Annotated in this window: 46 protein-coding genes; 32 read left to right on the plus strand and 14 right to left on the minus strand. The window is 72.4% G+C overall.

The window, feature by feature from the left end; translation table 11 throughout:
* Positions 1 to 146: 146 nt before the first annotated feature.
* From AB0K37_RS13360 to AB0K37_RS13370, 3 genes are all read right to left on the minus strand, one after another.
* Complete coding sequence (locus tag AB0K37_RS13360) at positions 147 to 818, minus strand: helix-turn-helix domain-containing protein (protein ID WP_360350750.1); 672 nt, start codon at positions 816 to 818, stop codon at positions 147 to 149.
* Positions 819 to 854: 36 nt separating this feature from the next.
* Entirely contained in the window at positions 855 to 1,640 is a 786-nt protein-coding gene (locus tag AB0K37_RS13365; protein WP_363979432.1) for a lytic transglycosylase domain-containing protein, read from the minus strand.
* 186 nt (positions 1,641 to 1,826) lie between these two features.
* Positions 1,827 to 2,369, minus strand: coding sequence for a MarR family transcriptional regulator (locus tag AB0K37_RS13370; RefSeq protein WP_363979435.1), 543 nt, complete (start codon positions 2,367 to 2,369; stop codon positions 1,827 to 1,829).
* A 322-nt stretch (positions 2,370 to 2,691) separates the two neighbouring features.
* Here AB0K37_RS13370 and AB0K37_RS13375 point away from each other — a divergent pair, with 322 nt between their 5' ends.
* The 10 genes from AB0K37_RS13375 (at position 2,692) to AB0K37_RS13420 (ending at position 12,681) form a co-directional block, all read left to right on the plus strand.
* The gene (locus AB0K37_RS13375; RefSeq protein ID WP_363979438.1) at positions 2,692 to 3,495 is read left to right on the plus strand and encodes an ABC transporter permease; all 804 of its coding nucleotides are present in this window, start codon (positions 2,692 to 2,694) and stop codon (positions 3,493 to 3,495) included.
* Positions 3,495 to 4,349, plus strand: a complete 855-nt coding sequence (locus tag AB0K37_RS13380) for an ABC transporter permease (protein ID WP_179846536.1) — start codon at positions 3,495 to 3,497, stop codon at positions 4,347 to 4,349. Before AB0K37_RS13375 ends, AB0K37_RS13380 begins: the two co-directional genes overlap by 1 nt.
* Entirely contained in the window at positions 4,346 to 5,449 is a 1,104-nt protein-coding gene (locus AB0K37_RS13385) for an MCE family protein (RefSeq protein ID WP_363979442.1), read from the plus strand. Before AB0K37_RS13380 ends, AB0K37_RS13385 begins: the two co-directional genes overlap by 4 nt.
* Complete coding sequence (locus AB0K37_RS13390; RefSeq protein WP_363979445.1) at positions 5,446 to 6,525, plus strand: MlaD family protein; 1,080 nt, start codon at positions 5,446 to 5,448, stop codon at positions 6,523 to 6,525. Before AB0K37_RS13385 ends, AB0K37_RS13390 begins: the two co-directional genes overlap by 4 nt.
* On the plus strand, positions 6,525 to 7,547 hold the full coding sequence (locus AB0K37_RS13395; protein WP_363979448.1) for an MCE family protein: 1,023 nt from the start codon (positions 6,525 to 6,527) through the stop codon (positions 7,545 to 7,547). The genes AB0K37_RS13390 and AB0K37_RS13395 overlap by 1 nt, the downstream gene beginning before the upstream one ends.
* Entirely contained in the window at positions 7,547 to 8,629 is a 1,083-nt protein-coding gene (locus tag AB0K37_RS13400) for an MCE family protein (RefSeq protein ID WP_363979451.1), read from the plus strand. Before AB0K37_RS13395 ends, AB0K37_RS13400 begins: the two co-directional genes overlap by 1 nt.
* On the plus strand, positions 8,629 to 9,756 hold the full coding sequence (locus AB0K37_RS13405) for an MlaD family protein (protein ID WP_363979454.1): 1,128 nt from the start codon (positions 8,629 to 8,631) through the stop codon (positions 9,754 to 9,756). The genes AB0K37_RS13400 and AB0K37_RS13405 overlap by 1 nt, the downstream gene beginning before the upstream one ends.
* Positions 9,753 to 11,045 carry an MCE family protein gene (locus AB0K37_RS13410; protein ID WP_363979457.1) on the plus strand — a complete coding sequence of 431 codons (1,293 nt, stop codon included), beginning with the start codon at positions 9,753 to 9,755 and terminating at the stop codon, positions 11,043 to 11,045. Before AB0K37_RS13405 ends, AB0K37_RS13410 begins: the two co-directional genes overlap by 4 nt.
* 23 nt (positions 11,046 to 11,068) lie before the next feature.
* Entirely contained in the window at positions 11,069 to 12,070 is a 1,002-nt protein-coding gene (locus tag AB0K37_RS13415) for a hypothetical protein (protein WP_363979460.1), read from the plus strand.
* 113 nt (positions 12,071 to 12,183) lie between these two features.
* Positions 12,184 to 12,681, plus strand: coding sequence for a MarR family winged helix-turn-helix transcriptional regulator (locus AB0K37_RS13420; RefSeq protein ID WP_363979462.1), 498 nt, complete (start codon positions 12,184 to 12,186; stop codon positions 12,679 to 12,681).
* 125 nt (positions 12,682 to 12,806) lie between these two features.
* Here the strand turns inward: AB0K37_RS13420 and rpsD are convergent, their stop codons facing one another.
* Positions 12,807 to 13,412 carry a 30S ribosomal protein S4 gene (gene rpsD, locus AB0K37_RS13425; RefSeq protein WP_363979465.1) on the minus strand — a complete coding sequence of 202 codons (606 nt, stop codon included), beginning with the start codon at positions 13,410 to 13,412 and terminating at the stop codon, positions 12,807 to 12,809.
* Positions 13,413 to 13,478: 66 nt separating this feature from the next.
* Between rpsD and AB0K37_RS13430 the strand changes: the two genes are divergently transcribed.
* The gene (locus AB0K37_RS13430) at positions 13,479 to 14,261 is read left to right on the plus strand and encodes a DUF2470 domain-containing protein (protein ID WP_363979468.1); all 783 of its coding nucleotides are present in this window, start codon (positions 13,479 to 13,481) and stop codon (positions 14,259 to 14,261) included.
* Positions 14,262 to 14,582: 321 nt separating this feature from the next.
* Positions 14,583 to 15,764: an aminotransferase class I/II-fold pyridoxal phosphate-dependent enzyme gene (locus tag AB0K37_RS13435; protein ID WP_363979471.1), complete on the plus strand. Its 1,182-nt coding sequence runs from the start codon at positions 14,583 to 14,585 to the stop codon at positions 15,762 to 15,764.
* Between the two features lie 29 nt (positions 15,765 to 15,793).
* Here AB0K37_RS13435 and AB0K37_RS13440 read toward each other — a convergent pair whose 3' ends face one another.
* Both AB0K37_RS13440 and AB0K37_RS13445 read right to left on the minus strand, forming a co-directional pair.
* The gene (locus AB0K37_RS13440) at positions 15,794 to 16,951 is read right to left on the minus strand and encodes a DUF5925 domain-containing protein (RefSeq protein WP_360350779.1); all 1,158 of its coding nucleotides are present in this window, start codon (positions 16,949 to 16,951) and stop codon (positions 15,794 to 15,796) included.
* A gap of 102 nt (positions 16,952 to 17,053) precedes the next feature.
* Entirely contained in the window at positions 17,054 to 17,839 is a 786-nt protein-coding gene (locus AB0K37_RS13445) for a lysophospholipid acyltransferase family protein (protein WP_363979474.1), read from the minus strand.
* A 133-nt stretch (positions 17,840 to 17,972) separates the two neighbouring features.
* Here AB0K37_RS13445 and AB0K37_RS13450 point away from each other — a divergent pair, with 133 nt between their 5' ends.
* Positions 17,973 to 18,830, plus strand: a complete 858-nt coding sequence (locus AB0K37_RS13450) for a hypothetical protein (protein WP_363979477.1) — start codon at positions 17,973 to 17,975, stop codon at positions 18,828 to 18,830.
* Between the two features lie 32 nt (positions 18,831 to 18,862).
* Here the strand turns inward: AB0K37_RS13450 and AB0K37_RS13455 are convergent, their stop codons facing one another.
* The gene (locus AB0K37_RS13455; RefSeq protein ID WP_345182749.1) at positions 18,863 to 19,540 is read right to left on the minus strand and encodes a uracil-DNA glycosylase; all 678 of its coding nucleotides are present in this window, start codon (positions 19,538 to 19,540) and stop codon (positions 18,863 to 18,865) included.
* Between the two features lie 256 nt (positions 19,541 to 19,796).
* Between AB0K37_RS13455 and AB0K37_RS13460 the strand changes: the two genes are divergently transcribed.
* Complete coding sequence (locus tag AB0K37_RS13460; protein WP_363979480.1) at positions 19,797 to 21,245, plus strand: wax ester/triacylglycerol synthase family O-acyltransferase; 1,449 nt, start codon at positions 19,797 to 19,799, stop codon at positions 21,243 to 21,245.
* Between the two features lie 5 nt (positions 21,246 to 21,250).
* Here AB0K37_RS13460 and AB0K37_RS13465 read toward each other — a convergent pair whose 3' ends face one another.
* Entirely contained in the window at positions 21,251 to 22,240 is a 990-nt protein-coding gene (locus AB0K37_RS13465; RefSeq protein ID WP_363979483.1) for a hypothetical protein, read from the minus strand.
* Positions 22,241 to 22,389: 149 nt separating this feature from the next.
* Complete coding sequence (locus AB0K37_RS13470) at positions 22,390 to 23,343, minus strand: NAD(P)/FAD-dependent oxidoreductase (RefSeq protein WP_363979486.1); 954 nt, start codon at positions 23,341 to 23,343, stop codon at positions 22,390 to 22,392.
* Positions 23,344 to 23,407: 64 nt separating this feature from the next.
* Here AB0K37_RS13470 and AB0K37_RS13475 point away from each other — a divergent pair, with 64 nt between their 5' ends.
* Together AB0K37_RS13475 and AB0K37_RS13480 are read left to right on the plus strand one after the other, a co-directional pair.
* On the plus strand, positions 23,408 to 23,980 hold the full coding sequence (locus AB0K37_RS13475) for an XRE family transcriptional regulator (RefSeq protein ID WP_363979489.1): 573 nt from the start codon (positions 23,408 to 23,410) through the stop codon (positions 23,978 to 23,980).
* Between the two features lie 30 nt (positions 23,981 to 24,010).
* Positions 24,011 to 25,285, plus strand: coding sequence for an MFS transporter (locus tag AB0K37_RS13480; protein ID WP_363979491.1), 1,275 nt, complete (start codon positions 24,011 to 24,013; stop codon positions 25,283 to 25,285).
* 42 nt (positions 25,286 to 25,327) lie between these two features.
* Here AB0K37_RS13480 and ddaH read toward each other — a convergent pair whose 3' ends face one another.
* The gene (ddaH, locus tag AB0K37_RS13485) at positions 25,328 to 26,167 is read right to left on the minus strand and encodes a dimethylargininase (RefSeq protein WP_363979494.1); all 840 of its coding nucleotides are present in this window, start codon (positions 26,165 to 26,167) and stop codon (positions 25,328 to 25,330) included.
* 389 nt (positions 26,168 to 26,556) lie between these two features.
* Here ddaH and AB0K37_RS13490 point away from each other — a divergent pair, with 389 nt between their 5' ends.
* The 3 genes from AB0K37_RS13490 (at position 26,557) to AB0K37_RS13500 (ending at position 29,045) form a co-directional block, all read left to right on the plus strand.
* Positions 26,557 to 27,270 (plus strand): hypothetical protein, encoded by a 714-nt coding sequence (locus AB0K37_RS13490; protein ID WP_363979497.1) that lies wholly within the window; start codon positions 26,557 to 26,559, stop codon positions 27,268 to 27,270.
* A 238-nt stretch (positions 27,271 to 27,508) separates the two neighbouring features.
* Complete coding sequence (locus tag AB0K37_RS13495; RefSeq protein WP_363979500.1) at positions 27,509 to 28,210, plus strand: hypothetical protein; 702 nt, start codon at positions 27,509 to 27,511, stop codon at positions 28,208 to 28,210.
* A 175-nt stretch (positions 28,211 to 28,385) separates the two neighbouring features.
* Positions 28,386 to 29,045, plus strand: coding sequence for a hypothetical protein (locus tag AB0K37_RS13500; protein ID WP_363979503.1), 660 nt, complete (start codon positions 28,386 to 28,388; stop codon positions 29,043 to 29,045).
* A gap of 70 nt (positions 29,046 to 29,115) precedes the next feature.
* On the opposite strand, the gene AB0K37_RS13505 is transcribed toward AB0K37_RS13500, so the two are convergent.
* Positions 29,116 to 30,648, minus strand: a complete 1,533-nt coding sequence (locus AB0K37_RS13505) for a helix-turn-helix domain-containing protein (RefSeq protein ID WP_363979506.1) — start codon at positions 30,646 to 30,648, stop codon at positions 29,116 to 29,118.
* Between the two features lie 137 nt (positions 30,649 to 30,785).
* Here AB0K37_RS13505 and AB0K37_RS13510 point away from each other — a divergent pair, with 137 nt between their 5' ends.
* Both AB0K37_RS13510 and AB0K37_RS13515 read left to right on the plus strand, forming a co-directional pair.
* A complete protein-coding gene (locus AB0K37_RS13510; RefSeq protein WP_363979508.1) occupies positions 30,786 to 32,024 on the plus strand; it encodes an FAD-dependent oxidoreductase in 1,239 nt (412 codons plus the stop codon).
* 88 nt (positions 32,025 to 32,112) lie between these two features.
* Positions 32,113 to 32,721, plus strand: coding sequence for a hemerythrin domain-containing protein (locus tag AB0K37_RS13515; protein WP_363979510.1), 609 nt, complete (start codon positions 32,113 to 32,115; stop codon positions 32,719 to 32,721).
* 66 nt (positions 32,722 to 32,787) lie between these two features.
* Here the strand turns inward: AB0K37_RS13515 and lpdA are convergent, their stop codons facing one another.
* A complete protein-coding gene (gene lpdA / locus AB0K37_RS13520) occupies positions 32,788 to 34,191 on the minus strand; it encodes a dihydrolipoyl dehydrogenase (protein WP_363979513.1) in 1,404 nt (467 codons plus the stop codon).
* Positions 34,192 to 34,482: 291 nt separating this feature from the next.
* Between lpdA and AB0K37_RS13525 the strand changes: the two genes are divergently transcribed.
* From AB0K37_RS13525 to AB0K37_RS13550, 6 genes are all read left to right on the plus strand, one after another.
* Positions 34,483 to 35,151: a hypothetical protein gene (locus AB0K37_RS13525; protein ID WP_363979516.1), complete on the plus strand. Its 669-nt coding sequence runs from the start codon at positions 34,483 to 34,485 to the stop codon at positions 35,149 to 35,151.
* A 102-nt stretch (positions 35,152 to 35,253) separates the two neighbouring features.
* Positions 35,254 to 36,645, plus strand: a complete 1,392-nt coding sequence (locus AB0K37_RS13530; RefSeq protein ID WP_363979519.1) for an MFS transporter — start codon at positions 35,254 to 35,256, stop codon at positions 36,643 to 36,645.
* A 306-nt stretch (positions 36,646 to 36,951) separates the two neighbouring features.
* Positions 36,952 to 38,385: a family 2B encapsulin nanocompartment shell protein gene (locus tag AB0K37_RS13535; protein ID WP_363979522.1), complete on the plus strand. Its 1,434-nt coding sequence runs from the start codon at positions 36,952 to 36,954 to the stop codon at positions 38,383 to 38,385.
* Entirely contained in the window at positions 38,382 to 39,752 is a 1,371-nt protein-coding gene (locus AB0K37_RS13540; protein ID WP_363979526.1) for a family 2B encapsulin nanocompartment shell protein, read from the plus strand. The genes AB0K37_RS13535 and AB0K37_RS13540 overlap by 4 nt, the downstream gene beginning before the upstream one ends.
* Before the next feature lie 16 nt (positions 39,753 to 39,768).
* Complete coding sequence (locus AB0K37_RS13545) at positions 39,769 to 40,635, plus strand: polyprenyl synthetase family protein (RefSeq protein WP_363979529.1); 867 nt, start codon at positions 39,769 to 39,771, stop codon at positions 40,633 to 40,635.
* Positions 40,636 to 40,706: 71 nt separating this feature from the next.
* A complete protein-coding gene (locus AB0K37_RS13550) occupies positions 40,707 to 40,940 on the plus strand; it encodes a hypothetical protein (protein ID WP_363979532.1) in 234 nt (77 codons plus the stop codon).
* A 273-nt stretch (positions 40,941 to 41,213) separates the two neighbouring features.
* Here the strand turns inward: AB0K37_RS13550 and AB0K37_RS13555 are convergent, their stop codons facing one another.
* Positions 41,214 to 42,431 (minus strand): ABC transporter substrate-binding protein, encoded by a 1,218-nt coding sequence (locus AB0K37_RS13555; RefSeq protein ID WP_363979553.1) that lies wholly within the window; start codon positions 42,429 to 42,431, stop codon positions 41,214 to 41,216.
* A 289-nt stretch (positions 42,432 to 42,720) separates the two neighbouring features.
* Here AB0K37_RS13555 and AB0K37_RS13560 point away from each other — a divergent pair, with 289 nt between their 5' ends.
* The 5 genes from AB0K37_RS13560 to AB0K37_RS13580 all read left to right on the plus strand — a co-directional run bounded on the left by AB0K37_RS13560 (position 42,721) and on the right by AB0K37_RS13580 (position 48,378).
* Positions 42,721 to 45,246: a nitrate- and nitrite sensing domain-containing protein gene (locus AB0K37_RS13560; protein ID WP_363979535.1), complete on the plus strand. Its 2,526-nt coding sequence runs from the start codon at positions 42,721 to 42,723 to the stop codon at positions 45,244 to 45,246.
* A 6-nt stretch (positions 45,247 to 45,252) separates the two neighbouring features.
* Complete coding sequence (locus AB0K37_RS13565; RefSeq protein ID WP_363979538.1) at positions 45,253 to 45,630, plus strand: DUF742 domain-containing protein; 378 nt, start codon at positions 45,253 to 45,255, stop codon at positions 45,628 to 45,630.
* A complete protein-coding gene (locus AB0K37_RS13570) occupies positions 45,611 to 46,267 on the plus strand; it encodes an ATP/GTP-binding protein (protein WP_363979541.1) in 657 nt (218 codons plus the stop codon). Before AB0K37_RS13565 ends, AB0K37_RS13570 begins: the two co-directional genes overlap by 20 nt.
* A gap of 13 nt (positions 46,268 to 46,280) precedes the next feature.
* Positions 46,281 to 47,345 (plus strand): galactose-1-phosphate uridylyltransferase, encoded by a 1,065-nt coding sequence (galT, locus tag AB0K37_RS13575; RefSeq protein WP_363979544.1) that lies wholly within the window; start codon positions 46,281 to 46,283, stop codon positions 47,343 to 47,345.
* Positions 47,346 to 47,445: 100 nt separating this feature from the next.
* The gene (locus tag AB0K37_RS13580) at positions 47,446 to 48,378 is read left to right on the plus strand and encodes a hypothetical protein (protein ID WP_363979547.1); all 933 of its coding nucleotides are present in this window, start codon (positions 47,446 to 47,448) and stop codon (positions 48,376 to 48,378) included.
* 52 nt (positions 48,379 to 48,430) lie between these two features.
* On the opposite strand, the gene AB0K37_RS13585 is transcribed toward AB0K37_RS13580, so the two are convergent.
* Positions 48,431 to 49,138 carry a LamG-like jellyroll fold domain-containing protein gene (locus AB0K37_RS13585; RefSeq protein ID WP_363979550.1) on the minus strand — a complete coding sequence of 236 codons (708 nt, stop codon included), beginning with the start codon at positions 49,136 to 49,138 and terminating at the stop codon, positions 48,431 to 48,433.
* Positions 49,139 to 49,438 lie beyond the last annotated feature (300 nt).

Below are 49,438 nucleotides of genomic sequence, written 5' to 3' on the forward strand. Positions count from 1 at the left end.
CGGCCGCTGCCCGCGGCGCCTCGCCGGCCCGTCCGGCCGGTCCCGGCGCCGCCCGCGCCCGCGCTCTCGGACATCCTGCGCTGGGAGGTCGAGGCGCCGGGCACGCGCGCGCGGCGGTGAGGCCCGGCCCCCCGGAGGAGCCGGCGTCAGCGGGCCAGGCGGATCAGGATCCGGCACACCTCGTCGATGATCTCGGCCGCCTCCGCCTCGTTCTCCGCGGTGGCGATCTCCCGCCCGGCCTCGCCGATCACCGTCGTGAGCACCAGGCTCAGCACCTGCTCGGGACGTCCGGCGGGCGCGTCGCCGGACGGGCCGCGCAGCAGCTTGGTGTTCTGCGCGATCCAGTGCTGGGCGCGGCTGCGGCGCATCAGCGACGACCCGGACGGGCCCTCCCCGGCGAGGAACAGCCGGGCGGCCTCCCGCCGCTCCCAGCACACCCGCAGGTAGGCGCGGGCGCCCGCGATGAACAGCGCGATCGGGTCGGACTCGCCGTCCTTGCGGGCGGCGGACACCGCCTGCGCGGCGCTCGCCTCCTGCTCCTCGGTGAGGTCCTCCCAGAGCGCCACGTACAGGCCGGCCTTGCCGCCGTAGTGGTGGTAGAGGCTGCCGACGCTGATGCCGGACCGCTCCACGATCTCGGCGATGCCCGCGTCGGCGTAGCCGCGGTCGGCGAAGACCCGCAGCGCCGCGGTCAGCAGCGCCTGGCGGGTCGCGTCGGCGCGGGCCCACTGGCGGCTCGCGCCGCCCTCGGCTCCGGCGCCCTCACCCGTGCCGTTCGCCCGCTCGTCGCCGGCGCGGCGCGCCCTGCTCGTCCGCATCCCCCCATTGTTTCAGGCCGGGCCGCCCTGGTGGGCTCAGTACCAGTTGTGCGCCTGCCACCAGTCCCAGGCGAGGCACGGGTCCTTGTAGCGCGCCTTGATGTAGCCGAGCCCCCACGCGATCTGGGTGGGGGAGCTCGTGCGCCAGTCGGCGCCCGCGCTGGCCAGCTTGGAGCCCGGCAGGGCCTGGGGGATGCCGTAGGCGCCGCTGGAGGGGTTCTCGGCCCGCTCGTTCCAGCCGCTCTCATGGTTCCACAGCGTCAGCAGGGACGGCCAGCACCGGCCCCATCCCTTGAGCTCGTTCATCTTCTTCCCGTACGCCTTGTTCTGCCCGGCGCTCGGGTTCGACTTGGCGAGCCGCTCGCGCTCCTGCTGGGCCTTGAGCTTCGCCCGCGCCGCCGCGTCCCGCTTGGCCTTCTCCTTGAGCCGCTTCAGCTCGCGCTGGTGCTCCTTGTAGGCGCGCTCCTTGGCGACGGCGACCGCGTCGGCCGCGACCTTGTCCATGTCGGACGCCGAGGTCAGCTTCGCGAGCATGTCGTTGGTGGACAGCCCCGCGCTCGCGGCCTTGGGCGGCTCGCCGGCGTCGTCGACGAAGCTGCCGAGGTCGACCACCGTCAGCGCGCCGCCGAGCGCGCCGATCGCCACGATCGTGATGGTGACGTTGCTGGTGAGCACCCGCCGAACGCGGCGCCCGCCCTCGCGCGGCTCCCGGAGGGCCTCCAGCTCCTCGTACGGGCCGCGGGGGTCGTCCGGCTCCGACGGATCAGGCCCGTGGGGTCCTCCCGCGCCGCGGGCGTCGGCGGACGTGCGCGGCTCCGGCACGCGCGCGGCGCGCCTCGTGCCGGCCCTCCTGGAGCCGCGACGGCCCCCCGCGCTCCCCTGAGCGCCTCCGGCTTCCTCGGCGGGACGTCTGCGTGTGCCGTGACTCTGTGGCATAGGAGAAGACTGCCTTATCGCCCGGGTGTGGTGCTCTCGAAGAGCAAGTACGCAGGCCGGACGATACCCGGTTCACCCGTCCCGTCGTCCACGGCCGCGTTCCCCGCCGGGGTTCAGCAGTTCCACGTCGCCGGCGGCCAGGCGCGCGGGCTGCAGCGCCTCGAACAGCTCGCGGTGCATCCCGTCGAACGCCGCGAGCGCGCCTCCGGGCGCCTCCAGCGCCATGCTCACCTCGTTGGCCCGCTCCCGTCCCGCCGCGGTGATCTCGACGAGCGTGGCGCGCCGGTCGCGGGGATGCGGGGTCCGGCCGACGAGCCCGCCCGCCTCCAGCTGGTCCACGGTGAGCTTCACCGTCGTCGGGTGCATCATCAGGATCCGGCCGAGCGTGCTCAGCCGGGCCCGCCCGTGGACGGTGAGGGCGAGCGTGGTCAGCAGGAAGTAGCCGGTCCGGGTGAGGTCCAGCCGCTTCAGCTCCACGTCCAGGGCCTTCTTGAGCAGCTGGTTGAGCCGCCCGACCGAACAGATCGCCAGGAACGGCCACGGGTCGCCGAGCAGCCCCTGGCCCTCCCAGCGGTCGCGCACGCCCATGACCAGCGGGTCCACGCCGTCGTTCATCTCGTCTTCTACGCCTCGTCGCGCCTCGGTCTGCACCGGCTGATCGTAGCTTCGGACAAAACCAGATGTAAGTACTCGCTTCTTAGACCTTCTTCCAATAGAGTGCCTCAAATCACAGGCGGAGCCCGTGTGCTCTGGAGGGTGCGCGGAGTCGCCTGTGGTACCGGTCTCGGCCGAGACCGCTGTGGCGCGCGAACGACCATGACGAGGGCGCCCCCGCGGTACCGGCAGGATCCGGTGTTTCGGATGGGCGCCGACGTCCGAGCACGAAGGAGGCTGGAGTGACCCTTCTCAACCCCGCCCCGGGGGAGGGCACCGGCTGATGGCCCTGAGCCTGACCAAGGCCCCGGACCTGGCACGCAGACGCGTCGAGAGAGCACTCGACGAGACCGGACTGCTGTGCGTGACCCTCCTGGAGGGGCTGCGCCGCACCTGGGACCTGCGCCAGTGGTGGGGCGAATTCGTCGAACAGTGCTGGTTCCTCGCACGCGTCACGAGCGTGCCGGTCATGCTCATCGCGGTGCCGCTCGGCGCGACCATCTCGCTCCAGGTCGGCGACATCGCCCGGCAGCTCGGCGCGCAGTCGGGCACCGGGGCGCTGCTCACCGCGGCGATGATCCAGCAGGTGGCGCCGCTGGCCGCGGCCCTGCTGGTCTCCGGCGTGGGCGGATCGGCCATCACCTCCGACATGGGGGCCCGCAACATCCGCGACGAACTCGCGGCGATGGAGGTCATGGGCATCAACCCGATCCACCGCCTGGTCACCCCCAGGCTGTGGGCGGCGAGCACGGTGTCCGGACTGCTCTGCTCGGTGGTGATCCTCGCGGGCGTCATCGGCGGGTACTACTTCAACGTCATCCAGCAGGGCGTCAGCCCCGGCGCGTTCTTCGACGGCGCCACCACCCTGCTGCAGTTCTCGGACCTGATGATCACGCTGTTCAAGGCGTGGGTGTTCGGATTCATCGCCGCCGCGGTCGCCTGCTACATGGGCATGAACTGCGACTACGGCCCCGTCGGCGTCGGCCGCGCGGTGAACCGGGCCGTGGTCGTCACCTCGATCGTGGTGTTCGCGACGAACTACATCCTCACCATGATCTACCAGGTCCTCTTCCCCCCGAGGTTCTGATGGTCGCCATATCCCCCGTCCGCAAGCTGGGCCGCGCCGTCAGGGGCCGCACCGCGGGCCTCGCCGCGTCGGCCGACCTGCCGGTGTTCCTCGGCCGGGTCCTGTACCACCTGCTGTTCGACATCATCATCCGGCGCAAGTACGGCAAGACCCTCGCCAAGCAGGTCAGCGACATCACCGTCGGCGTGGGCGCGCTCGTCATCGGCGGCGGCATGATCTTCGTGATCGCGACGATGTCGCTCGCCACCGGCGCCATGGTGGGCCTCCAGGGCTACCCCGGTCTGGAGCGCATCGGCGCCGAGGCGTTCACCGGCCTGGTCGCGAGCTACTCCAACGTCCGCGAGGTCACCCCGATCATCGCGGGCGTCGCGCTGGTCGCGCAGGTCGGCACCGGGTTCACCGCCGAGATCGGCGCGATGCGGATCTCGGAGGAGATCGACGCGCTGGAGGTCATGGGCATCAACTCGCTGGCCTACCTGGTGTGCACCAGGGTCGCCGCGGGCGTCATCGCCCTGGTGCCGCTGTACCTGGTCTCGCTGTTCATGGCGTTCTTCGCCACGAGGTTCATCACGATCCAGTACTTCGGCCTCTCACCCGGCATCTACGACTACTACTTCCACCTCTACCTGCCGCCGATCGACGTGTTCTACAGCGTCATCAAGGTCGCGGTGTTCGCCTTCATCATCATGTTCATCCACTGCTACCGCGGCTACTACGCGGCGGGCGGCCCGGTCGGCGTCGGCGTCGCCGCCGGCCGCGCCATCCGGGAGTCGACCATCCTGATGATCCTGATGAACCTGGTCCTGTCGTACATCTTCTGGGGCCACGGCAGCACGGTGAGGCTGACCGGATGAGCGACGAATCAATGTCGAGCCGCTCCCGGACGGTCTTCGGGCTGGTCGGGGCGGGCGTCATCGCGGCGGCCGCGGCGTTCGTCGCGGTCGGCTCCACCCCGTCCCACGCGGGCTCCACCTACTACGACGCGACGTTCGGCCGCGCCGGGCAGGGGCTCGACCCCGGCAAGTCCGACGTGAAGGTCCGCGGGATCGCGGTCGGGGCCGTCGAGACCGTCAAGCTCGACCGCAACGGCAGGGTCACCGTCCGGCTCCGGGTCGACAAGGGCGTCAAGGTGGCCGACACGGCGGTCGCGACGGTCGAGCCGGTCTCGGTGTTCGGCCCGAAGGACCTCGCCCTCGACCTCGGCGCGCACGAGCTCACCGGCCCCTACCTCAAGGACGGCGGGCGCATCGCGAAGACCAACGACCCGCAGGAGCTGTCGGACACGGCCTGGCCCACCTACCGGCTCACGCGGGCGATCAACCCCGACGACGTGGCGACGATCCTGCACACGTTCGGCGCGGGGCTCTCCGGTCAGGGGCCGGCGCTGCGCCGCACGATCGACAACGGCGCGATCGTCGTCGACGCGACCTACAAGGACCGGGCCGCGATCCAGTCGCTGCTGAACGACATCAACGGCCTGTCCGGGACGTTCGAGTCGCGCGGCGACACCCTCACCCGGTTCGCCGGGGACTTCAACCGGCTCTCCCAGGTCGTCAACGAGAAGCCCGACAAGGTCACCCAGCTGCTGGACGAGTCGGCGCGGCTCGGCCAGACGGTCGGCACGAACCTGGAGCAGCACGGCCGCAACCTCGGCAAGATCATCGACTCGGGCGGCCAGGTCGTGCGCGTGTTCAACGGGCAGCGCCGCAACGTCCCGGTGCTCCTCGACAGCCTGACCGGGTTCTTCGGCCTGCTGGCGCAGATCATCCGCATCCCCGGCCCGGAGGGCACCCTGATCGCCCAGGCACGCGACGACCTCCCGCTGGACATCTGCCAGATCCTCATCGACGTCTGCCCGGTCAAGCCCAAGACGACCGCGTTCGACGTGCCGCTCCCCGGCGCGGGCGGCCATCAGGGCGGGCAGCGCCGCACGGCGACGGGGACGCGGCCGTGAGCCCGCGGCTGCGCGGCAAGACCGCGCGCGGGCCCGAGTACACCACGATCCTGAAGTTCGTGGTGTTCGTGGCGGTGACCGGGCTGCTCACGTTCTACATCGGCCAGCAGATCCTCGGCACGAGCTTCAAGTCCCGCTACCGGCTGTCCGCGACGTTCGACGACGTCACCGGCCTGCTGGAGGGCGACGACGTGAAGGTGGCGGGCACGCCCGTCGGCCAGGTCGAGAGCATCAAGGTGGTGCGCGGCAAGGCCGTGGTGAAGATGGCCGTCGACAAGGAGGTCCGGCTGCCCTCCGACTCCACCGCCGCGATCCGCTGGCGGAACGTGATGGGGCAGCGGGTCGTGTACCTGGAGCCCGGGTCGAGCCAGGGCAGGCTGGGCGACGGCGACCGCGTCCCGCACACCAGGTCGGTGGTGGACCTCGGCGCCATCGTCAACAGCCTCGGCCCGCTCACCCGCAACCTGGACCCGAACCAGCTCAACAAGATCCTGTTCGCCTTCTCCCAGGCGCTGGACGGCAACGAGCAGAACATCTCGCTGCTGACCGAGAACCTGGACCTGCTGCTGCAGACGTTCGCGGCCCGGAAGAAGACGATCAAGGGGATGATCGACGACTACGAGACGGTGAGCGACGCGATCGCCACCCGGGACCGGCAGATCGCCGCCAGCGCCGACAACCTGGAGTCGCTGACCCGGGTCTTCGCGAACAACCGCAAGCTGCTGGAGAGCGCGGTCGTGGAGGTCGCGGGCGTCACCACCAACCTCAACCAGGTGCTCGGCGGCAACGACGCGCAGCTCGCCCGCATCATCGCCAACCTCGGCAGGTTCAGCGAGACGTTCCGGCTGAACGTCGACCAGCTGGAGAAGATGGTGCAGCAGCTCCCGCTGACCCTCCGGCAGTTGTTCGCGTCCGCGAACGGCGGCCACTACCTGCGCACCAACGCGCTCTGCCTGAACGTCGTGCAGGGCCCCTGCCCGTTCCCGATGGAGCTGCCGAGGTCGCCCGGCGCGGGGCAGCCCAGCAAGGACGACCTCACCAAGCTCAGGAAGATGCTGACGGGGGGTGGCGGCTGATGGCGCTGAAGTCGCTCCGCGACGTCAACCACAAGATCGTCGCGATCGTCACCCTGACCGCGCTCGGCGCGGGCTGCGTGTTCGCGTTCGCCCTCGGCCAGCTGCACCTGCTCGACCGCGGCTACACGATGAGCGGGGAGTTCAGCGACACCGCCGGGCTGAAGAAGGGCCAGGACGTGCGGGTCGCCGGGGTGAAGTCCGGCCGGATCACCTCCGTGGAGCCCGACTTCGCCCACGGCAGGGTCATCGTCTCCTGGCACGTGAACGCCGGCATCGACCTCGGCCCGAAGACCCGCGCCGACATCCAGACGACGACCCTGCTCGGCGGCCGGTACCTGCGGCTGTCCGGCCCGGTCTCCAAGCCCTACCTGGCCGACGTGCCGGAGTCGCGGCGGCGGATCCCGCTGTCGCGCACGAGCGTCCCGTTCACCGTGCCGGAGGCCCTGGAGGGCGCGCAGAACATCGTCGGCAAGCTCGACCAGCGCAGCGTCGACAAGCTCCTCACCGAGATCAACAAGATCAAGTCGCCGGGGGCGGTGAAGCTGGGCCGCATCCTGGCCAACATCCAGGAGCTGTCCCGGACGCTGAACGACTCCTATCCGGAGATCCAGCGGCTGATCGAGAACAGCAAGACCATCACCGGGACGCTGGCGAGCAAGGACCAGGAGCTGCGTCAGATCATCGACGCCAGCCAGGTGCTGCTCCAGTCGCTCGTCCGGCGCCGCAACGAGCTGGCCGCGGCGATCGGGCAGGGCAGCCGGACCGTCCGGACGCTGTCCAACGTGATCTCCAGGAACCAGAAGGAGCTCGACACCCTGCTGGACAACCTGCACCTGCTGACGACCCGGCTCGCGCCCAACATGGACGCGCTGAACACCGACTTCTCGCTGCTCGGCCCGACGTTCCAGCAGGTCGCCAACCTCAAGGGCAACGGCCAGTACATCGAGGGCCTGCTCACCGGGCTCGGCCCGCTGCAGCCGGCCGGTCCGATCTCCACGCGGCGACCGCAGGGAGGCAACTGATGAGCGGCGACACGGGGGAACGGCCCCCCGGAGGCCCCGGCTCCGTCCCCGGGCGCGGCCGGCTGCGCGGCGTGGCCGTCGCGCTCGGCCTCGCCATGACCGCCTCGCTCGGCGGCTGCTCGCTCGCCCCGTCCGCGGGCGGCGAGCGCACCATGGTCGTCTACGTCCCGAAGGCCCGCTCCTTCTACAAGGAGTCGAAGGTCAAGGTGATGGGCGCCGACGTGGGGCTCGTCGACAAGGTCGAGAACCAGGGCGACCGGGTGAAGGTCACGTTCCACCTGCGCCGGGACGTCCCGCTGCCGAAGGGCGTGCAGGCCTCGATCGTCCCGCTGAACCTGATCGGCGAGCGCAACCTCGTCCTGCATCCGGCGTGGAAGCCGGGGGAGGCCAAGGAGACCGCGGACGTCATCCCGATCGAGCGCACGCACGTGCCCGTCGAGGTGGACGACGCGCTCAGCTCGTTCACCAACCTGGCCAACGCGCTCGACCCGACCAAGATGCAGACCGCCCTCGGCACGGCCGCCGACACGGTGAAGGGCAACGGCAAGGAGTTCAACGCGACCCTCGAGCAGAGCGCCCGCCTCGTCGAGAACGTCGCCGGGCAGGACAAGGAGCTCATCGAGGTCGCGCAGAACCTCAGCCGGCTGGCCGGCGTGGTGCGCGGGCGCGAGCAGATCCTCGGCACGATGATCCGCGACTTCGGCACCGCGAGCCAGGTGCTGAGCTCCGAGCGCGGCGAGCTCCAGCAGCTGATCAGCGGCATCCTGGAGCTGGCGAAGAACGGCGACAAGCTGCTGCGCAAGTACAAGGGGAACCTGCCCTACGACCTGGCGGTCCTCACCCGGACGGCCCTGATCCTCAAGGGCAACGCCAGGGAGCTGGCGCAGCTCATCCGCGTGCTGCCCGGCATCAGCGACGCGCTCATCGGCGGCTACAACCCGAAGAACAAGTCGCTGCAGATCCGGTTCGCCACGGACGCGTTCCTGCGGACCTGGCTCAAGGGCCTGATGAACTCCGACGACGTCGACTGCCCGCTGCCCGCACCCAACTCCAACTGTCCCTGGCAGAACGGAGGCAACTGATGGGCAGGCCCCTCATCGCCGGACAGCGCCGCGTGGCTGTCGGACGGCGCCGCGCGGCTGCCGGCGGCCGGCTGCTGCTGGTGCTCGTCGCGGCCGCGGCCCTCGCCGTCTCCGGCTGCTCCTACAAGACGGCGGGCGCGCCGAAGGGCGGCCTGACGCTGACCGCCACGTTCGACGACGCGCAGGGCCTCGTCGCGGGGCACAGCGTGAAGATGTCCGACATCACGATCGGTACCGTCACGAAGGTCGAGCTCGCCGGCTACCGGTCGAAGGCGACGCTGGCCATCAAGGACGACGTCAAGATCCCGCGGGGCACCCGGGCCGAGATCAAGGTGACCTCGCTGCTCGGCGAGAACTACGTGGACCTGCAGATGCCGCCCGGCGCGAGCATGGACCGCGGCCCGTTCCTGGCCACCGGCGCGGCGATCACCGACACCAGCGTCCAGCCGGCGTTCGAGCAGGTCGTCGGGCAGGCCGGACCGCTGATCCAGGCCCTGGCCGGGGACGACGTCGCGACGGTCGTGAACGCGGGCGCCACCGCCCTGGACGGCAACGGGCAGAAGCTCAACAAGACGATCGCGCAGGTGAACGCGCTGCTGGGGATGTTCGCCGAGCAGCGCCGCGAGCTCGGCGAGTCGGTCGACCGGTTCGCCCGGCTCGGCCGGTCCCTCGCCAGGGGAAGCGACGCCCTGAACGAGACGCCCGCGCAGCTCGAACGCACCACGCGGCTGCTGAACAAGGACAAGTACAAGATCATCGAGATGGTCGACAAGCTCACCAAGACGGCTCACGAGCTGAACGACAAGGTGCTGGAGGGGCGGATCCAGCGGTTCCGCTCGCTGCTGCGCGACCTCGACCCCGTCCTGCAGCAGCTCGGCAGCAACCGCAAGCGGCTCACGGCGCTGGTGGACGGCCTGGTCGAGTTCACCGACAAGCTGCCGCGGGCCACCTACGACGGCCAGTTGCTGCTGTACCCGCTGCTGCGGATCGTCTGGCCGGACGGGACGCCGATCTTCCCGGGCCTCGGCCAGAGCCCCAAGAAGAAGAAGGCCGGGACGCCGGAGATCCCCAAGCAGCTCCAGGGCGCCCTTCCGGACCTCGACAAGATCCTGGAGCCGCGCGGATGAACAGACGGCTGACGATCAACCTGGCGGCGTTCGGCGTGCTCGCCGCGGTGATGGTCGTGTGGGCGTTCAACAACGTCGTCCGCTTCGACTTCATCGACCGGCCGTACCACATCACCGTGGAGTTCGAGTCCTCGCCGGGCCTGCACCCGAACTTCGAGGTCGACTATCTCGGCCTGCGGGTCGGCAAGATCGACTCGGTGAGGCTGGAGAAGGACAAGGTCGTCGTCCGGCTGGACATGGAGCGCGGCGTCAAGATCCCGCAGGGGGTCACCGCCGCCGCGGCGCGCAAGTCCGCGGTGGGCGAGCCGGTGGTCGAGCTGACGCCGGGGCCGGGCAGGTCCGGCGCCCCGCCGATGAAGCCCGGCACCGTCATCCCGGTGTCGCAGACGAAGGTCCCGCCGAAGTACGGCGACCTGTTCGGCGCCGTCATCGACACCCTGAAGGCGATCGACCCCGACGACGCCAAGGTGCTCACCCAGGAGCTGGCCGCCGGATGGGCCGGGCGCGAGGACTCGCTCCGCCAGATCATCAACGGGAGCGACGACCTCACCCAGACGTTCGCGCAGAACACCGAGCTGCTGGACGGGCTGACCAACGACCTCGGCCGCATCACCCACGTGCTGAACCAGAACCGCGGTTCGCTCGGCGCCGGGATCGACAACCTCGCCGCGCTCATGGCCGCGCTCAGCCAGGTGCGCGGGCAGATCGCCGAGCTGCGCGACCGCGGCCCCGGCCTGCTCGCCACCGTCAACGACCTGCTCGACCAGACCGGTCCCGACTTCGGCTGCGCCGTCGACATGCTCGGCAACCTCGGCATCGGAAGCTACGACCCCGACTACCTCGACGACCTGCGCAAGACGCTCGCGGTGGCGCCGCAGCTCAAGGTCGTCCTGGACAACGTGATCGGAAGGGACCAGGGCCAGCCGGTCCTGAACGTCGTCTTCCAGGTCACGCTGAAGAGGCTCGCCACGCTGGAGTACAAGTACCCGCGCGCGCAGCCGGCGGTGAACCGGATTCCGACCTGCCCCGGCGGCCGCACCCCGGCGGTGACCAAGCAGAAGCCCTACAAGGCGAAGAACCCGGGCGAGACGATCCCCACCCACGATCCCGCCCTCCAGCGGAACGTGCAGGCCAGGAAGGCCGCGAACGAGAGCGACTCTCCCGGCGGACCGCCGATCTGGCTGGTGTACGTTCCCCCGATCATCGCCCTTCTGGTGCTGATCAGGGTCATGATGGGCTCGGTGCCCGTGGTGTCCCGCCTTTCCCGACTGCGTCGGGGCAAGGACTGACCCCAACCCGAGGAGTATCCGAAGTGACAGCCAAGACCACCAAGGGCGGGTCCGACGAGGTCGAGGCGGTCCCGGCCGAGGAGGCGGCGCCCGAGACGACCGAGGCCGCGGAGCCGGAGGCCGCCGGGCGGCCCGCCCGGCCCGCCGCCAAGCGCAAGCGCCGGGTGCGGGTCATCGAGGTCATCGACGACGAGGACCTCGACGAGGTTCTGGAGGCGCTCGACGCCGAGGACGAGGAGGCCCCGGACGAGGCTCCGGCCCGTCCGGCCGGGCCGGCGGCGAAGCCCGCGGCCACGGCCCCCGCCGAGCCCGCCGCCAGGCCCAAGCCGCGCCCGACCCGCCTCGAACCGCCGGAGGACGAGGTCGAGGAGGAGACGCCGAAGAAGGCCCCGGCACGTCCGAGCGCCGCGGCCTCCTCGCCGGACCGGCCGGGCGTCTTCGGTCTCGGCATGGTGCAGGCGGTCGTGGTGGTCGTCCTGGTCGCGCTGCTGGCGAGCCTGGCGATCTGGCAGTGGACGAGCGCGAGCTCCCTGTCGTCCAAGCAGGACGAGCGGGACGCCGTGAGCGAGGTCGCGTCCGCCTACGGCGACGTCGCGCTCAACTACAACGCGCAGAACTACCAGACGCAGATGGACAAGGCCCAGAAGCTCATGGGGGGCGACCTGCTGGAGAGCTTCAAGAACACCACGCTGCCCAGCCTCGGCGAGACGTTCAAGAACAACCCCGAGCTGTCGCTGACGTCCAAGACGAACCAGGTCTTCGTCGGCAGCGTGGACGGCAGGTTCGCCACGGCCGTCGTCATGGTCGACATCGACGTCCGGACCAAGGAGGGCGCGACCGCGGCCCCCGCGACGCTGCTCCGCCTCGCCCTGGCCAAGATCGACGGGACGTGGAAGGTCACCAAGCAGTACGCGTCGGGCGTCAACGACCAGAACCAGAACCAGCAGAACCAGCTGCCGGCCGTCCCGAGCGGGGGCGCGTCGAAGTCGCCCGCGGCGGAGAAGAGCGGCAAGCCGAAGAACTGAGCCCGCGAGGCCCGAGCGAGCGCCCCGGCACGGAAGCCGTGCGGGGCGCTCGCGCGTTATGCGGACGACGGTGTTGTGCGGCTGACGGGCGGCCGGACGGAGGCGGGGGCATCATGTCGATCGTGACGGAGCAGGACGGGCAGGGCACGGCCGTCCCGGACGCGCTGGTGCACGAGTTCGGCGCGCTGCTGGGCGCGGCGTCGGTGCTGGAGCGGATCGCCGGCCGCGAGCTGGAGCGCCGCTGCGGCATCCGGCACGCGGTCTTCGAGGTGCTGCTGAGGCTGTCCGGCGAGGGCGGCGACTGCGCGGTGTCGATGGGCGGGCTGGCCGGCGAGCTGATCCTGACCAGCGGCGGCATGACCCGCATCGTCGACCGGATGGAGGAGGCCGGGCTCGTCCGCCGCGAGCCGGCCCCGGACGACCGGCGCCGCCAGAACGTGGCGCTGACCCCGGCCGGCCGGGCGAAGCTGGACGAGGCCCTGCGCGTGCACGCCGAGACGCTCCGCGCGCACTTCGCGGGCCCTCTCACCGAGGAGCAGCGCCGCGTCCTCGTGGACGCGCTGCGCGTCCTGCGCACCACCGCCCGCGAGGAACTCGGCGACCTGCGTTAGCCCGGTGCCGGGCACCGGTTTCCTGACTGGCGTCGTGTTGCCCTTCTGCGAGCACTGATAAGAGCGACACGGCAAGACGACACGGCGACTTCGCCGTCGACCGGGTCGACCTCGCGGACACCGCGCTAGCGGGAGTAGTGCTCGACGACGAGCTGCTCGTCGCAGACGATCGGGATCTCGGCGCGCTCCGGCAGCCGGGCGAGCCGGGCGGCGAGGGCGTCGTGCCGGACCTCCAGGTAGGGCGGGACCTCGGCGGCGTGCCCTCCGGCCGCCGCGACCTGGAACGGGACCATCGCCCGGCTCCGCTCGGCCACCGTGATGACGTCGCCGGGCCGCAGCCGGTAGGACGGGCGGTCCACGCGGCTGCCGTTCACCAGCACGTGGCGGTGCACGACGAACTGGCGGGCCTGGTAGATCGTCCGGGCGAAACCGGCGCGCAGGACGAGCGCGTCCAGGCGGCGTTCGAGGTCGACGAGCAGGGCCTCGCCGGTCTTGCCGCCCGTCCGGGCGGCCTTGTCGAAGGCGTTGCGGAGCTGCGCCTCGCGGATGTTGTACTGCGCGCGGAGCCGCTGCTTCTCGCGCAGCCGGACCTTGTAGTCGCTCTCCTGCTTGCGGGCGCGGCCGTGCACGCCGGGCGGGTAGGGGCGCGCCTCGAAGTACTTCACGCTCTTCGGCGTCAGCGGGATGCCGAGGGCCCGCGAGAGCCGCACCTTGGGACGGGGGTTGTTCATCACGCTCCTTAATGGTTAGGTAAGCCTAAGTTAGGTAAGCCTAACCTGAAACGTCAAGGAGGCACGGTGCCGCGAGCGGAGACCACGCAGGCCACGCACACCATCCAGGGCCCCACGGCCGCGGAGCGCGCGCGGACCCTCGCCTACGGCGTCGCGGACGGCGTGCTCGTCGCGCCGGGCGTCCCCCACGCCCCCGTCCCGGCGCACACGACCGACCGGGACGGCCGGCCGCTGCTGCTCGTCCGGGCGGACGCGCCCATCGCCGCGGCCCTGGCCGGCGAGGACGACGTGCCCGCCACGCTGCGGATCAGCGACGTCGCTCCGGTGCCGCTGCCGGACCGCGTCCGGGGCCGGGCCCGGCTGCACGGCTGGCTGAGCGAGGTGCCGGACGGAGAGCTGCGCGCCGCCGTGCTGCGCCTCTCCCACGCGCACCCGCGGCCCGAACTGCTCGACCTCGGCGCCGGGCGGGGCGGCCGCCGCGAATGGACGGTCCTCGCCCTCGACGTCGCCCAGGTGGAGATCGACGACGCCTGGGGGAGCGCCGCCCTGGAGCCGGAGGAGTACGCCGGCGCCGCGCCCGACCCGTTCGTCGCCGTCGAGGCGGGCATCCTGACGCACCTGGACTCCGCCCACCGCGCCGAACTGCCGCGGCTGCTTCCGGAGTCCGTCCCGCCCGGACCCGTCCGCCCGCTCGGGCTCGACCGGTACGGCATGTGGCTGCGCTGCTCGGCGCCGCCGCCGGACGTGCCGTCGTCGTTCGACGTGCGGCTCCCGTTCGCCGAGCCCGTCAGTGATCTCCACGGTCTGCGGAGCGTGTACCGGAGGCTGTTCGCCAGGGCGACCCCGTAGTACGGGGGGAGGCGGTACGTACAAACCCCGCCGAATGCCAGTGATCTCCCGGATGGCGGGCGGGCCCCCGCCCGGGCGATGATCGAGTCTCCGGTCGAGGACGCCGCTTCATTCCCCGGCCGGACGGCCTCGACCGCCGGTCCGCCCCTGCGGGGTGGGCGGGCCGGCGGCGAGACGGTACCGGCCGGCCGGGGACGCGGCGCCTTCGGCCGGGCCGGTGGTCCGGCGCGGTGCGAGCACGAGCATGAGCAAGGGGGCGCACCGGGCCACTGGTCGCGATTGGCCGTTTCCGCCGCGCCGATCCCGCCGCACGCTGGGAGCATGACCGCACATCACCCGCAGACCCGAGCCGTGCACCCGCCCGTGATCGTGCCCGAGGGCAGCCGCCCGCTCGGCGTCCCCATCTACCAGGGCCACCTGTTCTCCTTCGACGCCTCCGACGCGCTGGCCGCCGCGTTCCAGGGCCCCGACGAGGCGTTCTTCTACGCCCGGATGGCCAACCCGACCGTCCGTGCTCTGGAGCAGGCGCTCACCGAACTCGAAGGCGGCTCCGGCACGCTCGCCACCGGGTCGGGCATGGGCGCGGTCAACGCGGTGCTGACGGGACTGCTCCGCAGCGGCGACCACGTCATCGCGCAGGCAGCCCTCTACGGCGGAACCCACGCGCTGCTCCAGGACCTCGCCGCCCGATGGGGCGTGGAGGTCACGTTCGTCTCCGGCGACGACCCGGCCGAGGTGCGGGACGCGCTCCGCGACACGACGAAGATCCTCTACCTGGAGACGGTCGCCAACCCCACCACCCACGTGACGGACCTGCCCGCGCTCACCGAGGCCGTCCGCGGGACGGGCGTGCTGACCGTCGTCGACAACACCTTCGTCCCGCTCCTGTGCAGGCCCATCGAGCACGGGGCCGACATCGTCGTCCACTCCACGACGAAGTACCTCGGCGGCCACGGCGACACGATCGGCGGCGCCGCCGTCTTCGCCGACCCGGCCGTCCACCGGCGGGTCTGGGAGCACGCCGTCGAGCTGGGCTCCACCCCCGACCCGTTCGCCGCCTGGCTGACCGTCCGGGGCCTCGCCACGATGCCGCTGCGCGTGGCCAGGCAGAGCGAGTCCGCCCTCGACATCGCCCGCCGCCTGGCCGGCCACCCGTCGGTCGCCCGCGTCCACTACCCGGGGCTGGAGGACCACCCGCAGCACGAGATCGCCCGGCGGCTGCTGCCGGACGGCGCCGGCGGCGTCCTCGCGTTCGAGCTGGCCGGAGGCCGGGACGCGGGCCGGACGTTCTCCGAGGCCGTCGAGCTGGTCTCGCTCGGCCCGTCGCTCGGCGACATCGCCACCCTGGTCATGCACCCGGCCAGCACGTCCCACCGGCAGCTGGACGCCGCGGCCCTCGCCGCCGCCGGCATCGGCGAGGGAACGGTGCGCCTCGCGGTCGGCCTCGAACACCCCGACGACCTCTGGGCCGACATCGAGCAGGCCCTGCGGAAGGCCGCCTAGTACAGAAGGCGCCCTGGAAAGAAGACGCCCTAGAGGTAGAAGCCGGTCGCGGTGGCGGGAGCGTCCTGACCCTCGGGACGCTTCTCGCCCTTGCGCAGCGCGGCCAGCTCGGCGAGCGTCGCGCCGTCGGCGCCGATCTCCGCGCCGGGCACGTCCGTGCCGTCCAGCCAGGCGAGCGACTCCGCGCGGGTGAGGCGGCCCACCTCGATCTGGGCGAGGCAGCGGCCGGGACGGACCACCGCCGGGTGCAGCATGGCGAGGTCCTCGTTGGTGGTGATTGCCACCAGCACGTCCCGGCCCTGGCCGAGCATCCCGTCGGTGAGGTTCAGCAGCCGCGACAGGCCCTGGCCCGTCGACTGCTTGGCCTCGCCGCGGATCAGCTCGTCGCAGTCCTCCAGGATGAGCAGCCGCCAGCGGCGGTTCTCGTCCTCGTCGTCGCCGACCGCGACCTCCATCAGGTAGCTGGGCGTGCCGAACAGCGCCTCGGGGTCGAGGACGCAGTCGGACTGGCACCAGTCGTTCCAGGAGCGGGCGAGGGCGCGCAGCGCGGTGGTCTTGCCGGTGCCGGGCGGACCGTGCAGGAGCAGCAGCCGCCCGGAGACCTCCTCGCGGGTGAGCTTCATCACCGCGTCGAGCGCGTCGGCGACCGGCGCGGTGTAGTTGCGCCGGATGTCGTCCCACGAGTCGGCGGTGATGGCGCGCTCGCTGCGGACGGGGCCGTGCGCCCCCATGTGCCAGAAGCCCATCTCGACGCTGGTCTCGTCCACCTTCGGCGGCTCGGTCGCGTCCTTCACCGACGCCGCGAGCACGGTCTCGGCGAGCTCGTCGGTCACCGCGGACACCGCGACGTAGGCGATGCCGCTCTTCCACCGGTTGCTCAGCAGCGTCCAGCCGTCGCCCTCGGCCAGCACCGACTCCTTGCCCTTCTCGTGCGCGACGCGCACGAGCCTGGCGCCGTCCGGGCGCAGCGGCGCCTCCGTCCGGACGTTCTCCAGCCGCGTCGACCGCGACCAGGGCTGCTCCCCGGACGCGAAGGGGCGCAGCGACAGCACGTCCATCACGTCGGCGGGGGAGTTGTTGTCGGACAGGTTGAAGACCACGGGCAGCGCGGGCTCCGGCGCTTCGGCGCCTTCCCGGGGCTCGATCAGATGCAGGACCTCCTGCGGCTTCTCCTGCGACATGGTCATGACACCGATGATCACGCCCCGCGGCGCGCCGCGTCCACCGAATTAGCCGGACGCGCCGCGCGGCGCGGTCGGGGCCCGCTCGTCAGGGGCCCCAGGGGCGGGTCAGGAGCCGCCGGCCTCCCCGGCCTCGCGCTCCGCGTGGGCGGCCTTGCGCGCCTCGGCCTCCTCCAGGTCGAGCTTCTCGGCCTCCTCCGGCGTCGGCGCCGTGCCGCCGAGGTAGGCGGGCTGCCACCACGTCTCGTCCGAGCGCGGGACGTCGGGGTACTCGCGCTGCGCCTTCTCCAGCAGCTCCGCCATCCGTGCGTGCAGATCCCGGGTGACCTGCTCGTAGTCGTCGCCGCGCTTGGGGTGCATGGGCTCGCCGACGATGATCGTCACCGGCACGTTGCGCTGGAACAGCCGGCGCTTGCGGCCCTTGGTCCACATCCGCTGCGGGCCCCAGATCGCGACCGGGATGAGCGGGGTCTTGGACGCCACCGCCATCCGCACCGCGCCGCTCTTGATCTCCTTCACCGTGAACGAGCGGCTGATCGTCGCCTCGGCGAACACCCCGACGATCTCCCCGCCCCGCAGCGCTTTGAGCGCCGCCGCGTAGGAGGAGGCGCCCGCGTTGCGGTCCACCGGGATGTGGTGCATGCCGCGCATCAGCGGGCCGCCGATCCGGTGGTCGAAGATCTCCTTCTTCGCCATGAACCGCACCAGCCGGCCGGCCGGGTGCGCGGCGAGGCCCGCGAAGATGAAGTCGAGGTAGCTGACGTGGTTGCTGACGAGCACCGCGCCGCCGGTGCTGGGGATCTGGTCGGTCCCCTCCAGACGGATTCTGATGTTCAGGGCCTTGAACACGCCGAGAGCCGTCTTGATCACCGGTGGGTACACGAGTTCGCGCATGTAGGCACCGTACTTGAGCAACTCCTGATCAGCGAGTGCGAGGCGGGGATCGCGATGCATCGCACAACCGGGCCCAACTCTGAGAAGGTGGGTGTGCAACTGATCCGCCGAAGGCTGAGGGAGGATGAGCCCCATGGAACCGTTGGACGCGGCGGCGGACGTGCACGCGCTCATCCGCGACGTGCTGCCCGCCCTGGCGCCCAGCGCCTGGTTCGATCACGGCACCTCCGAGGTGGTGCTGCCCGTGGGCCGGTCGGAGGCGCGCGCCTCCAGCTGGACGGTGCTGGAGCGCTGCGCCCGCGAGCCCCGCTCGGCGTGGCCGAAGGTGGTGGACGAGTGGGTCCGCGAGGTCGGCGACCGCGCGTTCCTCGCCGTCGGTGAGATGGAGCTGTTCGGCGACGTCCGGGAGCTGCTGCGCCTGCGCATCGTGCCGAAGCTCGATCCCCGCGACCGCGAGGGCCTCGTCGTCGTCCCCGCCGGCGACCACTTCGACGCCATGGTGATGATCGAGCACCCCCGCTACGGCGGTCCCCTCACCAAGGCCCGCGCGGGCCTGCTCGGCCTGCACAAGCTCGGCTACGTGATGACGAACACCCACGACCGCGAGCTGGCCGACGTGTCCGTGCACGACCAGCCGCTCCTGCCGGGCCGCAACGTCCGCGTCGTCGGCAAGCCGGGCAGCCGCTACGTGTCGGCGCTGCTCAGCGAGGTCCACCAGTTCGTCCCGTGGCCGAACGAGCACGGCGCCCTGGTCGGGGTCCCCTGCCACAGCACGCTGCTGCTGTACCCGATCACCTCCACGGCCGTCCGCGAGGTCCTGCCCGTCTTCGCCGACGTCGTCCGGGAGATGCACGCCAACGCCGACGACCCCTGCGCCCCCGGCGTCTACTGGAGCCACGGCGAGCGCCGCCTCACCCCCCTCTCCCCGGACGCGGCGACCGAGGGCGCCGGCGAGTTCGCCCTCTTCCTCCGCAAACTCCCCAAGGAGTAGCCGTGCCGTCCCAGGGGGGCGACCCCTGGGAGTTACGGCAGCTTCCAGTCGACCGGGGCGGCGCCCTGCTGTTCCAGCAACTGGTTGGCGCGGGAGAAGGGGCGGGAGCCGAAGAAGCCGCGGTCGGCCGACATGGGGCTCGGGTGGGCCGACTCGACGCAGGGGACGCGGCCGAGCAGCGGCTTGAGGTTGCGGGCGTCGCGGCCCCACAGGATGGCGACGAGGGGGCGGTCCCGGGCGGCGAGGGCGCGGATGGCCTGCTCGGTGACCTCCTCCCAGCCCTTGTTGCGGTGCGAGCCCGGTTTGCCCGGCATGACGGTCAGCGACCTGTTGAGCAGGCAGACGCCCTGCCGCGTCCAGGGGGTGAGGTCGCCGTTGGACGGCTGCGGGTGGCCGAGGTCGTCGCCGTACTCGCGGAAGATGTTGACGAGGCTGCCGGGCAGCGGCCGGACGTCCGGGGCGACCGAGAAGCTGAGGCCGACCGGGTGGCCGGGCGTCGGGTAGGGGTCCTGCCCCATGATGAGGACGCGCACGTCGTCGAACGGCTGGGTGAAGGCGCGGAGGATATGGTTCCCGGCGGGCAGGTAGCGGCGCCCGGCGGCGACCTCGGCGCGCAGCCAGTCGCCCGCGGCGGCGATCGTCCCGGCGACGGGGGCCAGCGCGGCCGCCCATCCCGCCTCGACGATCTCCGAGAGTGGTCGTGCCGTCATGGGGTAGGAGCCTACTGGGATGATCTTGGCGCCGGTGAACGATTGCCCGCTTGATCGATGTTGTGAAGTTTTCTGACCACATCAGGTCGGGGCACGGGCAAATGTTGTCCAGCGCCGCGAAAAGTGGTCGATGAACTGGGTGAAACGTCCCGTTAAGTCGCTGTTACTTCCTGGCGGCCTTCATTGACCTGCTGACTTCCAGCGCATAACTCCTAGAGAGTAAGCCGGCGCAGGACGAGCGGACGGACGAGAGAGCATGACCCAGCTGACCACCGTGGACGCCACCTTCCTCCATGCCGAGAACGCGACGACCCATGCCCACATCGCCGGGCTCGGGATCGTCGACCCCGGGACGTGCCCCGGCGGCCGGCTGACCGTCCCGCACGTCGCCGAGCTGATCCGCTCCCGCGCGCACCTCGCGGCCCGGCCGCTGCGGCAGCGGCTCGTCCAGGTGCCGTTCGGCCTGGACCACCCGTACTGGGAGGACGACCCCGACTTCGAGCCCGAGCGGCACATCTCCGAGTTCGGGCTGCCGGAGCCCGGCAGCGACCGGCAGCTCGCCAACCTGGTCGCGATGCTCCACGAGCGGCCGCTCGACCGGTCCCGACCGCTGTGGGAGATGGTCCTCATCCAGGGCCTCGCCGGCGGCCGGACGGCCGTCTACGTGAAGGTGCACCACGCGGCCGTCGACGGCGTGATGGCCGCCGAGACGCTCGCCGCGCTGCTCGACCTGACGCCCGAGCCCCGCGAGCTCCCGGCCGACGAGACCGTCCCGGCCCGCGCGCCCGGCACCGCGAGCATGCTCGGCACGGGGCTGCTGCGGACGGCGCTGCACCCGGTGCGGTCGGCGGTGTCGGCGGTGCGCGCGGCCCCGTACCTGGACGAGGTCCCGGGCCTGGCGTCCATCCCGGGCGTCGGTCTCATGTCGTCGTGGATGCAGGGCGCGCTGGGCCGCCCGGAGCTGCCGAGGGCGCCGCGGGTCAGCGCGCCGCCGACGCCGTTCAACCATCCGATCGGGCGGCGCCGGGCGGTCGCCTGCGGGGAGCTGCCGCTCGCCGACATCAAGGAGATCCGGCGGGCCCTCGGCGGCAGCGTCAACGACGTGGTCATGGCGCTGTGCGCGACGGCGCTGCGGCAGTGGCTCGACAAGCGCGGCGAGCTGCCCGAGCGCCCGCTGGTCGCGGCCGTCCCGGTGTCGCTGCGGCGCGGCGCGGGCGCCGCCGCGGAACCGGGCAACCAGGTCTCGATCATGACCACGCCGCTCGCCACGCACCTGCCCGACCCCGCCGACCGGTACTCCGCCGTCCAGCGCGACATGGACCTGGCCAAGCGGCGGTTCACCGGATCGTCGGGCGGCTGGGTGCGGGAGATGAGCGGGCTGCTCCCGGCGCCCTTCGCCGCGGCGGTCACGCGGCTCGCGCTGCGGGCCGCGCCGGCGGTGTCGCTGCGCGCGGTGAACCTGGTCATCTCCAACGTGCCCGGCCCGCAGTTCCCGCTGTACCTGTGCGGGGCGAAGGTGCTCGCCTACTACCCGATCTCGGTCATCACCGACGTCAGCGGCGGCCTGAACATCACCGTGTTCTCCTACGACGGGAAGGTGGACGTCGGCATCGTCGCCTGCCGCGAGCTCATCCCCGACCCCTCGGAGATCATCGACCATCTGGTGGACGCGCTGGACGAGCTGCGCTCGCTGTGCCGCGCGTGAGGCCGCTACAGCCCGAGGGCCGCCCGGTGCCGCCGCGCCAGGCCCAGCGCGGCGGCCCCCGCCGGCTGCATCGGCCGGGGGACGGCACCGTCGAACGGCGCCATCGACACCTCGCCCTCGTCGTTGACCGCGACGAGGCCGCCGAAGAGCTCGCCGAACAGCGCGTCGTCGACGGCGACGACGGTCAGCAGGTCGAGCGCGAGCGTCAACGGGTCCACTCCGAGCCCCAGGAAACGCGCCCGGAGGCGTCCCTCGTCGCGCGCGGCGGTCATCGCCTGGTGAAAAGGCCAGTCCTCCTGGACGAAGTCGTCGCCGTAGTCCTCGTCGGCGCCGAGAAACTCCTCGGCGTACTCGCGGACCATGCACCGCCACAGATCAGGCGGCTCGTCGCCGAGCGGCTGGAACACCCCGACCGGCATCACCTGGTAGAGCCCGCCGGCGTGCGCCACCTTCGAAGCGTCCCGCCGGTGCAGGACGTACCGTCCGGACGTCGTCACGGTGACCGTGGTGACGGCGGGCAGCGCGGCCCTGCGTGACAGGTCGCACGGGTCGCCGACGCGGACGCGCAGCGGCAGCCCGTCCACCCCGGCCGCGAGTTCGTGGGCGACCGACTCGCCCACGTTGACGCCGTCGAAGTAGCGGGCGGGGCCGAGCCGGAGCACCGGCGGGTCGGCAGCGACCAGCCGGTAGCTCGGACGGTCCTCGAACACCTTCGGAGGGGCGAGGGCGGCGACGGCGTCCGCGTACGTCCGGCACCCTTCCGGGAGCCCGTCGGCCGGGTCGGCGATCGCGGCCGGGACGGGACGGGCGTCCCACTCCAGCCGGATCTCCTCCAGCGGGATCGGCGCCCCGGGGATCCAGGCGTCCCGGCAGAGCAGGGGGGTTCCCGCGACGCGCGGCACGTCCGGGTACAGCCCGTCCGCGATCTCACCCAGCCGTCCGCGGCACGCGTTCAGCTCCGCCCGCGCACGCCGCCACTCCTCCTCGTCCGCCACACCCCCGAGCCTAGGACGGGTTTCGAGGTGGCCTCGGCCATGAGCGCGAACGCGTGACCTGGCCGGTGGAGCGAAGCCGGAGGCGAGCGGAGCCGGGCGGATCGCGAAGCGATGCCGCGTCCGCCCGGGCACGGTCACGTAGCGAGCCGCTAGGCGAGCGAAGTGGGCCGGGACTTTGAGACACCGAGCCCCCGCGCGACCTCCTCCTCGACCAGGTCGGCGTTGATCATCGCGCCCGCCATCGCCCCGGCCGCCGCCGCCATGACGACCTGGCCGGCCGGGACGACGACGTTGCCGGCCGCCCACACGCCGGGCACGCTGGTCCGCCCGGTCGGGTCGGTCTTCACGAAGCCGTCCTCGCCGGTCTCGCAGCCGAGGTCGGTCAGCGGCCCGGCCTTGGGGACCCACGTCGGCGCGAGGAACACGGCGTCGCAGCCGAGCACCGATCCGTCGGCCAGTTCCAGGCCGGTGAGCCGGTCGTCCTCGACGACGACGCGCCGCACCCCGCTCGGCGCGACGGGGATGCCGCGCGCGGCCAGCCGCGCCGCGTCCTCGCCCGCCGGGGGCGCGCCGTCATCGTGAACGACCGGGACGAACGTCACGTCCGGCGACCACTGGCGCAGCAGCAGCGCCTGGTGGACGGAGTTCGGGGACGTCCCCAGCACGGCGATCCTCTGGTCGCGGACCTCCCAGCCGTGGCAGTAGGGGCACATCTGCGCCTCGCGGCCCCACCGCTCCCGCAGGCCGGGGACGTCCGGCAGGACGTCGGTCACGCCGGTGGTGACCAGCAGGCGGCGGCCCCGCAACCGGGTGCCGTCGCCGAGGGTGAGGACGAAGCCCTCCTCGGCGCCCTTCTCGGCGCGGGCGGCCGTCCCCTGGACGATCTCGCCGCCGTAGCCGCGCACCTCGGTGCGGCCGGTCTCCAGCAGGCGGGCGGGCGGCATCCCGTCCCGGGTGAGGAACCCGTGCATGTGGTCGACTCCGGCGTTGCGCGGCTCGCCCGCGTCGACGACGGTGACGGAGCGGCGGGCGCGGGCGAGGGTGAGGGCGCCGCTCAGCCCGGCCGGCCCGCCACCGATGATCAGTACGTCTCGTTCGGTCATGCCCCGAGGGTGCGCGACGCCTTCCGGATTTGACAAACTTCGTTGCCGATCCTGCAATGAGGGCATGGAGACGACCGAGGAGGTCCTGGCCGGGGTCGGGCCGCGGCTGAGGAGACTGCGGCAGGAGCGGAACGTCACGCTGGCCGCGCTCGCGGAGGCCACCGGCGTCTCGGTCAGCACGCTGTCGCGGCTGGAGTCGGGCAAGCGGCGGCCGAGCCTTGAGCTGCTGCTCCCGCTCGCCCAGGCCCACCAGGTCCCGCTGGACGAGCTGGTCGGCGCCCCGGCCGTCGGGGACCCGCGGATCAGGCCGAGGCCGCTGCGGATGCACGACATGGTCGTGCTCCCCCTCACCAGGCGTCCCGGCGGCGTCCAGGCGTTCAAGATGGTCGTGCCCGAGCGGATCCCGCCGCCCGAGCCCCGGACCCACGGGGGCTACGAGTGGCTGTACGTGCTGAACGGACGGCTCCGCCTGCACCTCGCCGGCCGCGAGATGGTGCTGGAGCCGGGGGAGGCGGCCGAGTTCGACACCCGGCTGCCGCACTGGTTCGGCGGCGACGGCGGGCCGGTCGAGGTGCTCAGCCTTTTCGGGCCGCAGGGGGAGCGGATGCACCTGCGCGCGAAGCCCCGCCGGTCATGAGACGGCAAGCGTGACATAAATTGGGTAAACGTGCAGACCGCCCAAACTCCCCAGAAAGCCCCTGCCCGGAAGAAGCCCGCCCGCACGGCGTGGGTGCTGTGGAGCGTCGGCGTCCTCGCCTACGCCGTGGCGGTACTGCACCGGACGTCCTTCGGCGTCGTCGGCCTGGACGCCGTGCACCGGTTCGACGCGTCCGCCGGGATCCTCGCGTCCTTCACCGTCCTGCAACTGCTCGTGTACGCGGGCCTGCAGATCCCCGTCGGGCTCCTGCTCGACCGCGTCGGCCCGCGCTGGATGGTCGCCGGCGGCGCGCTGCTCATGGCCGGCGGCCAGGCGCTCATGGCCGTCTCCACCGGCGTCGGGACCGCCGTCGCCGCCCGCGTGATGGTCGGCGCCGGCGACGCCATGACGTTCATCAGCGTCCTCGGCATCGTCGCGACCTGGTTCCCCGGACGCTACGTCCCCGTCGTGACCCAGCTCACCGGGCAGCTCGGCCAGCTCGGCCAGGTGCTCAGCGCCATCCCCCTGGTCGCCCTCCTGCACGGCCCCGGCTGGGGCACCGCGTTCGGCTCCGCCGCCGCCCTCGGCGCCCTCATGGCGGTGCTCGCCGTCGCCGTGCTGCGCAACGGCCCCGGGCGCGCGGACGTCCCGTCCCTGCGCGAGACGGGCGCCAACCTGGCCGAGGCGTTCCGCCACCCCGGCACGCGCCTCGGCCTCTGGTCGCACTTCGTCACGCAGTTCTCGTCCAACACCTTCGCGCTGATGTGGGGCTACCCGTACCTGGTGTCCGGGCAGGGCCTGCGCCCCGCGACCGCCTCCACCCTGCTGACCCTGTTCGTGCTGGTCAACGTCGTGTCCGGACCGTTCATCGGACGGCTCGTCGCCCGCTACCCGCTGCGCCGGTCCTGGCTCGTCCTCGGCATCGTCGCGCTCAACGCGGCGGCGTGGGCGGCCGTCCTCGCCGTGCCGCCGCCCGCGCCGCCCTGGCTGCTGGTCCTGCTCGTGCTGTGCGTCGCGCCCGGCGGCCCCGGCTCGATGATCGGCTTCGACTACGCCCGGACGTTCAACCCGCCGGGACGGCAGGGCACCGCGACCGGCATCGTCAACGTCGGCGGCTTCGTCGCCTCCCTCGTCACGATCCTGCTGATCGGGTTCGTCCTGGACGCCCTGTCACCCGGAGGCGAGTTCACGCCTGGAGCGTTCCGGGCGGCCTGGACCGTCCAGATCGGCATCTGGGCGATCGGGGTGACGGGCGTCCTGCGCACCCGCACCCTCGCCCGCCGCCGCCTCGCCCTGGCCGACTAGGAACGCGGTTCCCCGCCGGTCAGGAACGCAGTCCCCTGCCGGTCAGGAACGCAGTTCCAGTGTGCAGCACTTCGGCCCGCCGCCCGCCTTGCGCAGCTCCGACAGGTCGACCGGCAGCGGCTCGTACCCGTGCTCCCGCAGCGTTTCGATCAGCCCGACCGCCTCGGCGTTGATGACGACGTTGCGCCCGTCGCACACGGCGTTGAGCCCGAGCACCGCCGCGTCCGCCTCGCTCGCGAGGACCGCGTCCGGGAACAGCCGCCTGAGCACCGCCCGGCTGCCGGGGGAGAACGCGCCGGGGAAGTACGCGACGTTGTCGCCGCCGAGGGGGAACAGCGCCGTGTCCAGGTGGTAGAAGCGCGGGTCGACGAGCCGGAGCGTCACCACCGGGCGGCGGAGGAACTCCTGCGCCTCCTGGTGCGCCGCGATCTCCGTGCGGAACCCCGTCCCGGCGAGGATGACGTGGTCGAGCGTGAGGAAGTCGCCCTCGCCTTCGTTCGTGTGCTGCGGCTCCAGCAGCTCGGAGAAGCCGTTCTCCAGCATCCACTTCGCGTACGCGGGGCCCTCCGCGTACCGCTCCGGGTGCGTGAACTTCGCGCCGTACACCCGCCCGCCGACCACCAGCGCCCCGTTGGCCGCGAACACCATGTCGGGCAGCCCCTCGATCGGGTCGATGAGGCTCACCTCGTGCCCGAGCGCGAGGTACGCCGCCCGCAACGCCTCCCACTGCGCCACGGCCTTCGCCGCCTCGGCCCCGGCCGCCGGGTCCATCCACGGGTTGATCGCGTACGTGACGGCGAAGTGGTCCGGACGGCACATCAGGTAGTGCCGCCGCAGCGCGGTCCGGACGGCGGTCGGCTCCATCGCCGGCATGACGGTCATAGGTGTCTCCAGGGACATCCGAAGGGGAAACGACTCAGCGAAAGCCTAAGAACCGGACAGGCGCAATCCAATGCGCCGATGTTGCTCTGACCTGGCAGTTCGTTGCGTGTTTCCGTCCCGTTCGCGCTATTCGTTGCGTGCGTCCGCAGCCTCGCGCCGGTCTCGGACCACCGATCCCCGCCCCCCAGGACCTGCACTCACCACACCGTTCTGCCGCCGCCCGGCCCCGGATGCCGGCCCCGGCGATCGGGGGACGCCGCGACGATGGCCGTCCCCCGATGCCCTTCACGCGCGCATGGCGCGGTGGCCGCGTCCGGCCTGCGCGAAGGCCCCTCCGGCAGGAGGAACTATTAGATAATGCGGAAATGGGCTCGGGTCCCCTCGCTGTGGTGTCGCTGGCGGTCGGCCTGATCGCGCTGACGGCGTGCGGCGGCTCACCGCACAAAGGGCCAGTGGTCGACCCAGCGACGCTCGCCCCTCCGGCGACCGGGGCGGCGACCGGTCAGCCGACCGGCGGCACATCCGGGCCGCCGTCGGTGGGTCCGTCGCCGCGCGCCTGGACGACGCCGCGTGTGAACACCGGCAGTGGAGCGTCCCTGGAGAACCGGACACCGAACGCGCTGTGCCTGATGGTCTGGAGCCCTTATCCGGTGCGGATCGAGGGCTTCACGGCCGCGCAGTCGGGCCGGCCTGTGCCGATCACCGCCAGCGGCATGCCCGACGAGGTTCTGGCGCGGTCCAGGTTCGGGACCGTCACCTACGAGACGGCTCCGAGCTGCACGGGCGCCGCCGGCGTGGGCATCCAGGCGCGCAAGCCCTGTGCACCGGACACGGTGATCGGGCCCGCGGACCCGTGCGCGATCACACCTGCGTACACCGACCAGCCAGAGGTTCCAAGGCCCGCCCGCTATACGGTGCTGGTCACGTGGCGGCTCTCGAAGCTGTGCACGGACTCCTCCGGGCCGTGCGGTGGTCTCGGGGCGACCGCCGACCGTCCGGTGCGCGCGACCTGGCGGACCACGCCGACGCTGCACGCCTGCACCAAGTGGGCGCCCTTGCCCGAGGCGCCGAACGGAGGCCAGAGCGATCTCGGCCAATGCTAGGAGCCGATCCGAACGGCTGGCGAGGGCGCGCAGGCCTCTCCCCTCGGAACCCGATCCCGGACCGGCGCCGGACTGGACGCAGCGACTCTCCGCACTGGGCACCTTCGGCCCGCCGACGTCGCTCGTCGCGGCCGTCCTGATCTGGTACGGCTATGTCGCGACGCTCCAGCGGTTCCGCTACTTCGGCGTTGATCTGCAACTCACCGACCTCGGGAACCAGACACTCCTGCTCTATGGCGTGGAGGTGGCCTACCCGGCGGCAGTGCTGCTCCTCCTGATCGTGCTCGCGACTCTCGGCGGACATGCGGTCGTGCGCGGCATGGTGCTCCCGGACCGGGTGCGCGCCGCCCGGCGGATCGCGCTGGCCATGGCGCTGGCCGGGCTCGCGCTGACCGGCAGGGCGTTGGTCGGAGTCCTGTCGACGAAGGTCGCCGCGAACGAGACACCCGGCGTGACGCCGCTCTGCCTGACGGCCGGCGTACCTTCGCTGGTCTACGCGTTCTGGCTGTTCCGCCAAGCCGGGGACGGCGGTTGGCGAGAACGTCCGGCTCTGACCGAAGTGGAGCGCGGCGGACGGTACGTGGCGTGTGCGGTGGTAGCGATGGGCCTGTTCTGGGCGGCCAACAGCCTTGCAGGCGAGGTCGGTGTCGCCCGCGCCTACGACGACGCCCGCGACTTCGCCAGGCTTCCCGAGGTCGTCCTCTACGCCAAGGAGCCGCTGAGCGACGCTCCGCCCGAAACGCTGCACACCGATTTCGGCAAATCGGTCACCTACCGCCACCGCTATCAGCACCTGCGACTTCTTCTAGCCTCGGGCGGGCGCCTCTTCCTCGTCCCGTTGACCTGGAAACCCGACGCTCGCACGGCCCGGATCTCAACGTTCGTCGTCGCGTACGACGGCAGCGTTCGCCTTCAGCTCATCCCGCAGAAGACCAACTGACCGGGCGACCTGCACCGGGACATCGAGGACTGAGGGAGCATCTGGCGCGCTGAGGGCGCGGCCGGCGAGGGCTCTGCCGCCGGCCGCGCCTCATCGCGGACGCCCCGCCGGTCAGGCGCGCTCGGCGGCCGTGCGGAGGTAGAGGCGTGTGCGCCGATCGTCCAGAATCGTGGGCATGCGAAGGTCGGATCGGATCGCATGGTGGACGTTCGGCATCGGCATCGTCGTGATCTTCGGTGGTATCGGGGCATTCGGCATGCTGGCCGATCCGCCTCCCCCGGAGCCGCCCTCCCCGAACACCGTGGACCTGTTCTGCCCGCCTGAACCGATCGGCAGGGCGCGGGGCGACACGTACTTCGAAGAGATCGCCGAACCTTACCGGGGCAACGGCCCGCACGCGGTGAGGCTGCTGTACGTGAACGCCAACACCGGCGAGGACGCCGACGAGCTCCCCTCCCGCTGGACGGCGGACGACGGGGGAAGTGATGCCGACGCGAAGCCCAAGGTCCAGCTCGTCGCCTGTGGTTACCAGGACACGGCACAAGAGACCCGGGTCTGCGAATACGTCCCCGAATCCGTTGCGCGGTTGGACTGGCAGCTGTCGGGGCCCACGAGAACGCGGAACGCGACCAAGATCTCGCTCCTGAAGGCCTCCTACGTCTTCGAGATCTACGAGGCGAAGACCGCCAGGCCGCTGGGCCGCTTCGCGGTGCCCGGCGACGCGGCGTGCCCAGGGAGCGTCAAGGTCGACGACCGGGCCTTCATCGGGCAGGCACCGGACGCGGCCAAGCTGCGCAAGGCCTTGCGCCCCTACGCGGAACGCGCGGTCGGCTGAGGAACGGCAGGCGCAGGGGCCGACCACGCGGTTGGCGAGGTGTGGATGGGGACATGGTGCTGACTCGCGGCTACGGCTGGGCTTTGAGGGCGGCGAGTTGGAGGCGGAGGGCCAGACGGGTCTGGGGGCTTGTGAGGTCGAGTGGGGTCACCTCGGTCATGCGGCGTAGGCGGTGGCGGAGGGTGTTGGGGTGGACGGCCAGGGCCTGGGCCGTGCCTTTGGTGTCGCCGTAGTGGTCCAGCCACGCGGCGAGGGTCGGGAGGTAGGACGTTCCGTGCTTCTCGTCGTGGGCGCGGAGGGCGGGGAGGGGGCCGCCCAGCAGGTCGGCGCCGACCGCCTTGCGGGCGCGTTCGACGACCACCTCGTCCCACGCGTCCTCCAGGAGGACGGTTCCGGGGGCGAGACCGCCGGAGCCGACCAGGGCTGCGAGTTCGGATGCTTCGGCGCGGGAGCGGGGGAGGTCGGCGGGGGAGTGGGCGAGGCCGCCCGCCGCCGCGTACAGGGTGCGGTCGTGGGCGCGGACGCGGGTGAGGACGTGGCGCAGCCAGGGCGTCGTTCCGGATTCGACGCTGTCGCGTCCCGGCTCGGTCAGGACCGCGAAGATCGTGCCGGCGAGGTCGGTGAGGAGGGGGCGGCGCCAGCCGTAGCGGCGGGTGATCGCGTCCCAGAGGTCGAGGCGGCGGCGGACGTCGTCGGTCTCGGCCCGGTCGCCGAGCGCGACCACGCGCCAGGGCGGGGGAGACGGGACGGGCCGGGAGCCGTCCTGGAGCGCGGCGCGCACCTCGTCCGCCGTGACGCGGCGCGCGACGCCGGCCTCGGCTCGGAGGCGGAGCAGGTGCAGGGCCAGGACGGAGGCCAGGTCGGCCAGGCGCCGGACGCGGTCGGGGGGAACCGCCGTGCGCGCCACGACCCAGATCGAGCCGAGCCATTCGCCGCCGGCGCGGACCGGGATGACGAGGCGGGGCAGCATGCCGTCCGGGCCCGCGGGGACGAGGACCGGGTCGCTCGACCGGGCCAGCTTGCGGAACACCCCCGAGGCCCGCAGGTGGGCGATGACCTGCGGGGGGACGCGGCGGCCGACGATCGTGGAGACGCGGGCCGGGTCGGTGCTGTCCTGGCGGCCCGAGTAGGCGAGGACGCGGGAGCGCGCGTCCTCCAGCGTCACCGGGGCGTCGGCGATCTCCGCCGCCGTGTCGGCCAGGGCGAACAGGTCGTCCTGCGGGCCGGACGGTCCGGGGAGCGGGGCGTGGGCGCGGTCGACGACGCCGCGGACCAGCCAGATGACGTGGGTCCAGGACGCGTCCCGCTGGAGTTCGACGAGGGCCGGCGCCAGGCGGCGCGCGGCGGCGGCCACCTCGGCGGCCCCGGCGAGGGGCGACTTGAACACCACGCCGCTCGCCCCCGCCGCGTCGGCGCGTTCCAGCAGCGCGACGGCGTCGGCCGGGTCCGTCACGCCGGCGCCGAGGACGATCTCTCCCGGCTGCCCGGCGGCCTCGCCGGGCTCGGCCAGGACGACGTCGTGCACCTGCGCGTCCCGGCCGGGGGCGACCAGGCGCAGCAGCCCCGGGCCCAGCGCGTCGACCAGGCCGGTCACGCTGATCATTCGATCTCCCTCCCTCCTTCCTTCCATTGTGCGCTTCGCATCATGGTGGGCCTCCTGATTGGCCGAAATCGACAGGGGTATCGGCTCGCGGACGCATCACCATCGAAGTGACACGTTTCACGAGGAGAGGAGAGGCCATGGCGCGCCGAGTCGCCGTCGTGGGGGCCGGGATGGTCGGTCTGTCCACGGCATGGTTCCTGCAGGAGCACGGCGACGACGTCACCGTGTTCGACCGGCGGGACGTCGCGGCCGGAGCGTCCTGGGGCAACGCCGGGTGGCTGACCCCCGGGCTGGCGACCCCGCTGCCCGAACCGGCCGTCCTCTCCTACGGCGTGCGCGCGGTGCTCAGCCCGTCGTCGCCGGTCTACGTCCCGCCGAGCGCGAACCCGCGCCTGCTGCGGTTCCTCGCGGGCTTCGCCCGCAACAGCACGGCCGCGCGGTGGCGGCGCGCGATGGAGGCGCTGGTGCCGATCAACGGCCGGGCGCTGCCGAGCTTCGACGCGCTGCTGGACGGCGGCGTCCGCGCCGAGACGAGCGAGGCCGGGTCCTTCCTCGCCGCGTACCGGACGGAGCGGGAGCGGCGCGTCCTGCTGGAGGAGATCGAGCACATCCGCGCCGCCGGGCAGGAGCTGGAGTACGAGGTCCTGACCGGCGACGAGGCGCGCGGGGTGGAGCCCGCGCTCTCCGACGAGATCGGCGCGGCGATCCTGCTGCGCGGCCAGCGGTTCATCAACCCGGGCGTGTTCGTGCACGCCCTCGCCGACTCCGTCCGCGACCGCGGCGGCAAGATCCGCGCGGGTGCGGACGTGACGGACGTCCGCGACGAGCCGGGCGGGGTGGCGGTCCGCACGGGCGGCAGCGACTTCGAGACGTTCGACGCGGTGGTCCTGGCGAGCGGCGTGTGGCTCGGCGACCTCGCCCGGCGGTTCGGGGTCGGCGCGCTCGTCCAGGCGGGCCGCGGGTACAGCTTCAGCGTGCCGATGGAGCGGGTCCCCGACGCGCCGGTGTACTTCCCCGCGCAGCGGGTCGCCTGCACGCCGCTCGGCGACCGGCTCCGCGTCGCCGGGATGATGGAGTTCCGCCGTCCCGAGGCGCCGCTCGACCCGCGCCGGATCCGGGCGATCGTCGAGGCCGCCCGCCCGCTGCTGCGCGGCGCCGACCTCGGCGCCCGGCAGGACGAGTGGGTCGGGTCGCGTCCCTGCACCCGCGACGGCCTCCCGCTGATCGGCGCCACCCGGTCGCCGCGGGTCTTCGCCGCGGGCGGCCACGGCATGTGGGGCATCACGCTCGGCCCCGCCACCGGGAGCCTCCTCGCGGAGATGATCGCCACCGGGCGCCGTCCGGGCGAGCTGGACCCGTTCGACCCGCTCCGCTGACGATCCGCGGTTCTCCGCCCCGGGCCGTCGCCATTCGCCGTCACCTTTTCTCCGGCCGCTCCGTCAACGCGGTGAAGAAGGAGGAGCGATGAGCGAATACGACTGGACCCTGATGTACGTCATGCACGACGCGCTGAGGAGGGAGCTGGAGCACCTCGCCAAGGTGACCGCGCGTGAGGACGACGACCCCCGCCGCCTTCTGGCCGCGGCGGCGGGCTGGGAGCTGTTCAAGCTGTCCCTGCACGCCCACCACACCGCCGAGGACGAGGCGCTCTGGCCGGTCGTCCGGGAGACCCTCGCCGGCCGCGCCGACGACCTGGCCCTGCTGGACGCGATGGAGGCCGAGCACGCCGCCGTCGACCCCCTCATCGAGGCCATCGACACCGGCGCCGAACCCGTCGGCGAGCTCGTCGACGCCCTCGCCACCGCCCTCACCGCGCACCTCGCGCACGAGGAGAAGGAGGCGATCCCGCTGATCGACGCCACCCTGAAGGCGGAGCAGTTCCAGAACTTCGGCCAGGTCCACGGCCGCCACGTCGGCCCGAACGCGCCGCGCGTGCTGCCCTGGCTCCTCGACGGAGTGGACGACGCGACGGCCGCGGCCACGCTGTCCGTCCTGCCGGAGCCCGCCCGCACCGCGTTCGCAACGCAGTGGCAGCCCGCCTACCGGGAACTGAAGCGCTGGCCGACGGCCTGACCGGCGGAAACGGCGAGGCCGCCGCCACGGGCGAACCGTGGCGGCGGCCTCGTGCCGTTCCGCGGATCAGAGGTTGATCATGTGCCCGGCCAGGCCGTGCACGGCCTCCTTCATCGCCTCGCCCAGGGACGGGTGGGCGTGCACGTTGCGCGCGACCTCGTTGACGGTGAGGTCCCACTGCTGCGCCAGGGTCAGCTCGGGCAGCAGCTCGGTCACCTCGGGGCCGATCATGTGCGCGCCGAGGATCTCCCCGTACTTCGCGTCGCTGATCACCTTGACGAAGCCCTCGCCCTCGCCGAGGCCGAGCGCCTTGCCGTTGGCGCTGAACGGGAACTTGGCGGTCTTGACCTCGAAGCCCTGCTCCTTCGCCTGCGCCTCCGTCCAGCCGAACGAGGCGACCTGCGGCTGGCAGTAGGTGGCGCGCGGGATCATCACGTAGTCGAGCTCCATCGTCTCGGCGCCGCCGATGGTCTCGGCCGCGACGATGCCCATGGCCTCGGCGGCGTGCGCGAGCATCAGCTTCGCGGTGACGTCGCCGATGGCGTAGATGTGCGGGACGGACGTGCGGCAGCGGCCGTCCACGTCGATCGCGCCGCGGTCGGTCAGCGCGACGCCGGTCTTCTCCAGCCCGTAGCCCTCGACGTTCGGCTGGAACCCGATCGCCTGGAGCACCTTGTCGGCCTCCAGCACCTGCTGCGCGCCGTCCTTGCCGGTGACGGTGACCTTGACCTTCTCGCCCGAGTCGTCGATCGCGTCCACCCGGGTCGAGGTGAGGACGTCCACGCCGAGCTTGCGGTAGCGCTTGGCCAGCTCCTTCGACACGTCGGCGTCCTCGTTCGGGACCATCCGGTCGAGGAACTCGACGATCGTGACCTTCACCCCGTAGTTGTGCAGCACGTAGGCGAACTCGACGCCGATCGCGCCGGCGCCCGCGATGATGATGCTGTCCGGCAGCTCGGAGCTGAGGATCTGCTCCTCGTAGGTGACCACGCGCTCCGACAGCGACGTGCCCGGCAGCAGCTTGGTGTGCGCGCCGGCCGCGATGATGCAGTTGTCGAACGTGACCGTCTCGCTCGACCCGTCCTGCTTCGCCACCTCGAGGGTGTTCGGGTCGGTGAACGTGCCCCGCCCGTTGTAGGACGTGATCTTGTTCTTCTTCATCAGGAACTGGACGCCCTTGACGAGCTTGTCCGACACCTGGCGGCTGCGCTCGTAGGCGACGCCGTAGTCGAAGGACACGCTGCCCTCGACGTTGATCCCGAACGTCTTCTGCTCCTGGGTGAAGATGTGCGCCAGCTCGGCGTTGCGCAGCAGCGCCTTCGAGGGGATGCAGCCGACGTTGAGGCACACCCCGCCCCAGTACCTCTCCTCGATGATCGCCGTCTTCAGCCCAAGCTGCGCCGCCCGGATCGCGGCGACATATCCACCCGGGCCCGAGCCCAGGACCACGACGTCAAAGTGTTCGCTCATATCCAAGGACGATATTCGCCGCGACCATGTGTTCGCATCCCGGCGGGCGCACGCGGGGCGCCGGGTCGGACGCGGCCGTCACGTCCTGTTAGGGTTTCGGCAAGGTCTCCCTCCGATCACGATCCGTGGGAGCCCGTCGACTGACAGGGCGGCGCGCAGGGGCGCGAGCCCGGAGCCGTCCCGGCCGCGGAGCCCGGCGGCGTCCCCTGGAACGGCGGTGCCGCGGCGCCGGAACATCGCGCCTCGGCCCGGTCGTCGTCCCCGTTCCGAGCCGAGTGGAGGAGAAGACGAGTGAGGATCCCCAAGCGCGTCAACACCGTCCTGGACTGGGTGGAAGAGCACCTGCTCGCGCTCGCGGTGGTCGTCGCGCTGGTCGTCGTCGCGCTGGTCGCCACGCTCGCACCGCCGGCGGTCGGCCTGCCGGTCGCCGGGTTCGTCCTCGGCGCCGCCGCCGGGGGCCTCGTCGTGCACCTGCGGATGAGCCGCCGCGTCGCCCGCGCCCGCTCCGACATCGACAACCTGCTCCGCGAGAACGGCGCGCTGCGGCACCGCAACACCGTCCTCGCCAGCGGAGTGATCACGCGGGGGGCGCAGGAGACGCAGGCGCTCGTCTCCATCCCCGAGGACGACCTGCTGGACGCGCCGGACGACCCGCAGGCCACCGTGTCCCTCGACGAGCTGCTGGACGGCGACCCGCAGAGCACCAACGAGCTGCCGGACGACCCGCGGGCCGCCGAAGACCCCGAGACCGCCGAGGACCCCGAGACCGCCGGCGACCCCCTGTCCACCGATGAGCTTCCAGGACGGGACGAGACCCCGCCTCCCGCCGCCGGCCCCCTGGACGGCGACCCGCTGCGCACCACCGTCCTGCCCGCGCTGCCGGACGACCTCCTCGGCGGCGCGGACGACGGCGAGGACGAGGACACCGCGCGGACGCCGCGCCGGTCCCGCAAGGCCTGACCCAGGCGCGGCCGGGGCCCGAGCTGGGCCTTCTACCGCAGAGTCACCGGAGCCCCGACCCGGCGTTAGTTACTTGAGCTGATCTTCGGGCAGGGGCATGCCGTGAACGACTCGACGAACGCGCGGCAGGGAGCGGACCCGGGACGCGGAGGCGAGGGCGCGGGACCGCCGGAGGGCGCCGTCCGCAAGGCCGTGATCGCCTCGGCGATGGGCAACTGCATCGAGTGGTTCGACTTCGGCGTGTTCAGCGCCGGCGTGATGACCTCGATCATCGGCACGGTTTTCTTCCCCGAGGACGCGGGCGGCAGCGCCACGCTGCGCTCGTTCGCGCTGGTCGCGGCGGCGTTCCTCGCCCGCCCGTTCGGCGGCATGTTCTTCGGTCCGATGGGGGACCGGCTCGGCCGCAAGCGGGTGCTGGCCGCCACCATCATCCTGATGTCGGGCTCGACGTTCGTGATCGGCGTCCTGCCCGGTTACGCCACGATCGGGATCGCCGCGCCGCTGCTGCTGCTCGGAGTCCGCCTCGTCCAGGGCTTCTCGACGGGCGGCGAGTACGGCGGCGCGGCCACGATGATCGCCGAGTACGCGCCCACGAACCGGCGCGGGTTCTACGGGGCGTTCCTGGAGTTCGGCACCCTCGGCGGCTACATCATGGGCGCCGGGCTCGTGCTGCTCATCGACCTGTCCCTCAGCGAGAGCGCGATGAACGGGTGGGGCTGGCGCATCCCGTTCCTGATCGCGCTGCCGCTCGGCGCCGTCGGGCTCTACGTCCGGACGCGGATCGAGGACACCCCGACGTTCCGGCACATGGAGGCGGAGGGCAGGAAGGCCCGGTCGCCGCTCAAGGAGACCGTGGAGTACCACTGGCGCACCATCCTGAGGCTCATCGGGATCGTGATCCTGCTGAACGTGGCGGTCTACACGCTGCTGACGTTCATGCCGTCCTACCTCGTCGACTTCCTGGACATGAACGACACCACGTCGCAGCTCACCACGATCGGCGTGGAGGCGGCGATGATGACGGTGATCCTGCCGCTTGGCGCGCTGTCGGACCGGATCGGCCGCAGGCCGCTGCTGATCGCCGCCGCGCTCGGCTTCCTCGTGCTGTCCTGGCCGGCGTTCGCGCTCATGCAGACCCACGACCCGGCCGGGGTCGCGGTCGGCTACGCGGTCATCGGCGGGCTGCTGGTGCTGATGCTGGCGGTGATCGGCGCGACGTTCCCCGCGATGTTCCCGACCAGGGTGCGGTACGGCGCCTTCGCGATCGGCTACAACATCTCGACGTCGCTGTTCGGCGGGACGGCGGCCGTGATCGTGGGCTCGCTGATCGAGGCCACGGGCTCCAACTCCGTCCCGGCCTACTACCTGATGATCGTCGCCCTGGTCGCGCTGCTGCCGATCATCAAGACCCCGGAGACGGCCGGGGTGCCGATCGAGCGGGCCGGGGAGGAGAACGCCCCGGAACCGGTGGGTTCGGGGGCGCGGCGGAGCTGAGGCCCGGGAAGCCGGGCGACGCGCGGGAGCGGGCGGCCGGCGGGGCGGGCGGTCAGCGGGAGCGGGCGAAGCGCCGACGGGCCCGGACGGTGCCGTCCGGCCGGGTGGTCTGCCCCATGTCCCCTCGGCCTGACCTGCGACGAAACCTCTGCCCAGAGTGCGCCTGGGTGCGAGTTGTGTGGCGCGCGGGCAAATCAGAGGTGCTGCCAATGGCTCCTTGCGACCGCTTCATTACCGTCTGTAGCGTCACGGGTGGCCAAAGGCCGCAACTTCCCCGCAAGACCACGACGAATCGGTGGTGTGGACGTGACGGAACAGCAGCTCCAGGAACAGCAGCAACAGGACCACCAGCACAGCCTGAGCACCGCGGCCGCGCGGAACCTGGCGACCACGACCAAGACCGTCCCGCAGATGCAGGGCATCACGTCGCGGTGGCTGCTGAAGCTGCTTCCCTGGGTGCAGGCGTCCGGCGGCACCTACCGCGTCAACCGGCGGCTCACCTACACGCTGGGCGACGGCCGGGTCACGTTCGTGACGACCGGCGCCGACGTCCGCGTGATCCCGCGCGAGCTCGGCGAGCTCGCCCCGCTGCGCGGCTACGACGACGACCTGACCCTGGACGCCATCGCGGGACGCTTCACCCAGCAGGAGTACGCGCCCGGCGACGTCGTCGTCGAGCGGGGGCGCCCCGTCGACCGCGTCGTCCTCGTCGCGCACGGCAAGCTCAGCAAGATCGGCGCGGGCGAGTACGGCTCCGACGCCGTCCTCGGGACGCTCGCGAACGGCGACTTCTTCGGCGAGCAGGCCCTCCTCGGGACGGAGGAGGGGCAGGAGCCGCCGACGTGGGAGCACACCGTCAAGGCGGTGACCACCTGCACGATCCTCAGCATGAGCCAGGTCGACTTCCAGGAGACGCTCGGCCAGTCCTCCTCCCTCCAGGCCCACCTGGAGGAGTACCGGGCGAGCCCGCGCCGCGCGCACAACGCGCACGGCGAGGCGGCGATCGAGGTGGTGTCCGGGCACGACGGCGAACCCGTCCTGCCGAGCACGTTCGTCGACTACGAGGCGTCCCCCCGCGAGTACGAGCTGAGCGTCGCGCAGACCGTGCTGCGCGTCCACACCCGCGTCGCCGACCTCTACAACCAGCCGATGGACCAGATCGAGCAGCAGCTCAGGCTGACCATCGAGGCGCTGCGCGAGCGCCAGGAGCAGGAGATCGTCAACAACCGCGACTTCGGCCTGCTGCACAACACCGACCTGTCGCAGCGCATCCACACCCGCTCCGGCCCGCCCACGCCCGACGACATGGACGACCTGCTCACCCTCGTCTGGAAGGACCCGGCGTTCTTCCTCGCCCACCCGAAGGCGATCGCCGCGTTCGGCCGGGAGTGCAGCGCCCGCGGCATCTACCCCGACAGCGTCGACGTCGGCGGCCACAAGGTGCCCGGCTGGCGCGGCGTGCCCATCTTCCCGTGCAACAAGATCCCGGTCTCGCCGACGCTGACCAGCTCGATCCTGCTGATGCGGACCGGCGAGGCGGCGCAGGGCGTCGTCGGGCTCCACCAGGTCGGCCTGCCGGACGAGTACCAGCCGGGGCTGTCGGTCCGGTACATGGGCATCGACGACAAGGCGCTCCTCAACTACCTGGTCAGCGCGTACTACTCGGCGGCCGTCCTGGTGCCCGACGCGCTGGGCATGCTGGAGTCGGTCGAGGTCGCGCACGGCGGTGCCGGCGCGTGACGGAGGAACGGCTGGCCCTTTCCACCCGCGCCGCACGCAACCTCGCCTCGACGACCAAGACCGTTCCGCAGACGCAGGGCATCACCCCGCGGTGGCTGCTGTCGCGGCTGCCGTGGGTGGAGGCCGCCGGCGGCGCCTACCGGGTGAACCGCCGGCTCACCTACCGGCTCGGCGACGGGCTCGTGACGTTCGTCAACGACGGCGCGGCGATCCGGGTCGTCCCGCCCGAACTGGCCGAGCTGCCGCCGCTGCGCGGCCTGTCCGACCCCGAGATCCTGGACGCCCTCGCCGCGCGGTTCGAGCAGCGCGAGTACCGGCCCGGCGAGGTGATCGCGGAGTCGGGCGGGCCCCGCGACGCGGTGCACCTGATCGCGTACGGCAAGGTCGAGGAGAGCGTCCCCGGCGCCTACGACGCCGCCGGCCGGGTCGGCGTCCGCGACGGCGGGGGGTTCTTCGGCGCGGAGGCCCTGCTCGGCGAGCCGGGGGAGTGGGCGCACACGTTCCGCGCGCTCACCCCCGTGATCGTCCTGTCGCTGCCGCGGCAGGCGGTCGAGGAGCTGACCGAGCGGTCCGAGGCGCTGCGCGCGCACCTGGAGGAGTACCGGGCCGCGCCCGCCCCGCCGCGGACCAGGCACGGTGAGGCGGCGATCGAGGTGGCGTCCGGGCACGACGGCGAACCCGTCCTGCCGAGCACGTTCGTCGACTACGAGGCCTCGCCCCGCGAGTACGAGCTGGCCGTCACCCAGACGGTCCTGCGCGTCCACTCGCGGGTCGCCGACCTCTACAGCGATCCGATGGACCAGGTCGAGCAGCAGCTCAGGCTGACGATCGAGGAGATCAGGGAGCGCCAGGAGCACGAACTGGTCAACAACCGCGACTTCGGGCTGCTGCACAACGCGGACCTGCGCCAGCGCATCCAGACCCTCGGGGGCCCGCCGACCCCCGCCGACATGGACGAGCTGCTGGCGCGGCGCCGCAAGACCCGGTTCTTCCTCGCCCACCCGAAGACGATCGCGGCGATCGGCCGGGAGTGCACGCGGCGCGGCGTGTACCCCGCGCCCGTCGAGGTCGAGGGCCGCCGCGCGCACGCCTGGCGCGGCGTCCCGATCCTCCCGTGCGACAAGATCCCGATCTCGCCGACCGGGACCAGCTCGATCCTCGCGCTGCGCACCGGCGAGGACGACCAGGGCGTCGTCGGCCTGCACCGCACCGGGCTGGAGGGCGAGGTCCGGCCGGGCCTCACCGTCCGTTTCACCGGCATCGACGACAAGGGCCTGCTGACCTACCTGGTCAGCGCCTACCACTCGGCCGCCGTGCTGGTCCCCGACGCCCTCGGCGTCCTGGAGAACGTCGAGATCGCCCGCTGACGAGAGGGGACCCGCCATGCCCGCCTGGAGAGACGACCCGGCCGTGATCGGCTGCGACCATCGGACGGAGCCGCCGCACCGCCCCCGGACGGCGGCGGAGGTGCTCACCTGGAGCCGCCGCCTGCTCGACCCGGCGCTGCGCCACGTGGTCGAGGCCATGCCGGAGGCGTCGCGCTCCACCGCGGGCTTCCACTTCGGCTGGCGCGACGAGCGCGGCCGCCCTGCCGCCGGGGCGGGCGGCAAGGCGATCCGGCCCGCGCTGACGCTGCTGGCCGCGGAGGCGGTCGGCGGGACGGTCCAGGCCGCCCTGCCGGCCGCCGTGGCGGTCGAGCTCGCGCACAACTTCTCCCTCATGCACGACGACGTGATGGACGGCGACCTCACCCGCCGGCACCGCCCCACCGCGTGGGCGGTCTTCGGCGCGAACGCCGCCATCCTGTCCGGCGACGCCCTCCTCGCCGCCGCCTACGAGCTCCTCGCCGAGGAGCCCTCCGCGGTGGTCGCCCGCGGCGTGCGCATCCTCGCCCGGGCCGTGCTGGAACTGGTCGAGGGCCAGCGCGCCGACCTGGCCTTCGAGGAGCGCGCCGACGTCACGCTCGACGAGTGCCTGGCCATGGCCGCCGGCAAGACCGGCGCCCTGCTCGGCGCGTCGTGCGCGCTCGGCGCCGTGTACGGCGGGGGCACCGCCGGGCAGGTCTCCCGCCTGCGCGTCTTCGGCGAGCGCCTCGGCCTGGCCTTCCAGCTCGTCGACGACCTGCTCGGCATCTGGGGCGAACCGGCGGTCACCGACGCCCTCGCCGACCTCGACGCCGCCGGAGCCGCCCCGGCCGCGGACGCCGAACTGCGGTCGCTCGCCCGCCTGATGACCCACCGCGACCGCTGACCTCCCCGCCGAGCCCAGCCCACCCCGGGGTCCTTCTCGATCGATCACATGTTCGAGTAGGGTGTGGAGTCGTGCAGGCTCCCGAACACGTCCCGTTCCTGTGCCCCGCCGGGCACCGGCTCGACCCGGGCCGGGTCATCGTCGGCTGGTCGCCGTGCGTCTGCCCGCCCTGCGACAGGCGGGGCCGCGGCCTGCGCGGCCACCGCACCTACCTGTGCCTCGACTGCAAGGACGAGCACGTCACGACGAAGTGCTACCTGCCCCACCACGTCCCGTCCGAAGGCGCGGAGTACCGCTGGCCCTGACGTGCGGCCGGCGGTCAGTACGGGAGGACGCGGCCCGACGGGGTGCGCAGGTCCAGGGCCGGGCGTTCGGCCTGTTCGGCGGCGATGCGTTTCGTGATTCTGACGCGGATTCGACCCTTCATGGCGTTCTCCCCTCCCCCCGGCTTCACCCGCCTGTAATACGGGACCCCTGCCCACATTCGTTCGAATTCACCATCGTCCGGGATGAGGGCTCGTGCAGGGGGCGGGGGGAGGTGTCCCCGCGCTCTGCCTGAAGACCAGGTCAGGCGCGGGTCAGCCCTTGATCTGCGTCCAGGCCTGCGCCCAGCGGGAATAGTCCACGCATTTGCTGCCGCGGTCGTCCCCGCATTCCTTGACAGGGGTCTTCCAGAACGCCAGGCGCTTGTAGAACTCCGGGTCGCCGACGTGGTACGTCGAGCAGAAGCCCTTGGCGGTGTACCTGCACGCCTTGGGATTGGCGGGCGCCTCGCCGAACCACTGCGCGACCTCCGCCTGCACCTTGGGCATGGTGATCCAGTTCATCCACTTGTACATGCAGGTCGGATGCTGGGCCTTCGAGGAGATCATCCAGGTGTCGGACCAGCCGGTCGCCCCCTCGTCGGGGATCGTCGTGGCGACCGGCGCCTTCTCCGCCATGGCCAGGTTCGCGGTCACCTGCCAGGCGGTGCCGGCGTAGTTGTAGCCGCTCTTGAACGACTGGAGCTCGTCCAGGTAGTTCGCCCAGTACTGGTTGACGTTCGGGCGCTGCTGCTTGAGCAGGTCCACCGCGGCGTCGAACTGCTTCTCGTCCAGCTCGTAGACGTCGTTGATCTTCAGTTCGGGGCGGTGCGTCTTCAGGTAGAGCGCGGCGTCCGCGATGTAGATGGGGGAGTCGTAGGCGACGACGTGCCCGGCGGCGGGGGACTCCTTGTCCCACACCACGCTCCACGACGTCGGACGCTGCGGAATCTTGTCCGTCCGGTACATCAGCATGTTGGCGCCGTAGCCGTGCGGGACGCCGTACATCCGCCCGGCGGCGGAGTTGTACGGCTGGTTCTTCAGGTACTTGGCGATGTCGTCCCAGCTGCTGATCAGGCCGGTGTTGACGGGCGCGACCGTCCCGCCGTAGATGAGCCGCAGGCTCGCGTCGCCGGACGCCGACACGCCGTCGTACCGCCCGGTCTTCATGAGCGCGACCATCGAGTCGGAGGTGTCGGCGACCTTCGTGTACACCTTGCAGCCGGTCGCCTTCGTGAACGGCTTGACCCAGTCGACCTTCGGGTCGTTCGTGCCGTCCTCGGCGTATCCGGCCCAGGCGACGAGGTCGAGCCGGCCTTCCGGGGTGCCGAGTTCCTGCAGCATCGGGACGTCGGGCGGCGCGGCGGTCCCGCCGGAGTCGCCGCTGCAGGCGCCGGTCAGCACCGCTGCGACCAGCGCACCCGTGGCGAGCAGGGTCCGGCGGACGCGGGCGGGTGAGCGCACGGTCGTCGTCGCATCTGGGGTACGAGCCATCACGCTGAGGCATCGTAGGGGTATTTTGGGCTGTCCGTCGCCACAAAACGTGATGAACTGGAAACTGTCGACACATGGCGGCGGTCCGCCCTAGGCTCTCCTGCGTTCCGCGTGAGCCGCTCCGCACGCAATCGATGCCAGCCGTCCAGACCAGTCGATGTCAGTCGTCCGATCGAGTGAAGGTTCTGCCGCAGTGCCAATTCGAGGCCGCACAACGGACTCGTCCGCCGGACACCGGCGGGCTCCCAAGGCCGCGCGTTTCCGCTCCATCCGCTTCAAGGTCGTCCTGATGGTCGCCGTCTCGGTGGTCTCCCTCGGCGTGCTCTGGGCGTTCGCCGCGAGCATCGCGCTCGGCGAGGGGCTCAACCTCCGCCACGTCAAGACCGTCCAGGACCACTACGGCTACCCGTCGGGCGCGCTCGGCAGCGCCCTGCAGGCCGAGCGGCGGCTGTCGATGGTGTACCTCGGCGGCCGCGCGGAGGGCGACCGCGCCGCCATGGAGTCCGGCCGCCTGGTCACCGACCGGCAGGCCGACCTGTTCCGCAAGCTCGCCAAGTCCGAGGCCGTCGACGGCGCTGCCCCGGAGGACGCCCGGCGTATCGCCGGCAAGATCCTCACCGAGCTGGACGGGCTGGACGACCGGCGCCGCGCCATCGACGCCGGCCGCCTGGACCGGGCCCGCGCGTTCGCCGACTACACGGCCCTGCTCGGCGACGTCGGCGCGCTCCAGGGCTCCCTCGCGACGCTGGACAACTCCGAGGTCGCCAAGGACGCCCGCAACGAGGCGTCGCTGACCCGGGCCCGCGAGGTCCTCGCGCAGGAGGACGCGCTGCTGGCGGGCGCCCTCGCCGCCGGCAGGATCACGCCCGGCGAGCACGCCCAGTACGTCAAGCTCGTCGGCACGCAGCGCACCCTCTACACCTACACGGCGGCCGAGCTGCGCGCGGCCGACCAGTCCTACTACGAGCGCATCGTCGGCATGCCCGAGTACGGCCGGCTCCGCGCGTTGGAGGACCGCTTCGTCGCCTCGCCCCGGCTGGTCAACGCCACCGGCACCGCGGGGGCGCTGTGGAAGACCACCGCCGACTCCAACCTCACCCGGCTCCGCGGGCTCGAACTGTCGGTGTCGGCGGGCGCCGAGAAGCGCGCCCAGCCGATCTCCGAGGGCATCATCACCCGCGTCGTCCTCGCGGGCGCGCTCGGGCTGGTCGCGGTCGTCGCCACCCTCGTCCTCGCGGTGTGGGTCGCCCGGTCCATCATCCGCGAGCTGCGCCGGCTGCGCCGCGAGGCGATCGACCTGGCCGACGTCCGGCTGCCCGGCGTGATCCGCCGGCTGCGCCTCGGCGAGGAGGTCGACGTGGCCGCCGAGGCGCCGCCGCTGGCGTTCGGCACCCGCGAGATCGACCAGGTCGGCGAGGCGTTCAACGCCGCCCGCCGCACCGCGATCCAGAGCGCCGTCGAGGAGGCGACGCTGCGCCGCAACGTCAGCGACGTGTTCGTCAACCTCGCCCGCCGCAGCCAGACGCTGCTGCACCGCCAGCTCAAGCTGCTGGACTCGATGGAGCGGCGCATCGAGACCCCCGACGACCTGGAGGACCTGTTCCGGGTCGACCACCTCGCCACCCGCATGCGCCGGCACGCCGAGGGCCTGATCATCCTGTCCGGGCAGGCGCCCGGCCGCGGCTGGCGCAGCCCCGTCGCGATCGTGGACGTCGCCCGCGCCGCCGCGTCCGAGGTCGAGGACTACACCCGCGTCAACGTCGCCCCGATGACCCGCGCCGCGATCGTCGGCCCGGCCGTCGCCGACGTCATCCACCTGCTCGCCGAGCTGATCGAGAACGCCGCGACGTTCTCGCCGCCGCACACGACCGTCCAGGTGCACGGGCAGGCCGTCTCGCACGGCTTCACGCTGGAGGTCGAGGACCGCGGCCTCAGCATGGACGAGCCCAGCCTCGCCGCCGCCAACGAGCGGCTCGCCACCGCCGCCGAGTTCGACCTGTCCGACAGCGCGCAGCTCGGCCTGTTCGTCGTCGGCCGGCTGGCCCGCCGGCACAACATCAAGGTCACCCTGCGGACGTCCCCCTACGGCGGCATGACCGCGATCGTGCTGCTGCCCGAGGAGCTCGTCGTCCCCGACGAGGGCGCACCGGTGCGCAGCGCGCCCGCCCTGACCACCCGCCGCGCCGAGGACGCGCTCGTCCCCGTCGGCACGGTCGTGAGCGGCGGCGCCAGCGTCCGCAGCGGCCCGCAGCCGGTGCTGGACGAGGGCGGGTCCGTGCTGCACCTGCCGTCCGGACGGCACGCCGCTCCGTCCGCGTCTCCGGCGCCCCCTCCGCCGCGGGAGCCGCTCGCCCAGCCCGCCCGCCCGTTCATCCCCCCGGCCACCCCCGTTCCCGCGCCCGGGGAGCCGCCCGCGGAGCCGGACGCGCTGACCGGGCCCATCCCGGTGTTCGAGGAGCCGATCCAGGGCCCGGCGCCGACGCCCCGGGCGGCCCCGTCGCCGTGGGGCGACCCGCCGCCCGAGTCCGAGCCCGCGCCGTCGCCGCCGCCCCCGCCGAGCGTGCCGCGCTCGCCCCGCGAGGTGCGGCGCCGGCCCCCGGGCAAGTCGCCCGGCGCCGACCGGCCCTCGCTGCCCAAGCGGGTCAGGCAGGAGAACATGGCCTCCCAGCTGCGGGAGGAGAACTCCGCGCCGGCCGGTCCCGCGCCCGCCGCCCGCGCCGACCGGTCGCCCGAGCAGCTTCGGTCGATGATGTCGTCCATCCAGCAGGGCACCCGGCGCGGCCGCGCCGAGTCCCTCGACACCGAGGAATCGTGACGGACCATGACCGGTCCTGGCAGCGAATGGCTCGATGACGAGGCCGGCCCGATCGTGCGGTCGTACGCGCTCACCCGCGGGCGCGCCAGGCCCGCGACCGGCGAGGCCTTCGACATGATCACGATAGTCTCGACCGCGGCGCGGCCCCGGTCCGGTTCGCCCGGCATCGGTCCCGAGCACCTCGACATCCTGGAGATGTGCCTGCAACCGCAGCCGGTGGCCGAGATCGCGGCGCGGATGAAGCTGCCGCTCGTCGTCGTGCGGGTGCTGCTCGGCGACCTGCTCCACCACCGGCTCATCACCGCCACCCGTCCCCAACAGGAGAGCGCGCTCTCCAAGGAACGTCTGCTGAGGGAAGTGCTCCATGGTCTCCAAGCCCTCTGAGAACGCCGGTGCGGTCGCCGCAGGGAGCGCGGTGCCGTCCCCCCGGGAGGGGGCCGCCCCGGCGACCCCGGTCGCCGTGAAGATCCTCGTAGCCGGGGGCTTCGGCGTCGGCAAGACGACGCTCGTCGGCTCCGTCAGCGAGATCCGCCCGCTGCAGACCGAGGAGCTGCTCACCGACCGGGGCGTCGGCGTCGACGACACCGAGGGCGTCGAGCAGAAGACCACCACCACGGTCGCGATGGACTTCGGCCGCATCACGATCCGCGACGGCCTCGTGCTCTACCTGTTCGGCACGCCCGGCCAGGACCGGTTCTGGTTCATGTGGGACGAGCTGTCCTTCGGGGCGCTCGGCGCGGTCGTGCTCGCCGACACCCGCCGCCTCTCGGACTGCTTCCCCGCCGTCGACTACTTCGAGAACCGGGGCCTGCCGTTCGTCATCGCGGTGAACCGTTTCGACGACGGCTACGACTACACGCCCGAGGAGATCCGGGAGGCCCTCGACCTCAGCGAGGGCACCCCGGTCGTGATGTGCGACGTCCGGGAGCGCACGTCCGGCAAGGAGGTGCTGACGACGCTGGTCAGGTACCTGCTGACGGTGCACGAGGAGACGACGCGCGCGGACGCCCCGGCGCTGTAGGCTGCCGGACGAGATGAACCGGACACGCGCGCGGCTCTCGGACGGCCGCGAGATCGTCTACTACGACGAGGCCCCCGGCCGGGCCCCCGTCGCGGACCCGCGCGGCCTGCCGCCGGTCGAGCCGGTGTGCGAGGTCCGCCGCGACCCGCTCACCGGCGACCACGTCACCATCACCAGGCACCGCAACACGCGGACGTTCCTGCCGCCCGCCGACCAGTGCCCGCTGTGCCCCGGCGGCCCGGCCTCGGAGATCCCCGACCCGTCCTACGACGTCGCCGTCTTCGAGAACCGCTTCCCGTCCTTCGACGTCCGCACCCCGCCGGTGCCGGGCTCGATCGACGGGGTGGACTCGATCGACGGGGTGGAACGGTCCCGCGGCGCCGGGCGCTGCGAGGTCGTGTGCTTCACCGACGACCACTCCGCCTCGATGGCGCAGCTGCCCGTCTCCCGCGTCCGGACGGTCGTCGACGCGTGGGCCGACCGCACCGCCGAGCTGTCGGCGATCCCCGGCGTCGCGCAGGTCTTCGCGTTCGAGAACCGCGGCGTCGAGATCGGCGTGACCCTGCACCACCCGCACGGCCAGATCTACGCCTACCCGTTCCTCACGCCCCGCACCGAGCGGATGCTGGCGTCCGCGTCCGCGAACCCCGACCTGTTCGGCGACGTCCTGAAGGCCGAGCGCGCCGGCAGCCGCGTCGTGCTGGCCGGCGAGCACTGGACGGCCTACGTCCCCGCCGCCGCCCGCTGGCCGGTCGAGGTGCACCTGACGCCGCACCGCCACGTCCCCGACATGGCCGCCCTCGACGCGGGCGAGCGCGACGAGCTGGCCGTCCTCTACCGCGACCTGCTGCGCCGCTGCGACGCCCTCTACGGCGCCCCGCTGCCCTACGTCGCGGGCTGGCACCAGGCGCCGGTCGGCGAGGGCCGCGAGCTGCTCCGCCTGCACCTGGAGCTGTTCTCGATCCGGCGCGCCGCCGACAAGATCAAGTACCTGGCGGGCTCGGAGTCGGGCATGGCCGCCTGGATCAACGACGTCCCGCCGGAGGATGTCGCCGCGCGCCTGCGCGCCCTCGGCTGACGCGCGCCCGCCGTTCGCTCCCGCGGTTGACTCGGGCTTGACCTTCCCGATTTGGCGACTGTCTGGAACGATCTCCGCCGCGTGGCCTACGCTCCGACGCATGCCGGAAAGCGTGCTGGCGGACCCGTTGGCGCGGGGGTCCTTCGACGGCGTCGCCGCCACCGCCGAGCGCCCGTCGCTCGCGTTCACCTCCCGCGTCGGGCAGGGAGTGAACATCGGCCAGGCGTGGGACCTGGCGGCCGGCGCGCCGCTCGGCCCGCCGATCCCCGACTTCCCGGCCGACCGGGCCGACTGGGCGTTCGGGCTCCCCGCCGGGTCTCCGACCGCCGCCTGGACGCACCGCGACCGCCTCCACGTCCACGACCTCGGCACGGGCCGCGAACTCACCCTGGACGCCCAGCCCGACCTTGTCGGCCTCACCGTCCACCACGGCCGCGGCGCCGTCGTGGCCGTCTTCGGCCCCGCGAACGACGCCGAGGTCGCCGTGTGGGACGCGCTCACGGGCGACCGCCTCGCGGGCTTCCACCTCTGGCTCGGCCACCACAGCGCGATCGGCCGACGGCTCCTGCACGCGACGCCCGCCACGGGCCCCATCGCCGGCCTGACCGGCGACTCCGCGGTCGCGCTCCTCGACCTCGAACGCGGCGAGGAGATCGCCACGGCCCCGTCCCGCGGCCCGTCCGCGGCCCTGCCCCCCGCCACGGCCCTCACCCCGTCCCCTGACGGCCTCGTGCTCCTCTACCCGGTCCCTGAGGGCCTGGGCGTGCACGGCCTGGACGGCGACCGCCTCGCGACCCTGTCCACTCCTGCCCCCTGCGACCAGGTGGCCGCGGCCCTGGTCGACGGACACCTCCTGGTGGCCGCCGCCCTCCAGGACGCCCCCGACACCCTCCTCGCCTGGAACGCCGCCTCCCCGGCCCCGTCCCACCGCGTCAGGCTCCCGGCCCCCGCCAACGACCTGTCCCTGGCCCCCGACGGCACCCTCCTGGCCGCCACAGACGCCGCCCTCTACACCGCCCGCCTGCGCACATGAAAAGCCACCGCCGGCGCCCGTGGGGCGCCGGCGGTGGGGGTGGGGTGGGAGGTCAGCGGTTGGCGAACTTGTACTGGATGGCCGCTTCCTTCGGGGTGAGGGGGCGGTCGAGGAACATCAGCCCGTCCATGCGGCAGTTGCAGGGGTTCTTCTCCGCGGTGTTCTGCGGGTAGCTGCCGCCGATCTTGATGCCGCGGGGGTCCGTGGCGGACGTGACGTCGGGCTCGGGGGCGCCTTCGAGGCCCCACGGGTCCCCGGCCGTGGTGTAGAAGCCGTCCAGCGGCTTCCCGTCCTTGTAGAGCGCCATCTCGCCGGTGTCGTAGTCGAATGTCGCGGCGAGGTGCACCCAGGTGTTCTGGGGGAGGATGCTCTGCCAGTCCTCGCTCGCCGCGAACGTCTGCGACTTCGAGCCGTCCACGCGGCGGCCCAGCGCGACGACGTGCAGCTTGCCGGAGACCTCGATGATCTCCAGCAGGGCGCGCACGGCGTGGCCGTCGGAGTCGCCGGTGAGCAGGCCGGACAGGCCGACCGCGTTGTAGACGTCGCTCGGGTTGGACGTCTCGGTGTTGGGGCTCGGGTTCGTCCCGGTCATCTTGAACCAGCCCGCGAGGGTCGCGCCCTTGGCGGAGCTGAACGCGCGGAGGGACGGGACGCCGGACGCGGAGTAGACCCCCGCCTTCCAGTCGTCGTTGCCCTTCGTGGACGGGTCGACCTGCCCGAGCTGGATGGCGTGCCGGCGCTCGCCGTCCCGCACCCGCATGGCCGCGCCGCCGTTGATGAGGTTGATCGTCGTTCCGGAGCGTCCGCCGTCGGCCTCGCGGGACGGGTCGCCCGGGACGGGGTGCTCGAAGTCGTAGTAGGAGACCAGGTTCTGCCTGAGCGGCGGGAAGACGCCGCCGGTCGAGGCGTCGGCCGGGGCGGCGGCGACGCACAGGGACGCGCCCAGCAGCGCGGTGGTGAGTGCCCCGACGCTGCGCGGCTCCAGGACGATCGACCCCGTCGGCGCGTGGGCCGAGGACGCGCCGTCCGTGGCCCGCCTCCGCGAGCAGGGCGCGGTGTT

It is taken from the genome of Actinomadura sp. NPDC049753 (assembly GCF_040674655.1).
GTDB classification, from domain to species: Bacteria; Actinomycetota; Actinomycetes; order Streptosporangiales; family Streptosporangiaceae; genus Spirillospora; species Spirillospora verrucosospora.

Excerpts from the sequence above, each read along its gene's own strand:
- AB0K37_RS13370 (WP_363979435.1), bottom strand. The coding sequence starts at position 2,369 with ATGAACGACGGCGTGGACCCGCTGGTCATGGGCGTGCGCGACCGCTGG.
- AB0K37_RS13380 (WP_179846536.1), top strand. The coding sequence starts at position 3,495 with ATGGTCGCCATATCCCCCGTCCGCAAGCTGGGCCGCGCCGTCAGGGGC.
- AB0K37_RS13570 (WP_363979541.1), top strand. The coding sequence starts at position 45,611 with ATGGTCTCCAAGCCCTCTGAGAACGCCGGTGCGGTCGCCGCAGGGAGC.
- AB0K37_RS13545 (WP_363979529.1), top strand. The coding sequence starts at position 39,769 with ATGCCCGCCTGGAGAGACGACCCGGCCGTGATCGGCTGCGACCATCGG.
- AB0K37_RS13420 (WP_363979462.1), top strand. The coding sequence starts at position 12,184 with ATGTCGATCGTGACGGAGCAGGACGGGCAGGGCACGGCCGTCCCGGAC.
- AB0K37_RS13475 (WP_363979489.1), top strand. The coding sequence starts at position 23,408 with ATGGAGACGACCGAGGAGGTCCTGGCCGGGGTCGGGCCGCGGCTGAGG.
- AB0K37_RS13500 (WP_363979503.1), top strand. The coding sequence starts at position 28,386 with ATGCGAAGGTCGGATCGGATCGCATGGTGGACGTTCGGCATCGGCATC.
- ddaH (WP_363979494.1), bottom strand. The coding sequence starts at position 26,167 with ATGACCGTCATGCCGGCGATGGAGCCGACCGCCGTCCGGACCGCGCTG.
- AB0K37_RS13450 (WP_363979477.1), top strand. The coding sequence starts at position 17,973 with ATGGAACCGTTGGACGCGGCGGCGGACGTGCACGCGCTCATCCGCGAC.
- AB0K37_RS13360 (WP_360350750.1), bottom strand. The coding sequence starts at position 818 with ATGCGGACGAGCAGGGCGCGCCGCGCCGGCGACGAGCGGGCGAACGGC.
- rpsD (WP_363979465.1), bottom strand. The coding sequence starts at position 13,412 with ATGAACAACCCCCGTCCCAAGGTGCGGCTCTCGCGGGCCCTCGGCATC.
- AB0K37_RS13555 (WP_363979553.1), bottom strand. The coding sequence starts at position 42,431 with ATGGCTCGTACCCCAGATGCGACGACGACCGTGCGCTCACCCGCCCGC.
- AB0K37_RS13580 (WP_363979547.1), top strand. The coding sequence starts at position 47,446 with ATGCCGGAAAGCGTGCTGGCGGACCCGTTGGCGCGGGGGTCCTTCGAC.
- AB0K37_RS13405 (WP_363979454.1), top strand. The coding sequence starts at position 8,629 with ATGGGCAGGCCCCTCATCGCCGGACAGCGCCGCGTGGCTGTCGGACGG.
- AB0K37_RS13395 (WP_363979448.1), top strand. The coding sequence starts at position 6,525 with ATGGCGCTGAAGTCGCTCCGCGACGTCAACCACAAGATCGTCGCGATC.
- AB0K37_RS13375 (WP_363979438.1), top strand. The coding sequence starts at position 2,692 with ATGGCCCTGAGCCTGACCAAGGCCCCGGACCTGGCACGCAGACGCGTC.
- AB0K37_RS13445 (WP_363979474.1), bottom strand. The coding sequence starts at position 17,839 with ATGCGCGAACTCGTGTACCCACCGGTGATCAAGACGGCTCTCGGCGTG.
- AB0K37_RS13400 (WP_363979451.1), top strand. The coding sequence starts at position 7,547 with ATGAGCGGCGACACGGGGGAACGGCCCCCCGGAGGCCCCGGCTCCGTC.
- AB0K37_RS13505 (WP_363979506.1), bottom strand. The coding sequence starts at position 30,648 with ATGATCAGCGTGACCGGCCTGGTCGACGCGCTGGGCCCGGGGCTGCTG.
- lpdA (WP_363979513.1), bottom strand. The coding sequence starts at position 34,191 with ATGAGCGAACACTTTGACGTCGTGGTCCTGGGCTCGGGCCCGGGTGGA.
- AB0K37_RS13585 (WP_363979550.1), bottom strand. The coding sequence starts at position 49,138 with ATGCGGGTGCGGGACGGCGAGCGCCGGCACGCCATCCAGCTCGGGCAG.
- AB0K37_RS13435 (WP_363979471.1), top strand. The coding sequence starts at position 14,583 with ATGACCGCACATCACCCGCAGACCCGAGCCGTGCACCCGCCCGTGATC.
- AB0K37_RS13515 (WP_363979510.1), top strand. The coding sequence starts at position 32,113 with ATGAGCGAATACGACTGGACCCTGATGTACGTCATGCACGACGCGCTG.
- AB0K37_RS13410 (WP_363979457.1), top strand. The coding sequence starts at position 9,753 with ATGAACAGACGGCTGACGATCAACCTGGCGGCGTTCGGCGTGCTCGCC.
- galT (WP_363979544.1), top strand. The coding sequence starts at position 46,281 with ATGAACCGGACACGCGCGCGGCTCTCGGACGGCCGCGAGATCGTCTAC.
- AB0K37_RS13455 (WP_345182749.1), bottom strand. The coding sequence starts at position 19,540 with ATGACGGCACGACCACTCTCGGAGATCGTCGAGGCGGGATGGGCGGCC.
- AB0K37_RS13560 (WP_363979535.1), top strand. The coding sequence starts at position 42,721 with ATGGTCGCCGTCTCGGTGGTCTCCCTCGGCGTGCTCTGGGCGTTCGCC.
- AB0K37_RS13460 (WP_363979480.1), top strand. The coding sequence starts at position 19,797 with ATGACCCAGCTGACCACCGTGGACGCCACCTTCCTCCATGCCGAGAAC.
- AB0K37_RS13385 (WP_363979442.1), top strand. The coding sequence starts at position 4,346 with ATGAGCGACGAATCAATGTCGAGCCGCTCCCGGACGGTCTTCGGGCTG.
- AB0K37_RS13440 (WP_360350779.1), bottom strand. The coding sequence starts at position 16,951 with ATGACCATGTCGCAGGAGAAGCCGCAGGAGGTCCTGCATCTGATCGAG.
- AB0K37_RS13470 (WP_363979486.1), bottom strand. The coding sequence starts at position 23,343 with ATGACCGAACGAGACGTACTGATCATCGGTGGCGGGCCGGCCGGGCTG.
- AB0K37_RS13565 (WP_363979538.1), top strand. The coding sequence starts at position 45,253 with ATGACCGGTCCTGGCAGCGAATGGCTCGATGACGAGGCCGGCCCGATC.
- AB0K37_RS13510 (WP_363979508.1), top strand. The coding sequence starts at position 30,786 with ATGGCGCGCCGAGTCGCCGTCGTGGGGGCCGGGATGGTCGGTCTGTCC.